The sequence below is a fragment of the Plantactinospora sp. A48 genome (genome assembly GCF_055793945.1).
On record NZ_JBTIXF010000053.1, the window covers coordinates 1 to 47,231 of the forward strand.

37 protein-coding genes, 1 rRNA gene and 2 pseudogenes are annotated in these 47,231 nt (G+C 72.0%); 12 read left to right on the plus strand and 28 right to left on the minus strand.

The genetic code is table 11. The features are described from left to right. Nucleotides 1-133 precede the first annotated feature (133 nt). Nucleotides 134-2,011, minus strand: a complete 1,878-nt coding sequence (gene lepA, locus ACXN5W_RS23060; protein ID WP_473160438.1) for a translation elongation factor 4 — start codon at nt 2,009-2,011, stop codon at nt 134-136. 75 nt (nt 2,012-2,086) lie between these two features. After that, nucleotides 2,087-2,623: a DUF4240 domain-containing protein gene (locus ACXN5W_RS23065; protein WP_473160439.1), complete on the minus strand. Its 537-nt coding sequence runs from the start codon at nt 2,621-2,623 to the stop codon at nt 2,087-2,089. 149 nt (nt 2,624-2,772) lie between these two features. Between ACXN5W_RS23065 and ACXN5W_RS23070 the strand changes: the two genes are divergently transcribed. Then, a complete protein-coding gene (locus ACXN5W_RS23070) occupies nt 2,773-3,759 on the plus strand; it encodes a phosphotransferase family protein (protein ID WP_473160440.1) in 987 nt (328 codons plus the stop codon). A gap of 133 nt (nt 3,760-3,892) precedes the next feature. After that, nucleotides 3,893-4,159 carry a 30S ribosomal protein S20 gene (gene rpsT / locus ACXN5W_RS23075; protein ID WP_473160441.1) on the plus strand — a complete coding sequence of 89 codons (267 nt, stop codon included), beginning with the start codon at nt 3,893-3,895 and terminating at the stop codon, nt 4,157-4,159. 79 nt (nt 4,160-4,238) lie between these two features. On the opposite strand, the gene ACXN5W_RS23080 is transcribed toward rpsT, so the two are convergent. The 9 genes and pseudogenes from ACXN5W_RS23080 to pepN form a co-directional block, all read right to left on the minus strand. Beyond that, on the minus strand, nt 4,239-4,847 hold the full coding sequence (locus ACXN5W_RS23080) for a hypothetical protein (RefSeq protein WP_473160442.1): 609 nt from the start codon (nt 4,845-4,847) through the stop codon (nt 4,239-4,241). A 113-nt stretch (nt 4,848-4,960) separates the two neighbouring features. Next, nucleotides 4,961-5,914: pseudogene (gene holA, locus ACXN5W_RS23085) on the minus strand (DNA polymerase III subunit delta); the annotation flags it as partial. Nucleotides 5,915-6,019: 105 nt separating this feature from the next. Beyond that, on the minus strand, nt 6,020-8,467 hold the full coding sequence (locus ACXN5W_RS23090; RefSeq protein ID WP_473160443.1) for a ComEC/Rec2 family competence protein: 2,448 nt from the start codon (nt 8,465-8,467) through the stop codon (nt 6,020-6,022). Next, nucleotides 8,464-9,252: a ComEA family DNA-binding protein gene (locus ACXN5W_RS23095; RefSeq protein WP_473160470.1), complete on the minus strand. Its 789-nt coding sequence runs from the start codon at nt 9,250-9,252 to the stop codon at nt 8,464-8,466. The genes ACXN5W_RS23090 and ACXN5W_RS23095 overlap by 4 nt, the downstream gene beginning before the upstream one ends. 436 nt (nt 9,253-9,688) lie before the next feature. Then, nucleotides 9,689-10,531, minus strand: coding sequence for a DegV family protein (locus ACXN5W_RS23100; RefSeq protein ID WP_473160444.1), 843 nt, complete (start codon nt 10,529-10,531; stop codon nt 9,689-9,691). A 58-nt stretch (nt 10,532-10,589) separates the two neighbouring features. After that, nucleotides 10,590-11,219: a histidine phosphatase family protein gene (locus ACXN5W_RS23105; RefSeq protein ID WP_473160445.1), complete on the minus strand. Its 630-nt coding sequence runs from the start codon at nt 11,217-11,219 to the stop codon at nt 10,590-10,592. Next, nucleotides 11,216-11,623 (minus strand): ribosome silencing factor, encoded by a 408-nt coding sequence (rsfS, locus tag ACXN5W_RS23110; RefSeq protein WP_473160446.1) that lies wholly within the window; start codon nt 11,621-11,623, stop codon nt 11,216-11,218. Before rsfS ends, ACXN5W_RS23105 begins: the two co-directional genes overlap by 4 nt. A gap of 95 nt (nt 11,624-11,718) precedes the next feature. Beyond that, the gene (nadD, locus tag ACXN5W_RS23115; RefSeq protein WP_473160447.1) at nt 11,719-12,318 is read right to left on the minus strand and encodes a nicotinate-nucleotide adenylyltransferase; all 600 of its coding nucleotides are present in this window, start codon (nt 12,316-12,318) and stop codon (nt 11,719-11,721) included. A gap of 66 nt (nt 12,319-12,384) precedes the next feature. Next, nucleotides 12,385-14,889, minus strand: coding sequence for an aminopeptidase N (pepN, locus tag ACXN5W_RS23120; protein ID WP_473160448.1), 2,505 nt, complete (start codon nt 14,887-14,889; stop codon nt 12,385-12,387). Nucleotides 14,890-14,956: 67 nt separating this feature from the next. Here pepN and ACXN5W_RS23125 point away from each other — a divergent pair, with 67 nt between their 5' ends. From ACXN5W_RS23125 to ACXN5W_RS23140, 4 genes are all read left to right on the plus strand, one after another. Continuing rightward, the gene (locus tag ACXN5W_RS23125; protein ID WP_473160449.1) at nt 14,957-15,175 is read left to right on the plus strand and encodes a DUF397 domain-containing protein; all 219 of its coding nucleotides are present in this window, start codon (nt 14,957-14,959) and stop codon (nt 15,173-15,175) included. Between the two features lie 201 nt (nt 15,176-15,376). After that, a complete protein-coding gene (gene trpS, locus ACXN5W_RS23130; RefSeq protein WP_473160450.1) occupies nt 15,377-16,381 on the plus strand; it encodes a tryptophan--tRNA ligase in 1,005 nt (334 codons plus the stop codon). A gap of 254 nt (nt 16,382-16,635) precedes the next feature. Further along, on the plus strand, nt 16,636-17,367 hold the full coding sequence (locus ACXN5W_RS23135) for a PadR family transcriptional regulator (RefSeq protein WP_473160451.1): 732 nt from the start codon (nt 16,636-16,638) through the stop codon (nt 17,365-17,367). Continuing rightward, entirely contained in the window at nt 17,364-19,013 is a 1,650-nt protein-coding gene (locus ACXN5W_RS23140) for a DHA2 family efflux MFS transporter permease subunit (RefSeq protein WP_473160452.1), read from the plus strand. Before ACXN5W_RS23135 ends, ACXN5W_RS23140 begins: the two co-directional genes overlap by 4 nt. A gap of 233 nt (nt 19,014-19,246) precedes the next feature. Here the strand turns inward: ACXN5W_RS23140 and ACXN5W_RS23145 are convergent, their stop codons facing one another. The 8 genes and pseudogenes from ACXN5W_RS23145 to ACXN5W_RS23180 form a co-directional block, all read right to left on the minus strand. Continuing rightward, the gene (locus ACXN5W_RS23145; protein ID WP_473160453.1) at nt 19,247-19,696 is read right to left on the minus strand and encodes a GNAT family N-acetyltransferase; all 450 of its coding nucleotides are present in this window, start codon (nt 19,694-19,696) and stop codon (nt 19,247-19,249) included. Nucleotides 19,697-19,997: 301 nt separating this feature from the next. After that, nucleotides 19,998-21,416, minus strand: a pseudogene (obgE, locus tag ACXN5W_RS23150) (GTPase ObgE); the annotation flags it as partial. 345 nt (nt 21,417-21,761) lie between these two features. Beyond that, a complete protein-coding gene (gene rpmA, locus ACXN5W_RS23155; protein WP_473160454.1) occupies nt 21,762-22,022 on the minus strand; it encodes a 50S ribosomal protein L27 in 261 nt (86 codons plus the stop codon). A 12-nt stretch (nt 22,023-22,034) separates the two neighbouring features. After that, a complete protein-coding gene (rplU, locus tag ACXN5W_RS23160) occupies nt 22,035-22,349 on the minus strand; it encodes a 50S ribosomal protein L21 (RefSeq protein WP_473160455.1) in 315 nt (104 codons plus the stop codon). Between the two features lie 158 nt (nt 22,350-22,507). Beyond that, nucleotides 22,508-23,035 (minus strand): hypothetical protein, encoded by a 528-nt coding sequence (locus ACXN5W_RS23165; protein WP_473160456.1) that lies wholly within the window; start codon nt 23,033-23,035, stop codon nt 22,508-22,510. A gap of 35 nt (nt 23,036-23,070) precedes the next feature. After that, nucleotides 23,071-26,112 carry an Rne/Rng family ribonuclease gene (locus tag ACXN5W_RS23170; RefSeq protein WP_473160457.1) on the minus strand — a complete coding sequence of 1,014 codons (3,042 nt, stop codon included), beginning with the start codon at nt 26,110-26,112 and terminating at the stop codon, nt 23,071-23,073. A 143-nt stretch (nt 26,113-26,255) separates the two neighbouring features. Beyond that, nucleotides 26,256-26,969 carry a TIGR03936 family radical SAM-associated protein gene (locus ACXN5W_RS23175; RefSeq protein ID WP_473160471.1) on the minus strand — a complete coding sequence of 238 codons (714 nt, stop codon included), beginning with the start codon at nt 26,967-26,969 and terminating at the stop codon, nt 26,256-26,258. 87 nt (nt 26,970-27,056) lie between these two features. Beyond that, the gene (locus ACXN5W_RS23180) at nt 27,057-29,051 is read right to left on the minus strand and encodes a TIGR03960 family B12-binding radical SAM protein (protein WP_473160458.1); all 1,995 of its coding nucleotides are present in this window, start codon (nt 29,049-29,051) and stop codon (nt 27,057-27,059) included. A 107-nt stretch (nt 29,052-29,158) separates the two neighbouring features. Between ACXN5W_RS23180 and ACXN5W_RS23185 the strand changes: the two genes are divergently transcribed. Both ACXN5W_RS23185 and ACXN5W_RS23190 read left to right on the plus strand, forming a co-directional pair. Continuing rightward, complete coding sequence (locus tag ACXN5W_RS23185) at nt 29,159-30,637, plus strand: hypothetical protein (RefSeq protein ID WP_473160459.1); 1,479 nt, start codon at nt 29,159-29,161, stop codon at nt 30,635-30,637. Between the two features lie 33 nt (nt 30,638-30,670). Beyond that, complete coding sequence (locus ACXN5W_RS23190; RefSeq protein WP_473160460.1) at nt 30,671-32,140, plus strand: cryptochrome/photolyase family protein; 1,470 nt, start codon at nt 30,671-30,673, stop codon at nt 32,138-32,140. A gap of 328 nt (nt 32,141-32,468) precedes the next feature. Here ACXN5W_RS23190 and ACXN5W_RS23195 read toward each other — a convergent pair whose 3' ends face one another. Both ACXN5W_RS23195 and ileS read right to left on the minus strand, forming a co-directional pair. Continuing rightward, nucleotides 32,469-33,152 carry a lysophospholipid acyltransferase family protein gene (locus tag ACXN5W_RS23195; protein WP_473160472.1) on the minus strand — a complete coding sequence of 228 codons (684 nt, stop codon included), beginning with the start codon at nt 33,150-33,152 and terminating at the stop codon, nt 32,469-32,471. Nucleotides 33,153-33,312: 160 nt separating this feature from the next. After that, a complete protein-coding gene (ileS, locus tag ACXN5W_RS23200) occupies nt 33,313-36,525 on the minus strand; it encodes an isoleucine--tRNA ligase (RefSeq protein ID WP_473160461.1) in 3,213 nt (1,070 codons plus the stop codon). A gap of 472 nt (nt 36,526-36,997) precedes the next feature. Between ileS and ACXN5W_RS23205 the strand changes: the two genes are divergently transcribed. Together ACXN5W_RS23205 and sigJ are read left to right on the plus strand one after the other, a co-directional pair. Next, on the plus strand, nt 36,998-37,444 hold the full coding sequence (locus ACXN5W_RS23205; RefSeq protein WP_473160462.1) for a carboxymuconolactone decarboxylase family protein: 447 nt from the start codon (nt 36,998-37,000) through the stop codon (nt 37,442-37,444). 56 nt (nt 37,445-37,500) lie between these two features. Continuing rightward, a complete protein-coding gene (sigJ, locus tag ACXN5W_RS23210) occupies nt 37,501-38,436 on the plus strand; it encodes an RNA polymerase sigma factor SigJ (protein WP_473160473.1) in 936 nt (311 codons plus the stop codon). A 25-nt stretch (nt 38,437-38,461) separates the two neighbouring features. Here sigJ and ndk read toward each other — a convergent pair whose 3' ends face one another. After that, on the minus strand, nt 38,462-38,887 hold the full coding sequence (ndk, locus tag ACXN5W_RS23215; protein ID WP_473160463.1) for a nucleoside-diphosphate kinase: 426 nt from the start codon (nt 38,885-38,887) through the stop codon (nt 38,462-38,464). 209 nt (nt 38,888-39,096) lie between these two features. Here ndk and ACXN5W_RS23220 point away from each other — a divergent pair, with 209 nt between their 5' ends. Then, complete coding sequence (locus ACXN5W_RS23220) at nt 39,097-40,692, plus strand: VOC family protein (RefSeq protein ID WP_473160464.1); 1,596 nt, start codon at nt 39,097-39,099, stop codon at nt 40,690-40,692. Nucleotides 40,693-40,707: 15 nt separating this feature from the next. Here ACXN5W_RS23220 and ACXN5W_RS23225 read toward each other — a convergent pair whose 3' ends face one another. The 5 genes from ACXN5W_RS23225 to ACXN5W_RS23245 all read right to left on the minus strand — a co-directional run bounded on the left by ACXN5W_RS23225 (nt 40,708) and on the right by ACXN5W_RS23245 (nt 46,241). Further along, nucleotides 40,708-40,842 (minus strand): hypothetical protein, encoded by a 135-nt coding sequence (locus ACXN5W_RS23225; RefSeq protein ID WP_473160465.1) that lies wholly within the window; start codon nt 40,840-40,842, stop codon nt 40,708-40,710. An 18-nt stretch (nt 40,843-40,860) separates the two neighbouring features. Further along, nucleotides 40,861-41,592: a dienelactone hydrolase family protein gene (locus ACXN5W_RS23230; RefSeq protein ID WP_473160466.1), complete on the minus strand. Its 732-nt coding sequence runs from the start codon at nt 41,590-41,592 to the stop codon at nt 40,861-40,863. Nucleotides 41,593-41,787: 195 nt separating this feature from the next. Beyond that, nucleotides 41,788-42,180 (minus strand): DUF4233 domain-containing protein, encoded by a 393-nt coding sequence (locus ACXN5W_RS23235; RefSeq protein ID WP_473160467.1) that lies wholly within the window; start codon nt 42,178-42,180, stop codon nt 41,788-41,790. Next, entirely contained in the window at nt 42,177-43,448 is a 1,272-nt protein-coding gene (locus ACXN5W_RS23240) for a bifunctional folylpolyglutamate synthase/dihydrofolate synthase (RefSeq protein WP_473160474.1), read from the minus strand. The genes ACXN5W_RS23235 and ACXN5W_RS23240 overlap by 4 nt, the downstream gene beginning before the upstream one ends. 180 nt (nt 43,449-43,628) lie before the next feature. Next, a complete protein-coding gene (locus tag ACXN5W_RS23245) occupies nt 43,629-46,241 on the minus strand; it encodes a valine--tRNA ligase (protein WP_473160468.1) in 2,613 nt (870 codons plus the stop codon). A 68-nt stretch (nt 46,242-46,309) separates the two neighbouring features. On the opposite strand from ACXN5W_RS23245, the gene ACXN5W_RS23250 reads away from it, so the two are divergent. Then, nucleotides 46,310-47,020 carry a hypothetical protein gene (locus tag ACXN5W_RS23250; protein WP_473160469.1) on the plus strand — a complete coding sequence of 237 codons (711 nt, stop codon included), beginning with the start codon at nt 46,310-46,312 and terminating at the stop codon, nt 47,018-47,020. Nucleotides 47,021-47,120: 100 nt separating this feature from the next. Here the strand turns inward: ACXN5W_RS23250 and rrf are convergent. After that, nucleotides 47,121-47,231, minus strand: a 5S ribosomal RNA gene (rrf, locus tag ACXN5W_RS23255); the annotation flags it as partial.

The following is a 47,231-nucleotide window of genomic DNA, read 5'->3' on the forward strand; positions in this document are numbered from 1 at the left end:
CCGCCGGGCCCGCCCACGACGGGATCAAGCCTGACCGCCCAGAGTGGGCGGGCCCGGCGGAACCCCAACCCCCGGGCGGAACCCCAACCCCCGGGCGGAACCCCAACCCCCGAGCGGGAAGGCGAAACGAGAGCTACTTCTTACCGCCCTTGCCGTCCCCCGTGTCAGAGGTGGACAGCGCGGCGATGAAGGCCTCCTGCGGCACCTCCACCCGGCCGACCATCTTCATCCGCTTCTTGCCTTCCTTCTGCTTCTCCAGCAGTTTGCGCTTGCGGGAGATGTCACCGCCGTAGCACTTGGCCAGCACGTCCTTGCGGATGGCCCGGATGGTCTCCCGGGCGATCACCCGGTTCCCGATCGCCGCCTGGATCGGCACCTCGAACTGCTGCCGCGGGATGAGCGCGCGGAGCTTCGCGGCGATGTTCGTGCCGTACGCGTACGCCTTGTCCTTGTGGACGATGGCACTGAACGCGTCCACCGGCTCGCCGTGCAGCAGGATGTCCACCTTGACCAACTCCGACGCCTGCTCGCCCGAGGGTTCGTAGTCGAGGCTGGCGTAGCCCTTGGTACGGCTCTTGAGCTGGTCGAAGAAGTCGAAGATGATCTCGGCGAGCGGCAGCGTGTACCGCAACTCGACCCGGTCGGCGGACAGGTAGTCCATCCCGAGCAGCGAGCCGCGGCGGCCCTGGCAGAGTTCCATGACCGCGCCCACGTAGTCGTTCGGGGTCAGCACGGTGGCCCGGACCACCGGCTCGTACACCTCGGCGATCTTGCCGTTGGGGTACTCGCTGGGATTGGTGACCGTGACCTCCGTACCGTCATCCTGCACGGCCCGGTAGACCACGTTCGGTGACGTGGAGATCAGGTCGAGGCCGAACTCGCGTTCCAGCCGCTCCCGGATGATCTCCAGGTGCAGCAGTCCGAGGAAGCCACACCGGAAGCCGAACCCGAGCGCTCCCGACGTCTCCGGCTCGTAGCTGAGCGCCGCGTCGTTGAGTTTGAGCTTGTCCAGCGCTTCCCGCAGGGCCGGGTAGTCGGAGCCGTCGATCGGGTAGAGGCCCGAGTAGACCATCGGTTTGGGGTCCTTGTAGCCGCCGAGCGCCTCGCTCGCCGGCCGCGAGTTGATGGTGACGGTGTCACCGACCCGGGACTGCCGGACGTCCTTCACCCCGGTGATCAGGTAGCCGACCTCACCCACGCCCAGCGCGTCGGCCTTCTGCATCTCGGGCGAGATGACGCCGATCTCCAGCAGTTCGTGCACGGCGCCGGTGGACATCATCTTGATCCGGTCCCGCGCCTCGATCCGGCCGTCGATCACCCGGACGTACGTCACCACGCCGCGGTACACGTCGTACACCGAGTCGAAGATCATGGCCCGGGCGGGCGCCGTGGTGTCCCCGACCGGCGGCTGGAACTGCCGGACGATCTCGTCGAGCAGGTACGGCACGCCCTCACCGGTCTTGCCGGAGACCCGGATGCAGTCGCTCGGCTCGCAGCCGATCAGGTGCGCCAACTCCTCGGCGAACTTGTCGGGTTGGGCCGCCGGCAGATCGATCTTGTTGAGTACCGGGATGACGTGCAGGTCGTTCTCGAGGGCCAGGTAGAGGTTGGCGAGCGTCTGGGCCTCGATCCCCTGCGCCGCGTCGACCAGCAGCACCGCACCCTCGCAGGCCGCCAGCGACCGGGACACCTCGTAGGTGAAGTCGACGTGGCCGGGGGTGTCGATCATGTTGAGGACGGCCGCTTCGCCCCGCCGGTCCCCTTCGCGGATGGTCCACGGCATCCGGACCGCCTGGCTCTTGATCGTGATGCCGCGCTCGCGTTCGATGTCCATCCGGTCGAGGTACTGGGCGCGCATCTGCCGCGGGTCGACCACGCCGGTGAGCTGCAACATCCGGTCGGCCAGCGTCGACTTGCCGTGGTCGATGTGGGCGATGATGCAGAAGTTCCGGATGGCACCGGCGGCGGTGGCACCGGGGGCGTACGCGCCGGGATCGAGCGTCGGTGACACAGACGGTCCGTTCTGTTCGGCTGATGGGTGCGGTCTTCTCAGGGCCCCTCCATGCTCCCACGCCGTTGGCACTGATTACTCCAGCGGTGGCTCCAGGAACAGATCCGCCAGCCGGGGAAGCCGAGCGCGCACCTGGTCGGGGTCGTCGAAGTCCCAGAAATCGGCCACGTCCGGGCGAACCACCGGCTGCTCCGGCGGCGGCAGCTCGGTGGCGGTGGCCCGCCGGTGTGCCTCGCGGGCGACATCGAGCATCTCCGGCGACCAGAACTCCTCCCCGCTGACCGCCGCCTGCCGCACGGCCGGCAGGTCGGCCAGCGAGTCCGGCTCGGCCACCGCGCGGGCGAAGACCTGCCGCCCCTGCGCCAGCAGCCAGCCCCGGAAGGAGTCGAAGTCGTCGTGCGAACACCCGCCGTTGATCAGGTACGCCGCGCCCCACAGGTCGGCCTTCTGCGAGGCCGCCAGCACCCGGTCGAGGTGCCGACCCCATCCGACGATCTCCGTCACGTCCCGCTCGGCCAGCCGCGCGGTGGCCCGTACCGCGATGGCGCCGGCCTGCCCGTCGTCGCCCGCGCGGGCCCCGTCGATCAACGCCCAGAAGTCGTCGGTCCTCATGGCGGCAGTCTGCCACCAGCGACCGACACCGGATCGGCGCGCTACCGCCGGCGATTGACGGCGGATCGGCGCGCTACCGCCGGCGCCGGACAGCGGATCGGCGCGCTACTGCCGGCGCCGGACAGCGATCGGCGTGCCAGGCTGGGCGGGTGACCCGAGCAGAGCAGTCGCCCGGCGCGGAGCCGACGGCGCCCGTCGATCCCACGCCCCGGCGCTGGGCGGACCTGCCGGCCGAGCTGCGGGCCGGCGTCGCGGACCGGCTGGGCGCCCCGATCCGCGCCGCGCGCCCGGCCACCGGCGGCTTCACCGGGGGTGTCGCCACCGTCCTGGAGACCGAGGCGGGCGAGCTGGTGTTCGTCAAGGCCAGCCGCGCGGACCGGCCGGCGGCCGGCACGTACCACCGGGAGGCGGCGATCACCGCGGCGCTGCCGGCCGGCGTCCCGGCGCCGCGCCCGCGGTGGACCGCCAGCATCGCCGGGTACGTCCTGCTCTGCCTGGACGGCATCGACGGTGCACCGCCGGTCTCGCCGTGGCGGCCGGCCGACCTCACCGCCACCCTCGACGGGTACGCCCGCGGCGCGGCCGCGTTGGCCACGCCACCGCCCGAGCTGACCGCCGTCGGCCTGCCGTGGCTGGCGCACCTGGCCCGGACCGATCTGGGCTGGTGGCGGGAGGTCGCCGAGGGTCGTGAACCGGTGCCGCCGGTGCCGGCGCCGGCCCGGGCCCGGATACCCGAGCTGGCCGCCCTGGAGAGGCTGCTGCCCGGGTACGCCGAGACGGACGTCACAGTGATCCATGGTGATCTGCGGGCCGACAACGTCCTGCTGGACCGGACCGGCGCGGTCTGGTTCTGCGACTGGACCTGGGCCTGTCACGGGCCGGCCTGGTTCGACCTGGTCGGCCTGCTGATCGGGGCGTACGCCGACGGGCTGCCCACCGACGACCTCCTGGCGACGCATCCGGCCAGCCGATCGGCGCCGCCCCGCGCGGTGGACGCCGCCCTCGCCGCCCTGTCCGGCTACCTGCTCACCGGCGCCGATCCGGGCACCGGTGCCCCGCCGCGGCTGCGCGCCCACCGGCTGTCGACCGGTACGACGGCGCTGACCTGGCTGCTCGACCGGCGGGGCTGGCGCTGAGGTGGTTTTGGCCCCTCCCCGCCCACCTGGTAACCTGGCTCTTCGCGCGTGGAGACGAGACATCGCCGGCGCGGCGATGGCCTCCGGCGCATCGTAAGCAGACCAAATCGAGCAACCAGGACGAGGCTGTCGCGTGGCGAACATCAAGTCCCAGATCAAGCGCAACCGGCAGAACGAGAAGCGCCGGATGCGGAACAAGTCGGTCAAGTCGTCGCTGAAGACCGCCATCCGGAAGTTCCACGAGGCGAGTGAGTCGGGCGACACCGCCAAGGCAACCGAGCTGATGCGGTCGGCTGCCCGGCAGCTGGACAAGGCCGTCAGCAAGGGCGTGATCCACGCCAACCAGGCGGCCAACCGCAAGTCGTCCATCGCCAAGCGCCTGGACAAGCTCTCCGCCTGACGGACAGCGCACCGACCACCCCCGATCGCCAGCCGGCGGCGGGGGTGCTTGTCGTACCGACCTCGCTGCCTGCCGTGGGTCAGCCGTAGCGCCGGCCGCCCCGCCGGGTCCGTTGCCCGGTCCGGCCGATGACCAGACCGTCCCGCCACCGGGTACTTCCGCGCCGCTGGTACGTCTCCGCCGGTCGTTCGTTCCGGCCTGCCGCACGGCCGGCTGTCGGGTCCGGGCCGGCGTCCCGGCCAGGGTCCGGTGCCATCGGCGGCGGACCCAATGCCCGGGTGGCCACCGGGGCGTCCGGCGAGCGGGCGGGCAGCGCGAGGGGAACGGACGCCCGGCCCACCGCCGGGGTCAACTGCCGGCGGAACCGCTCCCGTTCCCGCTCCGGCACCTTCGCGGCGGAGCGCAGCACCGCGGAGGCGACCTCGTCGTTCACCTTCACCATGAGGGCCACGGCGAGGGGCAGCAGCAGGATCATCCACCAGCTGACGAGTTCGGCGAGGGCGAGCAGCAGTGCGAGGATGACCGACCCTTCGAAGAAGGCGAAGCAGAGCAACCCGCCGGGGTTGACGTGCCGCAGCCCCAGCACCCGCGAGTAGAGCGGTCGGGTCCGCTCCTCCGCCCTGGACAGCGCCAGGCCCGTCCCGCCCGGCTGCTGCCACGGCAGGCTCTCGTCCTCGACACCCCTCATCGTCCCGCGCCTCCCCGCCGACCGCCGCCGGTGGTCGCTCCCGTGCGGGTGCCGCCGCCGTCGCCACCCGCGCGGCTGGCGCCACCCGCACCGCTGGGTCCACCTGCGCTGTTCCGGGCGCCGGCGACGGCGAACACCGCCCGTTCCAGGGCGTATCCCCGATCGTCCGCTCCGCCCTTCACGGCCGCGTTGCACTCCGCCGCCGCGTGCATGGCGCTCGCCAGGCCCTCGGCGGTCCAGCCCCGGCCCTGCCGCTGGGCCCGCTCGATCTTCCAGGCCGGCATGCCGAGGCCACTGGCCAGCTGGTACGGGCTGCCCCGACCAGCCGAGGCGACCCGGGCGACCGTGCGGATCCCGTCCGCGATGGCGTCGGCGATGGGCACCGGATCGACGCCGACGTGCAGCGCCCAACGCAGCGCCTCCAACGCGCCCGGTACGTCCCCCACCATCGCCGCGTCGGCCACGGTGAATCCGGTGACCTCGGCCCGCCCCCGGTAGTAGCGCGCCACCGTGCCGGGGTCGATCCTGCCGTCGGTGTCCGCGACGAGTTGCGAGCAGGCCGAAGCCAGCTCCCGCAGGTCGTTGCCGACCGCCGCGAGCAGTGCCTCGGCGGCCTCCTCCGGGCAGCGGCCACCCGCGCGCTGGATCTCCGCCCGGACGAAGGCAACCCGGTCGCGGTGCCCCTTGAGCCGACCGGCCGGTACGACCGTGGCGCCGGCCGCCTTGAGACCGTCGGCGAACGCCTTGCCCTTGGCGCCGCCCAGGTGGGTCACCACCAGGTGGACCTCCGGATCGGGATTGCCCGCGTACGCCAGCAGCGCGCTGACCAGGTCCTTGCGGGCGTCCTGACCGGAGCGCAGCACCAGCACGCGGCGACCGCCGAACAGAGACGGGCTGAGCATCTCGGCGATCTCGCCCGGGGTGAGGGATCCGGCCGCGTACTCCCGGACGTCGGCGCCGGGATCGATGCGGCGGGCCGACGCGACGGCCTCCTCCACGGCGCGGGCGGCGAGCAGTTCCTCGTCGCCGAGGACGAGCAGCACGGGGGGGAGTTCGGTGCCGGTCATCGCGTCATACTCGCACGCGGTACCGGCGTGTCGTGCCTGGTCAGTTCATTGTCAGTGGCCATCCCCGCAGTCAGCGCAAATACCGGCATTTTTCTTTAATCACCCTTATCTCTTCTTCTCTCCGGCCGGCCAGCCCCGGGCCGTCACCGCCGGCCGGGCCGCCCGTACGGACACCGCCAGGTCGCCGTCGAGGTCGGTCCGCAGCACCCGGGCACCCCGCTGACTCAACCGGCTCAGCACACCCGGGTTGGGATGACCGTAGTCGTTGTCCGCGCCGACCGAGACCAGTGCCACCGCCGGACCGACCCGGTCCAGGAATTCCGGTTCCTGGTACGGCGAACCGTGGTGGGCCACCTTGAGCACGTCGGCGCGCAGGTCGGCGGGGGTCGAGCCGCCGAGCAGCAGCCGCTGCTCCTCGGCCTCCGCGTCACCGGGCAGCAGCAGCCGCAACCCACCGGTCTGGACGAGCAGGACCAGCGAGTTGTTGTTCGGATCGGACCGGGTGCCGCGCAGTGGCGGCGCCGGGCCGGCAACCGACAGTCGCACGCCGCCGACCAGCAGTTCGGTACCCGGCAGCGCCGTCCGCGGCGACAGCCCGGCCGCCGCCGCACCACCGACGACCAGCCGGTCACCGGTCACCGGCTCGGCCCACCCGGGCACCAGCACCGCGCCGACGCGGCGACCCCGGAAGACCCCCGCGACGCCCCCGACATGGTCGAGATGGAAGTGGCTGAAGACCAGCAGCGGCACCTCGCGGACGGCCAACCGCCGGAGGCAGCGGTCGACGGCCACCGGCTCGGGTCCGGCATCCACCACGATCGCCCGGCCCGGGGCGACCGACAGGACCAGCGCGTCGCCCTGACCCACCGCGCAGGCGACCACCAGCCAGCCGGGTGGGGGCCAGCCGGTCGCCACGATCCGGACCGGCAGCGCGCCCAGCAGCGCCGCGACCGCGACCACCGCGACCAGCCGGCGGACCACCGCCCGGCGTGCCGCGACGAGCAGTGCCACGGTCGCCACCGCCAGCAGCAGCGCTCCGGGCATGCCACCCGGCCAGGGCAGGGTGCCGGCCGGCAACTGGGCGCCGAGCCGGGCGACCAGCACCAGCCAACGGGCCGGCCAGCTCGCCAACCAGGCGGCGAACTCGGCGGCGGGAAACCACACCGGGGACAGCACCGCCGCCGCCACGCCCAGCACCGTGGCCGGGGCGATGGCCGGCACCACCAGCAGATTCGCCGGAACGGCCACCAGGCTCACCGTGCCGGACAGCCCGGCGATGACCGGCGAGCAGGCCAGCTGGGCCGCCGCCGGCACCGCGACCGCCTCGGCGAGACCCGCCGGCACGCCCCGGCGGAGCAGCCCGGCCCGCCAGGTCGGGGCGAGCAGCAACAGGCCCGCCGTGGCCAGGGTGGACAGCGCGAAGCCGGGGTCACCGGCGAGGTCGGGGTCGAACAGCACCAACGCCGTGACCGCCGCCGCCAGGGCCGGTACCGCCGCCCGGGGCCGTCCGCCGGCCAGCGCGAGCAGTGCGACGGTGCCCATCGCGGCGGCGCGCAGCACGCTGGGTGACGGTCGTACCAGGATCACGAACCCGACAAGCGCGAGCCCGCAGAGTGCGGCCGCCAGCCGGGGACCAGCCCGCGCCCAGCGGGCAGCCCCGAGCACGAGCCCCAGCACGATGGCCACGTTGCTGCCGGAAACGGCGTTCAGGTGCGTCATCCCGGTGGCCCGGAAGTCCTCGGTCACCGAATCCGGCAGCCGGCTCGTATCCCCCACGACCAGTCCCGGCAGCAACCCGCCGGCTTCGTCCGGCAACGGCGCGCAGGCGGCCTGCAGGCCGGCCCGGAGCCGACCGGCGGCCCGCTGCGGCCATGACGGTGGCCCGAGCAGCGTCGGCGGCTGGTTGGTGGAGAGCACGGCGGCGGTCAGGTCACCGCCGCGCGGGGCGAGCAGTCGGCCCACCACCAGCGCCCGTTGGCCCGGCAGCACCTGCCGCCAGCCCGGATCGGCACCCAGCAGGACGATCCGGACCGGGGCAGCCACCCGGCCCGCGTCAGCCCGGTCGGGCCGCAGCCAGCGCAGGCGGGCGGACACCAGGTAGCTGCCCGGCCGGCCCGCCGCCCCGGGCAGCGGTCGCGGATCGTCCCGGATGGTCACCTCGGCGGTCGCCCGTTCCCCGGACCGGACCGGGTCGGCCAGGGCCGGCGCGTCCCGAACCGCGAGCCGGGCGGCGGTCCCGGCCGCCCCGGAGGCCACCCCGAGCAGCACCGCGATCGTGATCAAGCGACGGGACGCAACCGCCGGACCGGACCCGGCGGGACGGCGAGTACCGGCGAGCAACAACCGGCCGGGGCGGCGCGGGCCAACGAGTGACAGGCCGGCGGGACGGCGGAGGCCGACGAGCAACAGGCCGGCGGCCGGGACCCCGCCGGCGACGGCGAGGGCGACCGGTGCCGAGCAGTGCAGCGCGACAAACGTCGCGACCCAGGTGCCCACGGCGGTCCCCGCGAGACGGAGGTCCGGGGGCGACCGGTCCGGCCCGGTGGCGCTCACACCGTCACCAGGTCCTTCAGGTCCTCGTAGCGGGACTCCCCGATGCCGTCGACCTGGCGCAGGTCGCTGACCGAGCGGAACGGGGTCTGCTGCCGGTGCTCGATGATGTGCTGCGCCAGCACCGGCCCCACGCCCGGCAGCGCGTCGAGTTGGGCCAGGGTGGCCGTGTTCAGGTTGACCTTTCCGGCCGGGCCGGCCGGGTCCGCCGCGCCCGGCGCACCGGGCACGGGTTGACCCGCGACGGCGGGTGGCGGTGTCACGCCCACCGCCACGAGTTCGCCGTCGGTCAACCGGCGGGCCGGATTGAGCAGCGCCACGTCCACCCCGGGCAGTGCGCCACCGGCCGCCTCGATCGCGTCCGCCAACCGGGCGCCGGCCGGCAACCGGACGAGCCCCGGGCGTCGTACCCGGCCGGCGACCGCGACCACCACCTCCGTTCCACCGCCGGTGGGCCCGGTGCCCGGAGTGTCCCCGCCGGATGCCGGTCCGGTGTCCGACGCCGCGACCGGCGCCGTCGGTGCGGCGACGGACCGGACCGGTACGGGATCGACCGAGGGTCGCGCCCGCCAGGCCCACAGCCCCGCGCCCAGCGCGACGAGCGCGGCCACCACCGCCAACGCCCGGACGCCCCGGCGACCCGGGTCGAACACCGAGCCACCGAGCCGGCCGGTGAGCGGGGCGGGATTCGCCACCCCGGTGGCGGGAACCGGCTCGTCCTCGTCGGCATCCCGATCACCCGGACCGTCCTCGGGGGGCCAGTCACGCACCGGATCAACACCGGGCACCGGGGCGACGCCGCCGGCTCGGGCCGGATCGCGGTGTCGGTCACCGCCGCCGGCCCGGGGCCACTCGGGCGAGGTGGGCGCGACGGGCCACAGTGGACCGAACGGGTCGGCGGCGCGTGTCGGTCCACCGCGTCCCGGCACACCGGGCGGTGGCGGCCCGGCAGGCGGGTCGGCCGGTTCCGATACCACCGGGTGCGGGAGGATCAGCCCGAGCCGCCGCCGCACCCTCGTTTCGTCGTCGGACACGAAACGGACGCTAGGCGCTCGCCGGTCGGTCCGGGCCGGTCGCGACGAGGGCTGTGGACAACCGGGCGCCCTGTGGAAAACACCCTGATCTTGTGCTCGTGTGCTATGCCGACATTCCCCGGGCGGCGGAACAGATGTCGGTCACCAGCACGATCCGAAACGGCTGGCCGGAGGTGCGACCCGGCTCTCCTCAGCCGCGACGGTGCACGACGACGCAGGCCAGGCCCGGTCCGACGTGCGCCGCGACGACGGCGCCGGCCTCGGTGACGTACCGGTCGCACAGCTGGTCGCCCAACCGCTCGGTCAGGGCGGCGAGCAGGTCCGCCGCCCGCTCGGGTGCGGCCACGTGATGCACGGCCACGTCCACCGGGCCATCGGCCGCGGCCTGCACCGCCAACTCCACCAGCCGGGCCAGCGCCCGGCTGGTGGTCCGCACCCGGTCCCGCAACGCCAGCGCGCCGTCGGCCACGTACAGGATGGGCTTGACCGCGAGCGCGGTGCCGAGCAGCGCGGACGCCGCGTTGATCCGGCCACCCCGGCGCAGGAACTCCAGCGTGTCGACGTAGAAGAGGGTCGTCGTCCGGTCGGCGGCGGTGACGGCGGCCTGCCGGACCGCCGCGACATCGCCGCCCCGGTCGGCGGTGGCGCCCGCGGCCAGGGCGGGAAAGCCGAGACCCATTCCGGCGGACCGGGCATCCACCACGGTGACCCGGTCCCCGAACTCGTCGGCGGCCAGGGTCGCCGCCTCGACGGTGCCGGAGAGCTTGGCGGACAGGTGAACCGACACCACCCCGTCGGCGCCGCCGTCGAGCAGCCGCCGGTACGTGTCCGCCAGTTCACCGGGCGCGGGCCGGGACGTGGTGACCGTCACCCGGCGCTCGCCCAGGGCCCGGGCCACGTCCGCGGGCGACACCTCGGTGCCCTCCCGCCCCTCGTCACCGTTGACGACCACGGTCAGCGGCACCACTGTCAGCCGGTGCGACAGTTCGGCCGGCAGGTACGCGGTGGAATCGGTGACGACCGCGACACGCATCCCGGAACCGTATCGGATCAACGCCGGCCATGCCCATCACCGGGAGGATCGGCGCGGGTCAGCCGGTGGACGGCACCGGCCGTGGCTCGAGCGGGCCGAGGTTGTGCGCCCGCAGCGTCCAGCCGCGGATCGCGTCGTGCCGCAACTCGGTCCAGTGGCAGTTGCGCAGGCTGCCCAGCGACCGCAGCACCCCCGGCCCCCAGCCGAGGATCTGGCCGCAGCCCTGCCGGGCGGCCCCGCCGTGGGTCGCCACCACGATCGTGCCACCCGGCGTGGCGTCGGCCACTTCCTGGAGGGCGGCGCCGACCCGTTTGCCCAGGTCGTCGGTGATCTCGACCCCGCAACCCGGATCCGGGTCACCGGACCGCCAGGCGGCGTACTCGGTGGGGAACCGCTCGGCCACCTCGCCGAGGGTGAGTCCCTGCCAGCGGCCGAAGTGGCGTTCCCGAAGCCTCGGGTCGGTGTGGACGGGCAGCCCGGTCAGGGCCGCGAGCGCGTCCGCGGTGTCCCGGGCCCGGCGCAGGTCGCTGGCCACGATGACGTCCGGGCGCAGCGCGGCCAGCAGCGGCGCCGCCGCCCGGGCCTGCTCCCGGCCCAACTCGTTCAGGACCACGTCGGTCTGTCCCTGGACCCGGTTGCCGGCGTTCCAATCCGTGTTGCCGTGCCGCCAGAGGAGCAGCCGGGTCATTCTCCCCGACCCGCCGGGGTGGCCTCGGCATCGACAAGGTCCCGGTCGACGAACGGGACGGTCGGGCAGTCCTTCCACAGCCGGTCCAGCGCGTAGAACTCGCGCTCCTCGGTGTGCTGGACGTGGATCACCACGTCGACGTAGTCCAACAGGACCCACCGGCCGGCCCGCTCGCCCTCGCGCCGCACCGGCTTCGCCTTGTCGGGCAGGTTGACCAGGGCTTCCTCGATGGCATCGACGATCGCGCCGACCTGCCGCTCGTTCGGGGCAGAGGCGATCATGAAAGCGTCGGTGATGGCCAGCCGGTCACCGACGTCGATGATGACGATGTCCTGTGCCTTCTTGTCGGCGGCGGCCTGCGCGGCCGCCATGGCCAGCTCTTGGGCGCGCTCGGGAACTGCCACCATTCTCCTTCGATCTGACGTACGAGGCTTCAAGCCTCTCACACGGCGACGGTGGATGCCTTCCCGAATTCGTCCGTTTGCTGCCCCGCCGTTCGCTATGGCCGCTGATAGAGGTGCCGCTTGGCGATGTACTGCACCACACCCTCGGGCACCAGGTACCAGATCGGCTTGCCCGCGGCGACCCGGGCGCGGCAGTCGGTCGAGGAGATGGCCATGGCCGGCACCTGGACCAGGCTGATCGCGTCATCCGGCAGGTGCGCGGCGGACAGCTCGAAGCCCGGCCGGGTCACCCCGATGAAGTGCGCCAGCTCGAACATCCGCTCGGCGTCCTTCCAGGAGAGGATCTTCTCCAGGGCGTCCGCGCCGGTGATGAAGAACAACTGTGCCTTGTGGCCGTACTCGACCCGGATGTCCTGCAGCGTGTCGACCGTGTAGGTGGGACCCTTGCGGTCGATGTCCACCCGGCTGACGTGGAAGCCCGGGTTGGAGGCGGTGGCGATGACCGTCATCAGGTAGCGGTCCTCGGCCGGGGTGACCCGCGCGTCCGCCTTCTGCCACGGTTGTCCGGTGGGCACGAAGACGACCTCGTCCAGCCCGAACCTGTCGGCCACCTCGCTCGCGGCCACCAGGTGGCCGTTGTGGATCGGATCGAAGGTCCCGCCCATGATCCCGACCCGCCGGATGTCCTCCTCCACACTGTGATCGTATGCCGGGTTCCCAACGGATTTTCCGCGACCCGTACCCCCGCCGGAACCCGCCGGTCAGCGGGCCGCCAGGGCCCGCCGGAGGTCGTCGTCGGCGTCGACCACCGCGCGCCGGACCCCGGGCGGCAGGTCGTCCCGGGCCAGCAGGGCCGCGGCCAGTTCCCGGGTCCGCGGCGCCACGGCGTACCGGGGGAAGGCCGCCGTCGCGATCATCTCCGCCACCCAGGGGGTACGCATCGACGTCATCGCCGGCAACTCGGCGAAGTACCGCTCGACGTAGGGCTCGACCAGTGCGACCTGCTCGGGCTGCCAGAAGCCGGTGGCGGTGTGTTGCAGGATCCGGTTGGACGCCGTGGTGTCCTCGGCGATCAGCCGCCACGCGCGGTCCTTGGCCGCCACGTCGGGCAGCGCCGCCCGGCAGTACGCCGCCCGCTGCTCACCGCTCGCGGTCCGGTCGCCGGTCAGCTCCGCGTCGATCCGCGCCTCGTCGGCGGCGCCCAGCACCGCCAGCCGGTCCAGCAGCTCCCAGCGCAGGTCGGCGTCCAGTGAGAGACCCTCGGGCAGCCCGTCGCCGGCCAGCCAGCCGGACAGCAGACCGATGTCGGCGGTTGCCCAGACCAGGCCGTGCGCGGCGGCGAGCTGGATGGATCCGCCGGCCTTCGCCGCCGCGAGAGCCCGGGACCAGGCATCGGCCACCTCGTCCAGGGCCCGGCGCCGGGCCGGGACCGGAAGATACCTGTCGAACAGCGGACGGCTCAGCCGGAACACGCCCTCCAGCAGCACCACCTCGGTCTCGACCGGCAGGGCCGCCGAGAACAGCGGCACCAGATCGGTGACCGGCCGCTCGGCGTCGCGGACCACGTCCAGCGTGGCGGACCAGAGCAGCGCCCGGGCCAGCGGGTCCGCGACCGTCGACAACACCTCCGGTACGGCGTCCGCCGAGGCGGCGTCGAGGCGTACCTTCGCGAAGGTCAGGTCACCGTCGTTGGGCAGCAGCAACCGGGCCGCCGGCGCACCGGCCAGCTCCGCCACCACGGTACGACCGGCCGTGGCGGCCGGGTCGAGGTCCAGCTCGACCCGGCGGCGCAGCCGGGTCCCCCCGTCGACGGTGTCGTACAGGCCCAGCCCGATCCGGTGCGGGCGCGGCGCCGGGTCGCCGGACGGCGGGACCCGCACCACCGCGACCTCGGCGTACCGGCCGTCGGCGGTCAGCTCGGTCTCGACCCGCAGGGTGTCCACACCGGCCCGACGCAGCCAGGCCTCAGCCCAGTCCGCGAGGTCGCGACCGCTTGCGGTGCCGAGGGCGGCGAGCAGGTCGGCCAGGGTCGCGTTGCCGAACCGGTGCGTCGCGAAGTGCTCCCGCAGGCCGGCCAGGAACACGTCGTCGCCCAACCAGGCGACGAGTTGGCGCAGCGCCGAGGCGCCCTTGGCGTACGAGATGCCGTCGAAGTTCACCAGCGCCTGCGCGCCGTCGAGCACCTCGGACGGCGCCACCGGATGGGTGGAGGGGCGCTGGTCGGCGGAATACCCCCAGTTCTTGCGGACCATCGCGAACTTGGCCCAGGCCCGGTCGAACCGGGTGGCGTCGGCGGTGACCCGGGTGCCCAGGTACTCGGCGAACGACTCGTTCAGCCACAGGTCGTCCCACCAGCGCATGGTGACGAGGTCACCGAACCACATGTGCGCCATCTCGTGCGCGATGGTGGTGGCCCGCAACTCCCGGTCGCTGTCGGTGACGGCCGACCGGAAGACGTACTCGTCGCGCAGGACGACCAGGCCCGGGTTCTCCATCGCGCCCTCGTTGAAGCCGGGCGCGAAGATCTGGTCGTACTTGCCGAACGGGTAGCGCACCCCGAACAGCCGGTGGAACTCGTCGAAACACCGTTTGGTGATCGCGAAGATCTCCTCGGCGTCCGCGTCCAGGTGCCGGGCCAGCGAACGCCGGCAGTACAGACCCAGCGGGATGCCGTCGTGCTCGTCGCGGATGACGTGGTACGGGCCGCCGATCAGCGAGACGAAGTAGGTGGCCAGCGGTTCGGTGCGGGCGAACTCCCAGCGGCCCGGCTCCGGCCGCGCCACCAGGGCACCGTTGCCGGCCACCACCCAGTCCTGCGGGGCGGTGACCCGCAGCGTGACCGGCGCCTTCAGATCCGGTTGGTCGAAGGCCGCGAAGATCCCCTGCGCGTTGTCCAGGAAGGACGTCGCGTGCAGGTACGTGCCGTCGTCCGCCGGGTCCGTCGCGCGGTGCAGCCCCTCACCCGTGTTCGTGTACGCCATCGTCGCGGCCACGGTGAGGGTGTTGTCCGCGGCCAGCCCGGTCAGCGGGAACCGGTTCCCGGTCAACGCGGCCGGATCCAGGTCGGCGCCGTTGAGGCGTACCTCGTGCAGTTCGACCGGCCTGACCTCGACGAAGGTCTCCGTTCCCGGCGCGGCTCGGAACCGGATCGTGGCGACGGACCGGAAGGTGTCCGCCGGCCCGGTCAGGTCGAGGTCGATGTCGTACGAGTCGACGGACAGCGCCGCGGCGCGCTGGGCCGCTTCAACACGGGTCAGGCTCGGCATCCGCCTATCCTGCACGATGGAGACATCGGTTCCCAGCCGGAGCCGATCGCGTGATGGAGGCAGCCACATGCCGCAGCACCCCAAGGGCGACTTCGACCTGTCCCGCGCCGTCTGGCAGCGGGCCGACGGCGATCCGTCGGAGGAGGCGGTCGAGGTGGCCTTCGTCGACGATCTCATCGGGATGCGCAACTCGGCCGACCCGGACGGTCCGGTGCTGGTCTTCACGCAGGCCGAATGGGACGCCTTCGTCGCCGGCGCCCAGGACGGCGAGTTCGACCTGGAGTGAGCGCCGCGCGTTCCCCGCGAACGGTTCGCGCTGGTACCGTATGGGTGTGCGGATGACCACCACCGGTCTGTGGCGGGCGCCCTAGACGGGCGGCCCGCACTTCCGCGTACCCGTGTCGAAACGGCCGCCCGAGCATCGGGCGGCCGTTTCGCACATCCACCACCCGGTGCCGGTCGGCCCTCGTACCCCGAGGAGCCCACGATGACCGTGACCACCGCCCCGACCACCCGACTGCGTCGGATCACCGGCCTCACCCCGAGCGGCCACCTGCACATCGGCAACCTGATCGGCGCGATGGCACCGATCGTCGCCGGTCAGCACGATCACGAGACGGTGGTCTTCCTGGCCGACCTGCACGCGATGACCACCCGGCACGATCCGGCGGCCGTCCGGGCGAACACGCTGGAACAGGCGACGCTGCTGCTCGCCGCCGGGGTCGACCCGGATGTCACGCTGTGCTATCCGCAGTCCCAGGTGCCGGCGCACACCGAACTGCACTACCTGCTGGAGTGCACCACCGGGGTCGGCGAGGCCCAGCGCATGATCCAGTACAAGGAGAAGTCCGCCCGGCAGCGGCACGTCCGACTCAGCCTGCTCACCTACCCGGTGCTGATGGCCGCCGACATCCTGCTGCACCAGGTCCGCGAGGTGCCGGTCGGCGAGGACCAGACCCAGCACGTGGAGTTGGCCCGGGACGTCGCGCTGCGGTTCAACAGCCGGTACGGCGAGACGTTCACGGTTCCCGTGGCGGTGCGTCCGCCGGCCGCGGCCCGGGTGATGGACCTGACCGATCCGACGTCGAAGATGAGCAAGACGGCCGAGTCGGGCGCGGGCACACTGTTCCTGCTCGACCCGCCGGACACGCTCCGCCGCAAGATCATGCGGGCGGTCACCGACTCCGGGAGCACGGTGGACTACGACCGGGTCGAACGGCCGGGGGTGGCCAACCTGCTGGAGATCCTGTCGGCCTGCGTGGGCCGGCCACCCGCCACCCTGGCCGGGGAGTTCGACTCGTACGGCCGACTCAAGGCCGCGGTGGCGGACGCGGTGCTGGCCGTGGTGGAGCCGATCCAGGCGCGGTACGCCGAACTGGCGAGCGACCCGGAGCACGTCCGAGGTCTGCTGCGAACCGGCGCCGAACGAGCCCGCTCCGCAACCGCCAACACCATCCAAACAGCCCGCTCCGCCATCGGCCTACTCGACTAACCCCCTCCCCCGCCCCTTTCCCTCCCCCCTCCCCTCCGCCCCCCGCCTCCCGCCCCTTCCCCGTTGATCATGAAGTTAGCGGCGTTTTTGATCTCCAAAACGTCCGTCAACCTCATGATCAACGGGGAAGGGCGGGGCGAACGGGGTGGGGAGGGGGGTTTTGGTGGGAGGGGGCGGGGGCGGTTGTGGGGCGGGGGCGGGGGTATCGCTTGGACTGGCGGAGTTCGGGGTTTATAGTCCACGTGGAGTATTTGATGAGAACTAATCCACCCCGACCCCTGACCCCGCTCGCGCTCGCGGTCCTCGAACTGCTGCACGAGCGGGCCATGCACCCGTACGAGATGCACCAGATCATCCGGGACCGCCACACCGACCAGGTGATCAAGGTGCGCGCCGGGTCGCTCTACCACACGGTGGAGCGGCTGCACCGGAACGAGCTGGTCGAACCGGTCGAGACCGGCCGGGCGGGACGTCGACCGGAGCGCACGGTATACGCCCTCACCGACATCGGCCGGGACGAGTTCCACGCGAACCTGCGGGATCTCGTCCGCCACCCGGTGCCGGAGTTCCCGGCCTTCGGCGCGGCGGTGCAGATGCTCCACAAGCTCGACCCCGACGAGGCGGTCGAACTGCTGGCCAAGCGGGCGGTGGCACTGGAGTCCCACATCGCCTCCCGGCAGCAGACGCTGGAATCGCTGGCCACCCGGCACGAACCCCGGATCCACCTGATCGAGATCGAGTACGCCCAGACGCTCACCCGGGCCGAACTCGACTGGATCCGCCGGCTCATCGGCGAGATCCGTACCGGCTCCCTCCCCTGGGCGCCCGACGGCATCGGCATCCAGGGAGCATCCCAGCTCACCGGCGCCCAACGGACACCCGACGACACCAACGCCCGCCGGACGACCGACGACACCGGCGCCCGCCGGACGACCGACCACACCGGCGCCCCACGGACGCCCGACCACGAGGAGATCACCTCATGACCGCCCCGGCCGAACAGGCGGACCGGAAGCAGCACAGCCCCTGGCTGGTGCTGTCCGTGCTCTGCCTCGGCTTTTTCATGATCCTGTTGGACACCACGATCGTGAACATCGCGATCCCCGAGATGAGCACCAAGCTGTCCGCCTCGCTCGACCAGATCCTCTGGGTGATCAACTCGTACGTCCTGGTCTACGCGGTGCTGTTGATCACCGCGGGCCGGCTGGGCGACCTGTACGGCCCGAAGCGGCTGTTCATCCTGGGCCTGATCATCTTCACCCTGGCCTCCGCGGCCTGCGGGTTCGCCCGCAACCCGGAGCAGTTGATCATCGCCCGGGTGATCCAGGGCGCAGGTGGCGCACTGCTCACCCCGCAGACCCTGTCGGTGATCACCATGATCTTCCCTGCGGAGAAGCGCGGCGCCGCCTTCGGGCTCTGGGGCGCCGTGGCCGGAATCGCCACGGTCGCCGGCCCGACCCTCGGCGGTTACCTGGTCACCGACTGGGGCTGGGAGTACATCTTCTTCGTCAACGTGCCGATCGGCATCGTCGCCGTGATCCTCGCCTCGATCGTGATGCCGGACATCAAGCTCAACCGGCGACACCGGCTGGACTGGACCGGCACGGTGCTGGCCACGGTCGGACTCTTCCTGGTCACCTACGGGCTCATCGAGGGCGAGCCGCACGACTGGGGCAAGGTATGGGGCCCGGTCACGATCGTCGAGGTCATCGCCACCGGTGCCATCGTGCTGATCGCCTTCATGGTGCAGCAGTACGCCAGCCGTGATCGGGAGCCCCTCGTCCCGTTCGCGATCTTCGCCGACCGTAACTACTCGCTGATGAACTTCGTCAGCGCCGCCATCGCCTTCGGCATGCTCGGGCTGTTCCTGCCGCTGGTCATCTACCTTCAGTCGGTGCTGGGCCTCACCGCGTTGCAGGCCGGTCTCACGACCGCCCCGATGTCGCTGATCTCGATGTTCGTCGCCCCGCTCGCGGGCCGGCTCGCCGACCGGAGCGGCGGCAAGTGGGTGCTGTTCGCCGGGCTCAGTCTCTGGTCGGTCGGCATGGGCCTGGTGGTGTGGCTGGCCCACGTGGACTCCGGTCGTTGGCACATCCTGCCCGGCATCATCGTGGCGGGCTTCGGCCTGGGCATGACGTTCGCGCCGTTGCAGACGATCGCGATGCGCAACGTGGCCCCGCAGATGGCCGGGGCCGCCTCCGGCTTCATCAACACCGCCCGGCAGCTCGGCGCGGTGATCGGTTCGGCCGCGGTCGGCGCATTGCTCCAGGTGCAGCTCGCCGACCAGCTACGCAGCACCGCGCGGGCCAACGCCGGTGCGCTGCCCCCGCAGTTGCGGGACCAGTTCGTCACCGGCTTCAGCAACGCCAGCGGGGGCAGCCTGGAGGTCGGCGCCGGGCAGTCCGGCGTCGCCCTGCCGCCGGGCCTGCCGGAACAGGCGCGGCAGTCGATCGCCGAGGTGGCCGCTCGGACCTTCCACGAGGCGTTCACCAACGCGATGCGGCACAGTCTGGTCCTCCCGCTGGCCGTGCTCGCCGTGGCCGCCCTGTGCTGCGCGTTCGTCTCCAACCGATCGGCCCGATCGGCAGCCGCGACGACACCGCCCCGGGACCGCGTCGACACCCCCGCCTGACCTGAAAGGAAGGGCCCCTTGTTATCGCTTTTCGTATAGCAAGGGGCCCTTCTTAACGGACCGGGACCGCCAGCCCGGAAGCGGCCGGGCCGGTCTGGACGGAAGCCGAGCGGTACCCCTCGCCGCCCGGAGGGCCGGACCTCGCCGGAGGTTTCCCGGGCTGCGACCGGGGGGCTTCAGGTCACGGTCGGAAGGCTTCAGAGTGTGGACGGCTTCGGACCGCGCGGGAGGTTTCAGGCCGCGACCGGGAGGCGCTTGGCGAAGCACACGCGGTACGGATTGTCCACGTGTTCGCCGTAGCCGGGGATGCGGACGTATCCGGCCGAGTTGTAGAGCCGGACCGCGGCCGGCGGGTGGTTACCGGCCGACAACCGCAGCTCCGGGTGGCCGTGCCACAGCGCCAGCTCCTCCAGGGCGGTCAGGAGCTGGCGGGCGAGGCCCTGACCCCGGAAGGCCGGCCGGACGTACATCAGCTTGATCTCCGCGGTCCGCGCGTCGAGCGGCTGGACCGCACCGCAGGCCACGGCGAGCCCGTGCTGGACGCCGACCAGAAACCACATCTCTGGCCCCACCTCGGCGGACTGCGCGTCGAATCCACCATCCGCGTGCCGCGACTCACGCCGCTGCGCCGTCACCAGGGCGGCCAGTTCGGGATCGGTGGCGGAACGGGATTCGATCAGCACCTTTTTACGGTAATGGTCCGTCATTTCTGGCAGGTAACCCGACCATGGCCGCTCCATGGTCGGCACCCGGCGTGACCTTGAACATCCGCGGGTGATCCGCTCGACCGAGGCCGGGCCGGCAGACCACCGGTCGAGGACCACCAGTCACCCGTCACCCGTCGACGGACCGCGACTCCGCGGCAGCGGACCGGTCGGCCTCGGCGGACGAACCGTCACCAACCGAACCATCGACCACCGGACCGTCGGCGGTCGCGCCCTCGATTCCGGCCGGCGAACCCTCGACGACCGCGCCCTCGGCCGATTCCGCGGCCTCGACCTCGTCCTCCGGCCGGCGCCGGCGGGCCTTGCGGGCCGCCAGCCGCTCGGCGGCGGTGGCCCGGGTCGACTTCTCCGCCAACCGCTCGTCGGTGCCACGCACCATCGGTACGAACTCACTCACCTGGGTCGGGTGCCAGTCGAACTCCCGCTCCCCGATCCGAACCAGGTCGCCCGGTTCGGCACCGGCCTTGGCCAGCTGGTCCTCCACGCCCAACCGCGCCAGCCGGTCGGCCAGGTAGCCCACGGCCTCGTCGTTGTCGAAGTTGGTCTGCCGCACCCACCGCTCGGGCCGGGACCCACGTACCAGGTATCCCTCGGCGGTCTGCTCGACCGTGAAGCCGGCGTCGTCGACGGCGGCCGGGCGCAGCACGATCCGGGTCGGTTCGGGGGGCGGCGCCGCGGCACGGGACTGCTCGACAAGCTCCGCCATCGCGTACGTCAGCTCACGCAGCCCTTCCCGGGTGGCCGTGGACACCTCGAAGACCGGATAGCCGCGAGCCTCCAGGTCCGACCGGACGATCTCGGCGAGATCCCGGCCGTCCGGCACGTCGACCTTGTTGACGGCGACCAGGCGGGGCCGGTCGGTCAGCCCGCCGTACGCGGCCAGCTCGGCCTCGATGGCGTCGATGTCGCCCAGCGGGTCACGACCCGGCTCCATGGTGGCGGCGTCCACCACGTGTACCAGCACGGCGCACCGCTCGATGTGCCGGAGAAACTCCAGTCCCAGGCCACGACCGGTGGCCGCGCCCGGGATGAGCCCCGGTACGTCCGCGACCGTGAAGGTGTGGTCGTCCACCCGCACCACGCCGAGGTTGGGCACCAGGGTGGTGAAGGGATAGTCGGCGATCTTCGGCTTGGCCGCGGAGATCACCGAGATCAGCGAGGACTTGCCGGCCGACGGGAAACCCACCAGCCCCACGTCGGCGACGCTCTTGAGTTCCAGCACCACTTCCAGCCGGTCGCCCGGCTCACCCAGTTCGGCGAAGCCGGGTGCCTTGCGCTTGGCGTTGGCCAGCGACGCGTTGCCCCGGCCACCCCGGCCACCCCGGGCCGCCTCGAAGGTGGTGCCGGCGCCGACCAGGTCGGCCAGTACCTCGCCGTCGAGGGTGCTGACCACCGTGCCGTCGGGGACCTTGATCACCAGGTCCCGGCCGTTGGCGCCGTCCCGGTTCGACCCGGCGCCGCCCTTGCCGCTCTCGGCCTTGATGTGCGGCCGGAAGTGGAAGTCCAGCAGCGTGGTCACCTGGGGGTCGACCACCAGGGCGATGCCGCCGCCATGGCCGCCGTTGCCTCCGTCCGGGCCGCCGAACGGCTTGAACTTCTCCCGGTGGATCGACACGCAGCCATGCCCGCCGTCACCGGCCTGCAGGTGCAGCACGACCCGGTCAACGAACGTCGCCACGGCCCAATCCTCTCAGCGGAGACCCGTCCCCCGCCCACAAATCGCGACCGGAGGCCCGGGTCGGCGTGCGGGGCATCCCCGACCGCCCGGAAACGGCGAGGTCACCCCCGCCCGGACAACAGGCGAGACCGCGCCCGCCTGGACAAAACAGCGAGGCCCTGCCCCGCCCGAACCGGCGGCCCGAGCCGCACCGCCGGAGCCGGCGGCCCATGCCACACCGCCCGGGCCGCACCGCCCCGAACGGCGGACCCGAGCCATACCCGATGAACGGCGGGCCCGAGCCACACCGCATGAACAGCGAAACGGGCCGGGACACCCAGGTCCTCGGCCCGCTTCGTCGACGTTCTACTGCTGTGCCGCCGGCACGATGCTGACGACCTTGCGACCGCGCTTGGTGCCGAACTGGACGGCACCCGGGGCGAGCGCGAAGAGCGTGTCGTCGCCGCCCCGGCCGACGAGGTCACCCGGGTGGAACTTGGTGCCGCGCTGGCGGATGATGATCTCGCCGGCGCTGACCACCTGGCCACCGAACCGCTTCACGCCGAGCCGTTGCGCCGCGGAGTCACGGCCGTTGCGCGAGCTGGACGCACCCTTTTTGTGAGCCATCTGAGAACGACCTTACTTTCCGCTGGAGATGCCGGTTACCTTGATCTTGGTCAGCGGCTGACGGTGACCCTGACGCTTGTGGTAGCCGGTCTTGTTCTTGAACTTGTGGATCCGGATCTTCGGGCCCTTGGTGTGCGCGGCGATCTCGCCGGACACCGCGACATCGGCGAGCTTGGCCGCGTCGGTCACCAGGTCGTCACCGTCGACGAGGAGCACCGCGGTCAGCGTCACCGCGTCACCGGGCTGGCCGGCGAGCTTCTCGACCTCGATCACGTCGCCCTCGGCGACCTTGTACTGCTTGCCGCCGGTCTTGACGATCGCGTACATCGGACGCGGACTCCCTGTCGTTGAGGATGCTGACGGATAGTTGCTCACGGCGACTCGCCACGGGGTGCGGCTGCGGGCACGCGAGAACTCAGCGCACAAAAGTGCGCCGCAGGCAAGGGTACGCCATGCCGGTCGCCGAGCCCAAACCGGGTCACCGGTCAGCCGCCGCAGAGCATGTCGACCCGACGCTGGAGCTGGTCGAGTTTCGTCTGGTCCAGGCGCTGTACGTCCGGTTTGAGGGTCGCCACCTCGGCACTCACGTCGGCCAACGCGGCCTTCAGCCGTGGATCGGTGGCCCGGTCGGCCTGTTGCTTGAGCGCGGCGGCCCAGCCGGTGAGCGCCGCCTGCGCCCTCCGCTTCGCCGCGTCGGCCGTCTTCGCGTCGCCGTCGCTGGCCGCCTGCAACTGCTTGGACAGCTCGTTGACGAAGGTCACGGCCGCCTCCGAGCCCGCCGAGACGGCTGACGAGCACACCTGCGGCGCGTTGCCGCCGGCGGTCGTCGTCTCGGACGGACCCGTCGGGATCGCCGTACCGGTGGGGGCGCCGATGCTGGCCGGTGGGGCGGTTACCGCCCCACCGGAGCTGACCAGGGCGCTGGGCCCGGCGGTCGGTTCCCGGTCACCGGCACAGCCGGCGGTGACCAGCAGGGCCGCACCGACGGCCGTGGCCACCAGCAGGCGTCGCATCGCACGCTCCCGAGGGTGAGGAGATCCGGGCCCGGTCAGGGTCGGGTACGTCGTCGGGTGCCGCCGCGGCGGGACCGGCGCCGCCCGAGACCGCCGCCCTCACCCGACTCCTCGGTGTCCGAATCGTCCCGCGCATCGGGGTCGTCGGCGCTGGTCAGCCGCATCGGCTCGGCCTCCCGGGCATCCTCGATGGCCGGCGCCTCGGGTACGTCGTTCTCGTACCGGGACAGGTCGTAGCCCATCGTGTCGTCCTCGTCGACGACCTCGATCTCGCTGACCACCGTCGCCGGTTCGGCGGTGCCACCCCGGCGGCCCCGACGACGTCCGGTGGTGCCGCCGTCGGTCTCGGTGGACCCGGCCGAGGCGACGGCCTTGACCTTGTCCCCCGCACCTGAGCGGCCCTTCTCGGGAACCAGGTCGGTGTGGATGATCACGCCCCGTCCCTTGCAGCAGTCGCAGGTCTCGCTGAACGCCTCCAGCAGGCCCGCGCCGATCCGCTTGCGGGTCATCTGCACCAGGCCCAGCGAGGTGATCTCGGTGACCTGGTGCTTGGTGCGGTCCCGGCCCAGGCACTCGGTGAGCCGGCGCAACACCAGCTCCCGGTTCGACTCGAGGACCATGTCGATGAAGTCGATCACGATGATGCCGCCGAGGTCGCGCAGCCGTAGCTGCCGGACGATCTCCTCGGCCGCCTCCAGGTTGTTCCGGGTGACCGTTTCCTCCAGGTTGCCGCCCGCACCGGTGTACTTGCCGGTGTTCACGTCGACCACCGTCATCGCCTCGGTGCGGTCGATCACCAGATGGCCGCCGGAGGGCAGGAAGACCTTGCGGTCGAGGCCCTTGAGGATCTGCTCGTCGATCCGGTGCTCGGCGAAGACGTCCCCGGTCCCGGTGTGCCGGCGTAGCCGGGCGACCAGATCCGGCGAAACCTGGCCGAGGTACGACTCGACCAGCCCGTAGGCGTTCTCCCCCTCCACGACCAGATCCCGGAAGTCCTCGTTGAACAGGTCCCGGACGACCCGGATCACCAGGTCGGGCTCCTCGGAGAGCAGCACCGGCGCACCGCCCTGGACGGCCTTGGCCTGGATGTCCTCCCACTGCGCCTGCAACCGCTTGATGTCCCGGGCCAGCTCGTCCTCGCTGGCCCCTTCCGCGGCGGTCCGCACGATCACCCCGGCGCCGTCGGGCACGAGCTTCTTGAGGATGTCCCGTAGCCGCTTGCGCTCGGTGTCCGGCAGCTTGCGGCTGATCCCGGACGCGTTGCCGTTCGGGACGTAGACCAGGTGCCGCCCGGAGAGGGCGATGTGGCTGGTCAACCGGGCGCCCTTGTGCCCGATCGGGTCCTTGGTGACCTGCACCAGGACCGAGTCGCCGGACTTGAGGGCCTGCTCGATCGAGCGGGCCCGTCCCTCCAGGCCGGTGGTGTCCCAGTTCACCTCGCCCGCGTACAGCACGGCGTTGCGGCCGCGTCCGACGTCGATGAACGCCGCCTCCATGCTGGGCAGCACGTTCTGGACCTTGCCGAGGTACACGTTGCCGGCCATGGTCCCGGAGGAGTTGCGGCTGACGTAGTGCTCGACCAGCACCCCGTCCTCCAGCACGGCGATCTGCATCCGGTCGCCGCGCTCGCGTACCACCATGACCCGGTCGACCGCCTCGCGGCGGGCCAGGAACTCGGACTCGCTCAGGATCGGCGGCCGGGTCCGGCGCTGCTCGCGACCGTCCCGGCGGCGCTGCCGCTTGGCCTCCAGCCGCGTCGAGCCGGAGACCCCCTGGACCTCGTCGACCGCCTTGCGTGGCTCGCGGATCTTGACCACGGTCGGGACGCCGTCCTCGACGGCACCGTCGGCGTCGCTGGCGCCCTTGCGGCGCCGCCGCCGACGCCGGCGGGTCAGTGCCTCGCCGCCCTCGGCCTCGACCTCGGTCTCGGCCTCATCCTCCGCCTCGTCACCGCCGTCGGTCGCGGCTGGCTCCTCGGCCTCGTCGTCGGCCTCGTCGGTCGGGCCCTTGCCCCGACCCCGGCCCCGGCGACCCCGCCGCCGGCGCCGGCGGGCACTCGCCTCGTCGTCGTCCTCGTCGTCCTCGTCACCCTCTGGCTCGCCGGGCTCCACCGCGACGACCTCGATCGCCTCCGGCTCCGGCTCCGGCTCGACCGGTTCCACGACCTCCGTGCCGCGCCGGCCGCGCCGCCGACGCCGGCCGGGCTCGGCGGTCTCCGTGGGCTCCTCGGCCGCCGGCTCGTCCACCACGGCGGGTGGTTCGCTGGCCACGGGCGCCGGCTGCGGCACCTCGGGCTCGGGGGCCATGAACAGGACGGCCGGCGCGGACAGCGCCGAACGGCGCCGCCGAGTGGTCCGCTCCGGAGCCGGCTCGGCGGCCGGCTCCGCAGCCAGGTTGCCGAGGTCGGGCCCGCCGACCGCGTCCGCCGGAACCGGCGGGGCCGCCGGGCCGACCGGCTCGACCGCGGGGACGGCCCCGGACACCGGCTGGTCCGCGGCCGCGGCTTCCGGCCGCTCGGTGGCGGTCTCCGACGGGGGTACGGCCTTGCGCCGGCGCGACCGGGTCGCCTTCACCGGGGCCAGTTCGACGGCTGCCGGCTCGGTGGCCACCGGTTCGACGGTGACGGACTCGGCACCGGTGTCCGGTTCCGGGGCGACCGGACCGGCACCGGCCCCGGTGCTCGGGGCCTCGGTCGGCTCGCCGGACCCGGCGGGCTGCTCGGCGGCGGCCGGGGTCGACCTGGTCGCGGTGGTCGCCTTCCGGCGGCGCCGTGCCGTGGTGGGGGCCGGACCGGTGTCGCCGGCCGTCGGGGCGAGCACCTCGGCCGCTGGCGCCTCGCCGCTGACGGTCCCGGCGACGCTCGGCGCCTCGACCGGCGCCTCCACCTGGGCCGGTTCGGTCACCTGGGCGGCGGTCCGCCGTCGGGTGGCCCGGACCCGCTTGACCGGCGCGGGCGGAGCCGCTTCGGGATCACCGGACCCCAGGCTCGGGGCCGTGGCACCGGTGTTGTTCGTGTCGGCGGTATCGGCCGGCTCGACGCCGGTCCGTTCCCCGCCCGCTGGCTCGTTCTCGAGCATGGACGATCTCCAGTTCTGGCTTCCCCGGGCGCGGGTGAGCGCTGCCACGCAGGGTCGCCGCAAAGTTGTTTCCGGCGGCACCGTCAAGACGCACGGACCGTCGAAGTCTGGCTACCTGGGCACTGGCCGTGGTGGGCCGGTGTTCAGCGATGACTACCTGAGTCGCGATCCGCGTCCAACGGATCCACGATCTCGGCCTGCGCGGTCAACGTGCCCTGAGCCAGCCGGGTAGCGCGAGGCGGCGCCGGCGGCTCCAGGTCGGCCACCACGCGGAGGCCGGACAGGACGTCATCGGGTCGAACGGTAGGAGTGACCTGCCGAACCACCAGGTCGAGTATCGCACATGGTACGGCTGTGACCTCGGAAGGAGTGTCGTTCTCCTCGATCACATCGATGCTTATCACCGCGCCGCGCGCGTCAAAGGTCCGACGTCCCTGCTTGGTGAGCCGTTCGACCGGAATCTCCCCGGCCGCTTGGAATTTCTCCACCGCGCCACGCAGAGTGGTCGACGCCACTCCCGGAAGTTCCAGCCGCCACCGGGACGCCTGGATCCGGTCCGCCAGGCTGCCGCCGGTCGCCTCCACCGCGTCGAGGATGTCCAACCCGGGTGACAGCGCGGCGTCCAGCGCCACCCGCAACTCCGCCGGGGCGACCGGCATCCGCAGCCCGATCTCCAGATACTCCGCCTCACTGGCGACGCCGGTGGGCGCCGCGCTGGCGTAGGAGATCTTGGGATGCGGGGTGAAACCCTGGGAGAACGCGATGGGCACGCCGGCGCGGCGCAGCGCCCGCTCGAAGGCCCGGGCGAAGTCGCGGTGCGAGGTGAACCGGAGCGGCCCGCGCTTGGCGTACCGGATCCGGATCCGCTGTACGACCGGCGCCTGACCGCCCTCGGGTTGAGGCTTTCTGGCGATGGTGCGCTCCTCGTCGGTGGGTGTGCCTCGTCAGTGGGTGTGGCCGGCGGCGGGCACGCGCAGGCCGGTTCCGCTCACCGGGGTGAGCGGCAGCAGCTTCCGGCCGGTGGGACCGATCTGGATCTCGGTGTCCATCGCTGGGCAGACGCCGCAGTCGAAGCACGGCGTCCACCGGCAGTCGTCCTGCTCGTACTCGCTCAGCGAATCCTGCCAGTCCTGCCAGAGCCAGTCCTTGTCCAGCCCGGAGTCCAGGTGGTCCCAGGGCAGTACCTCAAGCTCGTCCCGCTCCCGGGAGGTGTACCAGTCGAGGTCCACCCCGTACGCCGGCAGCACCTCCGCCGCCGCGTCCACCCAACGCTGGTAGGAGAAGTGCTCGCTCCAGCCGTCGAACCGGCCGCCGTCCTCCCAGACCCGACGGATCACCGCGCCCACCCGACGGTCGCCCCGGGACAGCAGTCCCTCGATCAGCGACGGTTCCCCGTCGTGGTAGCGGAAGCCGATGGCCCGGCCCAGCGACCGGTCGGCGTTTATCGCCTGCTTGAGCAGTTTGAGCCGGTGGTCGATGACCTCCGGGCGAGCCATCGACGCCCACTGGAACGGAGTATGCGGCTTCGGGACGAAGCCCCCGATGGAGACGGTGCAGCGGATGTCCCGGGAACCGGTGGCCGCCCGACCCGCGCGGATCACCTCGTGCGCCATGTCGGCGATCTCGAGGACGTCCTCGTCGGTCTCGGTGGGCAGGCCGCACATGAAGTAGAGCTTCACCTGCCGCCAGCCGTTGGTGTACGCGGTGACGACCGTACGGATCAGGTCTTCCTTCGACACCATCTTGTTGATGACCTTGCGGATCCGCTCCGAGCCGCCCTCGGGTGCGAAGGTCAACCCGGTGCGCCGGCCGTTGCGGGACAACTCCTGGGCCAGGTCGATGTTGAACGCGTCCACCCGGGTCGACGGCAGCGACAGCGAGACGTTGGTGCCCGCGTACTGTTCGGCCAGGCCGGAGCACATGTCGCCGATCTCGCTGTGGTCGGCTGAGGAGAGCGACAGCAGGCCCACCTCGGAGAAGCCGGAGTATTCCAGCCCTTCCTTCACCATCTGGCCGACCGTGGTGATCGAGCGCTCCCGGACCGGGCGGGTGATCATGCCGGCCTGGCAGAACCGGCAGCCCCGGGTGCACCCGCGGAAGATCTCCACGGCGTACCGCTCGTGGACCGTCTCGGCCAGCGGCACCAGTGGCTTCTTCGGGTACGGCCAGGCGTCCAGGTCCATCGTCGTGCGCTTGTGTACCCGGAACGGCACATCCGGCCGGTTCGGCACGACCCGCTGGATCCGCCCGTCGGGCAGGTAGTCCACGTCGTAGAAGCGCGGCACGTAGACGCTCTCGGTACGGGCCAGCCGCAGCAGCAACTCGTCCCGGCCGCCCGGCGAACCCTCCGCCTTCCAGGCCCGGACGATGTCGGTGATCTCCAGCACCGCCTCCTCGCCGTCGCCCAGCACGGCGGCGTCGATGAAGTCGGCGATCGGCTCGGGATTGAACGCGGCGTGCCCACCGGCGATCAGCACGGGGTGCTCGTCGCCCCGGTCGGCGGCCAGCAGCGGAATGCCGGCCAGGTCGATCGCGGTGAGCAGGTTCGTGTAGCCCAGCTCGGTGGAGAACGAGACGCCGAACAGGTCGAAGTCGCGTACCGCCCGGTGCGCGTCGACGGTGAACTGCGGCACCCCGTGCGCGCGCATCAGCCGCTCCAGGTCCGGCCAGACCGCGTACGTCCGCTCGGCCAGCACGTCGGGCAGCTCGTTGAGCACCTCGTAGAGGATCTGCACGCCCTGGTTCGGCAGGCCGACCTCGTAGGCGTCCGGGTACATCAGCGCCCAGCGGACGGTCGTGGCGGCCCAGTCCTTGACCACCGCGCCCAGCTCCCCGCCCACGTACTGGATCGGCTTGCTGACCTGCGGAAGCAGCGGCTCAAGCTGGGGCCAGACGGAGTTGGCCGCGGAGGGTGCCGCGGCGGTGGGTGCGACGCTCATGATGCCCTAGGGTACGCGCCGGCCCCGGACCGTCGCCCACCGCGCGGGCACCCCGACGGTGGCCGGCCGGTACTAACCTCGTACCGGCCGAGAGGAGGGTGCCAGCGATGCCCGAGCCGCAGCGGGGCGCGAGCGAGCCGGTGGACCGGGCCGACGACCCGACCGACGCCGCACCGGTCGACCCGCCAGCCGTCGCGGCCGAGCAACCGGCCGGGGCACCGGACGCCACCGCCGAACCGCCGCCCGCCGAACCCCCGACCACCGCCGAACCCCCGCCCACCGCCGAACCTCCAGCCGCTGCCGAACCCCCGACCACCGGTGAACCTCCAGCCGCCGACGGGGCCGCCGAGCCGGCGACCGATGTCGTGCCCCCGCGCTGGACGGGCTCGGCGCCGGTGCCGTCGCCCAGTGCCAGGCGGCGTCGCTGGCTGGCCAGCGAGGAGATCCAGCCCGGCTCGTCGCCCGAACCGCTCAACCCCACCCTGGAACTGCCCGGCGAGGAACGGGCCGAGCTGGAGAACCAGGAGCCGGTGGATCCGTGGGCGGACGCCGCCCCGATCAGCGGATATCCGGAGCCCTGGCCAGCGGCGTTCCCTCCGGCGCCGACCCGCCCGTACCCGCTGCCGCCGGCCCAGCCACCCAGCTTGCCGGCGCCGCCCCCGCCCGCGCCACCGGCCAGGTCCGCCGGACCGCCCGCGCTGCCGGCGCCGCGCCCGCCCGCGCCACCGGCCGGATCCGCCGGACCGGCGGCGCTGCCGGCCGGATCCGCCGGACCGGCGGCGCACCCGTCGCACCGGCGGGTCGTGGCCGGTGGTACCCCGGTGCCCCCGGCCGTTCCGGCCCATCGACCGGCGGTGCCGGCCACGCCGTACCCGCCGATCGGGCCGCGTGGCCCTCGGTCGCCGAGCGGACCCGCCGGGCCGGCCGGCTCGGCGCCACCGGCACCCACCCGGGAACGACGCCGGTCGCGGCGCCACGACCGGCAGCCCGAGCCGACACCGGGCGGAAACCCACCCACCGGGTACGTCCCGGTACGCCGTCGTCGCCGCTGGCCCTGGCTGTTCGGCCTGCTCCTGGTCGCCTGCTGCTGTGTCTGTCCGGGTTACTTCGGGCGGCCCGTCTGGCAGCAGTATCCGGCGACCGCCACGGTGCCGACCGAGGTGGCCGATCTGACCCTGCGGGACGACGAGGCGAGCCAGCGGGCCAGCCGGCAGTTCGAGCAGGACATGCGGACCGCACACACGTTCGCCGAGCAGACCTTCTCCGGGCTGTACTCGGGGTCGGACGGCAAACAGGTGATCATCTTCGGGGTGACCGGCTTCCGGGTCAGCCCGAAGCAGGACGTGACCGACGAGGTCAGCCGGCTGACCGAGCCCTACGGGTTGCGCGAGGTGACCTCGGTCCCCGCCGAGGAGTCCGGGGAGCAACTGCGGTGCGGCGTCGGGCAGGCCGAAGAGGTTGACATCGTGCTGTGCAGCTGGGCCGACCACGGCAGCCTGGGCACCGGGCTGTTCACCGGCCGGGACATACCAGACAGCGCCAAGTTGCTGGAATTGTTGCGATCGACGATCGTGCGCCGGGGGTAGGCGGAAACGTCCCACTTGGGGAATAATCCCAAAATGTCACGGCGGTGGTTGTTCGCGGACCAGCTCGGGCCACACTTCCTCGACGATCGCGACCAGCCGGTGCTGCTCATCGAGTCCAAGGCGGTCTTCCGGCGCCGGGCCTTCCACCGGCAGAAGGCCCACCTCGTGCTCTCCGCGCTACGTCACCGGGCCGTCGAACTCGGCGACCAGGCCCGGTACGTGCGGGCCGAAACCTACCGGGACGGGCTGCGCGGGGTGGCCGAGGCGGTGGACGTCTGCCACCCGACGTCCCGGCGGGCCCGCGTCTTCGTGCAGGGTCTCGACCGGGTGACCATGCTGCCGCCCCGGGGCTTCGGCACCGCGTTGGACGACTTCGCCGGCTGGGCCGACACCCGACGCGGCACGCTCCGGCTGGACGACTTCTACCGCTTCGCCCGGCTGCACCACCGGGTCCTGGTGACCGGGGACCGGCCCGAGGGCGGCCGGTGGAGCCTCGACGCCGGCAACCGGGAGCCGCCACCCGGGCGGACCGACCGGCTGGACGTACCCGCGCCGCCGCCGATCCAGGAGGACGAGATCGACACGGAGGTCCGTCGTGACCTCGACAGGTGGGCGGCGGAGGGGATCCGGTTCGTCGGTCGGGACGGGCCACGGCTGTTTCCGGCCACCCGGGCCGAGGCGACGGCCCGGCTGGACCACTTCGTCGAACACCGGTTGGCGAGCTTCGGACCGTACGAGGACGCGATGCTGGCCGGTGACCCGTTCATGACGCACTCGGCGCTGTCCTCGTCGTTCAACCTCGGGCTGTTGGACCCGCTGGAGGCGGTCCGGGCGGCCGAGCGGGCGTACCGGGACCGGTCGGTTTCACTGACCAGCGCCGAGGGCTTCATTCGGCAACTGCTGGGGTGGCGCGACTTCATCTGGAACCTCTACTGGTACTTCGACGCCGGCTACCGGAGCAGCAACCGGCTGGTCACCAAGCGTTCCGTCCCGGCCTGGTGGGACAACCTGGACGCCGACGCGGTCGACGCGCGGTGCCTGTCCGACGTGCTGGCCGGGGTCCGGGACCGCGGCTGGGTACACCACATCCCCCGGCTCATGGTGCTGGGAAATTACGCCCTGCAACGCGGCTGGCGGCCGAGCGAGCTGGCGGACTGGTTCCAGCGCTGCTTCGTGGACGGGTACGAGTGGGTGATGACGGTCAACGTGATCGGCATGAGCCAGTACGCCGATCTGGGTCGCACGACCACCAAGCCGTACGCCTCGGGTGGCGCGTACATCAACCGGATGAGCGACTACTGCGGCGGCTGCCGGTACGACCCCCGACGCCGGGTCGGCGCGAAGGCGTGCCCCTACACGGCCGGGTACTGGGTCTTCCTGGACCGGATGCGCAGCCTGCTGCCCCCGAACGGGATGGCCCGATCCCTCAACCAGCTCGACCGGCTCCGGGACGTCGACGAGATCAAGGCGCAGGAGAAAAAACGCGGCGACAGCCCCCCGTGACCACCAGCGCGCCAACGGCCGCGCCAGACCCCCACCCACCACGACCTCAAACCCGACCGGATCAGCCCACTGACACAGGCTGCGCCGAGCCCATCCGCACCGAGATCAAACCCGACCGGACCAACCGCGCAGGTCGGTCGCGCCGAGCCCATCCACGCCAAGATCAAACCCGACCGGACCAGACGCGCGGGTGGGTCGCGCCGGGCCCGCCCACGACGGGATCAAGCCTGACCGCCCAGAGTGGGCGGGCCCGGCGCGACCCACACCCCGATCAGCCCGGCGCGACCCACACCCCGATCAGCCCAGCGCGACCCACACCCCGATCAGATCAGGCCCCGGTCTCCGGCTCCGCCCGGCGTGGCGCGTAACGCGGCACGTACTCCTGGCCGGTCAACCGCTGGATCTCGGCCATCACCTCGTCGGTCATGGCCCGCAGCGAGGTCCGGTCGTCGGAGCGGCCGGCGAAGTGCAGCGGTTTGCCGAACCGGACCACCACGCCCTTGACGCCGAGTTTCGGCAACCGCTTGCCGATCGGCTGGACCTTCTCGGTGCCGGTCACCCCGACCGGGATGATCGGCACCCCGGCGGCCAGCGCCAGCCGGGCCGCGCCGGTCCGTCCCCGGTAGAGCCGGCCGTCCGGGGAGCGGGTGCCCTCCGGGTAGACCACCACCAGATCGCCCGACTTGAGCACCGGAATCGCCGAGTCGAACGCGGACAGCGCGGCGCGGCCACCGGCCCGCTCGACCGGAATGGCGCCGAGGCCGGTCAGCACGAACTTCGACACCCAGCCTTTGAACCCGGTGCCGGTGAAGTAGTCGGACTTGGCCCAGAAGGCGAGGTGCCGGGGCACCACGGAGCCGAGGAACAGCTCGTCGGCCACCGACAGGTGGTTACCCGCGAAGATCGCCCCACCGGTGGTGGGCACGTTCTCCAGGCCCTCGACGGTGGGCCGCCAGGCCAGACGCATGCTGTTGCCCACGGTCAGCTTGCCGATGGAGTAGAGCAGCGGCACGGATCCTCCGACTCGGTCACGGGACATCAGGCGGGAACACGGTAGCGGACGCCCCCGGTGGTCCGTCCACCGATGAGCCGGTTATGGCGTCCACCTTCCGGGATACCCGAAGGATGGACGCGCCACTCCCGGCCACCGCGCCCCGGCCGGCGGACCCGGGTCAGACCCGGCGGACCGCCACCACGACCCGTTCGCCGTCCCCGGCCTCGCCGACGAAGCCGTCGAGGCCGTCGTCGACGAGGACCACCGCGTCGGCCAGAACCTCCCGGGCCACGAAGTCACGGTGCCGCTCGACGGCCGCGCGGATCTCCGGCCCGGCGGTCAGCCGCGCCTCGATCCGGTCGGACACGTCCAGGTCCGCGTCCCGGCGGGCCTGCTGCACCACCCGTACGACGTCCCGGGCCAAGCCCTCGGCGGCCAGCTCGGGGGTCACCGCGGTGTCCAGCACCACCACCCCGGCGTTGGCGGGCAGCGGCGCGGAGTGCTCGGCGTCGGCGGCCACCAGCCGCAGCTCGTACTCCCCCTCGGCCAGGGTCACCCCGGCGGCCACCGGTGCGCCGTCGACGAGCTGCCAGTCGCCGGCCTTGACCGCCTTGATCACGGCCTGCACCTGCTTGCCGACGCGGGGGCCGAGCGCCCGGGGCACCACGGTCAGCACCTGCTGGCAGTGGTCGGCCAGCTCGGTGGTGAACTCGACGGCCTTCACGTTGACCTCGTCGGCGACCAGGTCGGCGAACGGGCGCAGCCGATCCGCCGTCGCGGTGGCCACCACGAGCCGGGACAGCGGCAGCCGGACCCGCAGCCGGTGCGCCTTGCGCAGCGACAGCGCGGCCGAGGAGACCTCCCGGACGGCGTCCATGGCGGCGACCAGTTCCGGGTCGGCCGGGAACCCGTCGGCCACCGGCCAGTCGGTCAGGTGCACGGACCGTTCGCCGGTGAGTCCCCGCCAGATCTCCTCGGTGGTGAGCGGCGCCAGCGGGGCCACCACCCGGCACACCGTCTCCAGCACCGTGTAGAGGGTGTCGAAGGCGGCCCGGTCCCCGGACCAGAACCGGTCCCGGGAGCGGCGGACGTACCAGTTGGTCAGCGCGTCCAGGAAGGCCCGGACCGTGGCGCAGGCGCCGGAGATGTCGTACGCGTCGAGCTGCGCCTGCGTGGTCGCGACCAGCTCGCGGGTCTTGGCCAGCACGTACCGGTCGAGCAGGTGATCCGAATCCACCCGACGGTTGGCGGTGTACCCCTCGGCGTTGGCGTAGAGCGAGAAGAAGTACCAGACGTTCCACAGCGGCAGCAGCACCTGCCGTACCGCGTCCCGGACACCCTCCTCCTTGACCGGCATGTCCCCGCCACGCAGCACCGGCGACGACATCAGCATCCAGCGCATGGCGTCCGAGCCGTACGACTCGAAGACGCCGTAGACGTCCGGGTAGTTGCGCAGGCTCTTGGACATCTTCCGACCGTCGGAGCCGAGCAGGATGCCGTGGCTGAGGCAGTTGCGGAAGGCCGGCCGGTCGAACAGCGCGGTGGCCAGCACGTGCATGGTGTAGAACCAGCCCCGGGTCTGGCCGATGTACTCCACGATGAAGTCGCCCGGATAGTGGTCCTCGAACCAGTCCCGGTTCTCGAACGGGTAGTGGACCTGGGCGAACGGCATCGAGCCGGACTCGAACCAGCAGTCCAGCACCTCCGGCACCCGGCGCATCGTGGACCGGCCCGTCGGGTCGTCCGGGTTCGGCCGGGTCAGCTCGTCGACCGCCGGCCGGTGCAGGTCGCTGAGCCGTACCCCGAAGTCCCGTTCCAGTTCGGCCAGCGAGCCGTACACGTCGATCCTGGGGTATTCGGGGTTGTCGGACCGCCACACCGGGATCGGCGAGCCCCAGAACCGGTTCCGGCTGATCGACCAGTCCCGGGCGCCGGCCAGCCACTTGCCGAACGAACCGTCCTTGATGTGCCCCGGGGTCCAGTTGATCTGCTGGTTCAGCTCGACCATCCGGTCCCGGAACTTCGTCACGGCCACGAACCACGACGACACCGCCTTGTAGACCAGCGGGGTGTCGCAGCGCCAGCAGTGCGGGTACGAGTGGGTGTAGGTGTCCTGCCGCAGCACCACCCCCCGCTCCTTGAGCTGCCGGATCACCGGCTTGTTGACGTCGAAGACCTGCTCGCCCTGGAACGGCGGCACCAGCGAGGTGAACCGGGTGTGGTCGTCGACCGTCACGATCGTCGGGATGCCGGCGGCGGTGCAGACGTTCTGGTCGTCCTCGCCGAACGCCGGGGCCAGGTGGACGATCCCGGTGCCGTCCTCGGTGGTCACGAAGTCCGCGCCGAGCACCTGGTACGCGTTCTCCCCGGCCCGCTCGACCAGGAAGTCGTACAGCGGGTTGTAGCGGCGTCCGACCAGGTCCCGGCCGTACACCGTGCCGACCCGCTCGTAGTCGGCCAGTTCCTTCGCGTACGCCTCGACCCGCGCGGCGCCCACCACGTACCGCTGCCCGGCCGGCTCACCCTCGGCCCGGCGCTCCAGCACCGCGTACTCGATGTCGGGCCCGACCGCGAGGGCGAGGTTGGACGGCAGGGTCCACGGGGTGGTGGTCCAGACGCCCAGCTTGACCGGCCCGCGGACCAGTTCGGGCGCGGCCTCGTCGGCGGGCAGCTCGAACCAGACGGTCAGCGTCGGGTCGTGCCGGTCCCGGTACACGTCGTCCATCCGGGTCTCGGTGTTCGACAGCGGGGTCTCGCACCGCCAGCAGTACGCCAGCACCCGGAAGCCCTCGTAGACCAGACCCTTGTCGTGCAGGGTCTTGAAGGCCCACATGACGCTTTCCATGTAGTTCAGGTCGAGCGTCTTGTAGTCGTTGGCGAAGTCCACCCAGCGGGCCTGCCGGGTGACGTACCGCTCCCAGTCCTGGGTGAACTCCAGCACCGACCGCCGGCAGGCGTCGTTGAACGTCGCCACGCCGAGGTCGACGATCTCGGCCTTGCTGGTGATCCCGAGTTGCTTCTCGGCGACCACCTCGGCGGGCAGGCCGTGGCAGTCCCAGCCGAACCGGCGCTCCACCCGCCGGCCGCGCATGGTCTGGTAGCGCGGCACGAGGTCCTTGACGTACCCGGTGAACAGGTGGCCGTAGTGCGGCAGGCCGTTGGCGAACGGCGGGCCGTCGTAGAAGACGTACTCGTTGTCGGCGGCGCCGGTGTCGCGACCGATGGCGCCGCCGTCGGTTTCCGGTCGCCGGCCGGACGCCGGCCGGGCCTCGACGCTGGCCTCGAAGGTCTTGTCGGCGGCCCAGTAGTCCAGCACGCCGCGCTCGACCGCCGGCAGGTCGGGGCTCGCCGGTACGCCGGCGGCGCTGTGGTCGTGCAGGGGATATGCCATTCCCGCTCTCCTCGTGCGAAGCTGCCCGTGCCTGCTCCGCGAGGACGAGCCCCGGTGCGCCCTGCCGGCGCGCCACGGACCCGCGGTACCACCCCGCTTGGCGATCGTGTTCGACCGCCCGCTCGTTGACCGGCTGTCACGGGCCGGACCCGTCCGGTTCTACTCGGGCGCGGACGCCCTTTCTTCCGGAGGCTCACCGGTGATGGCCGGGTCATCGCCTGTCCGCGTCCCAGCGTACCCGCCCCGCCCGCCCCGCCGGAAAGGAAGGGCCCCCTGTTATCGCTTTCGGTATAGCAGGGGCCCCCGCTTAACGCCCCGCTCAGCGTGCCGGGCGGCGACCCGGCCGGATCGGCGCGCACCCGGCACCCCCGGCCGCGAGCGGTTGGACATGACCACCGTCACAACGTCACGTTGTCACGCGGCGAAACCGGCCCACCGTCGTACCGGTGTCGGATCGAGACAGGAGAAGGACATGACGAGTCCCAGGATGATCCTCGCGACGGTGGCCCCCGAGGGGTTCCGGGCGGTGCAGGGATTGGAAAGGTACGTCCGCGAGAACGTCGACCACACGGTGCTGGAGCTGGTCAAGATTCGGGCGTCGATGATCAACGGCTGCGCCTTCTGTGTGGACATGCACACCCGGGACGCGCTGGCGGCCGGCGAGTCGAGCCGGCGGCTGTTCGCGGTTTCCACCTGGCGGGAGGCACCGTTCTTCAACGAGCGGGAGCGGGCCGCGCTCGACCTGACCGACGCGGTCACCCGGCTCGGCGAGCACGGTGTTCCGGATGATGTCTGGGCGAACGCCAGCAAGCACTGGTCGGAGCGGGAACTGGCCGATCTGGTGATCGCGATCTGCACAATCAACGTGTGGAACCGGATCGCTGTCACCTCCCACTCCCAGCCCCCGGCCGAGGTGTGACGCCTGCCCACGCGGCAGTGGAGTCAGAGGTTTCCGCCGGGCCCGACCACGAAGGGATCAAGCCTGACCGCCCGGAGTGGGCGGGTCCGGCGGAAACCCGCCCGGGTGAGGCGGCGGCTGCCGGGACGCTGACCATGTACCGGCCGCTGCTGCTCGGCCTGGCCTACCGGATGCTCGGCAGCCGCGACGACGCCGAGGACGTCCTCCAGGAGGCGTACCTGCGGTGGTTGGGCGCTGACCGGGCGGCCGTGCGGGAACCACGCCGCTACCTGACCCGGGTGGTCAGCCGGCTGGCGATCGACCGGCTCCGCGCCCGGCAGGCGAGCCGGGAGACGTACGTGGGTCCGTGGCTGCCCGAACCGGTGCCGACGGACCGGGCGGCGCCCGGCCCCGCTGACCGGGCCGAGCAACGCGAGACCCTCGGGATCGCCCTGCTGCATCTGCTGGAGCGGCTGACTCCCACCGAGCGGGCCGTCTACCTGCTGCACACCGCGTTCGACCTGCCGTACCCGGAAATCGCCGAGATCATCGACCGGACCGTGCCGGACTGCCGCCAGCTGCACCACCGGGCGGTGGCCCGGCTCGGGCGGGACCGGGCCCGGTTCAACGCCGGCCCGGCGGAGCAGGAACGCCTGCTGGTGGCGTTCCTGGCGGCGGCGCAGCACGGGGACCTGCACCGGCTGACCGAGTTGCTCGCCACCGACGTCACGGCGTGGAGTGACGGCGGCGGCCGGACGAAGGCGGCCCGCAAACCGGTGGTCGGGGCCGAGCGGGTGATCCGGTTCTGCACCGGCATCCTCGGCCCGCACCGGCCCACACCGCACAGCCGGTGGCACACCGTGAACGGGCAACCGGCGGTGCTCGTCGAGCGACCGGGCGGGCCGACGTACCTGCTCACGATCGGCGCCGCGAATGGCCGGATCACTGGCCTCTACCTGGTGGCGAACCCGGACAAACTCCGCAGACTGGAGACCCCGGGAACCCTCAGCTGAGGCCGGGGACCGGAGCCGGGAACCCTCAGCTGAGGTCGGGGAACCAGAGCGCGATCTCGCGCTTGGCGCTGTCCGGCGAGTCGGAGGCGTGTACCAGGTTTTCGCGATTCGACAGCGACAGGTCGCCCCGGATCGTCCCGGCCGCCGCGCGCCGTCCATCGGTGGCGCCGACGAGCCCGCGGATCACCTCGATCACCTGATCGCCGGAGACGACCAGCGCCACCAGCGGGCCGGAGGTCATGAACTGCCGCAGCGGCGGGTAGAACGCCTTGTCCACGTGCTCGGCGTAGTGCGTGTCGGCGAGCTGCCCGTCCATCTCGCGCAGCACCATCGCCTCGATGACCAGGCCCTTGCGCTCCAGACGGCCGAGGATCTCGCCGATCAGGCCGCGCCGCACCGCGTCGGGCTTGATCAGTACGAGCGAGCGCTCGTCCGAGCTGCTGGTCGCCACGAATTCCTCCCGGTCACCACTAAGGTCATTACGAAGACAGTGCGGTCAGCGTACCGAGGGGTCCGTTGCGGGCGTACGGCGGGCGTGGCGGCGTCGTCACCGGCAGTCCGCCGCGCCGCGCTGGTCTTTTCATTCCTGGCGCGGCGGGCCTAGCCTGGCATCAACCAGGGAGGTCCACAGTGGCGAACGGTCGCCGGGAAGTCGCACCCGTGCGCAAGCTCATCGCCGCGGTTCTCGGTACCGTGGCCACCTTCGTGATCCTGTTCGGCGCGGGGATGACCAGCTGGGCCATCGTCGCTCTCGGTGGCGCCCTGCTGGCGCTCGCGGTCGGACTGGTCGCGGTCACCGCCGTGCGGACCGGCTCACGCGCCTGGGTGACCGGCTTCGCCCAGGTCCACCAGGTCTCCGAGCCGCCGGCCGCGTACGCCTTCGGCCGCTGTGAGCTCCAGATCGTCATCGACGCCCCCGGACTCCCGGCCCGGTCGGTGAAGGTGATCGACCCACGGGTGCCGGTGGCGAAGTGGCCCACGCCCGGCCAGCTGCTTCCGGTCCGGGTCGCCATCGACGACCAGCGACACGTCCGGATCCTCTGGGACGAGATGCCGACCCACGCCGAGGCCGCCGCCCAGCCGGACCTGCCCGACGAGTACGCCGGGTTCGGTGGTCGCGACGACGAACTGCTGATCGATCAGGAACCTCCGCCGTGGCTGCGGCGCGATCCGGACGACCATCCGTTCGGCGATCCGGACACCGCCGACCTCACCGATGATCTCGGCGCGTTGCGCGGGGACCCGGTCGTGGTGCGTCAGGGGCCGGGGGGCGCGCTGGTCCTGGAGGGCACCCTGGTCGAGCCCCCGTCGGCGCCGCTGCCCCGCCGGCCGAGCCAGCACCCCCAGCCGTACGCCGACGCGACGGCCGACCACGCTGAGCACCCGGGCGACCCGGCCGATCACGCTGAGCACCCGGCTGACCCGCGCGGGACCGCGGCTGACGACCCGGCGGACCATGTCACACCGGGGGTCGCACCGTCCGAGGCTGCCAGGCCCGATCCGGCCGGCAGTGCCGGGTCCGACCGGAGCGACCCCGCCGCTCCCGGCCGGGCCGATAACCCCGGCGCCGGTACGCCGAGCGCGGGAGCCACCGGTCCGGCCGTGCCGAAGCCGTCACCGCCGGCCGACGATCTGGAATTCGACCTCGATCTGCCGATCGACGACCCGGGTCCGGCCCGGACCGCCACCGGCTCGCGCCACCCGGAAACCGACGGACCCGGGGTGCCGGACCGGGACGCGGGGCCCGACCGGGACGCGGGACCGGAACCGCTGGTTGACCCGTCGGCGCCCGACCTCATCGCCGTACCCCCCTCGGGTGCGGGCGGCGATCCGGCCGGTGCCGAGCCGGACGGCGGGCCGATCAGCGGCGTCGGGGTGACGCTGCTGGTCACCGACCTCAACCGGTCGGTGTCGTTCTACCGGGACAAACTCGGCTTCCGGGAGCTCGACGGCGGAGAGGGCAACGCCGTGCTCGCCTCCGGCGGCACCCGCCTGGTGATCCGGGCCATCCCGGAGGTGGCACCGGTGAACCGCCGGTTGGTACACCTCAACCTGGACGTCGGCGACGTCGAGGCGACCTACCAGCAGCTCCGGGCGAAGGGTGTGCGCTTCACCTACGCCCCCCGGGTGGTCAACCGGGGACGCCGGACCGAGTTGGTGGCGGCGGCGTTCCGCGATCCCGACGGGCACGGTATCGCGCTGACCCAGTGGCGCGAGCGGCCGGCGGAACGCACCCCCGTGCCGGAACCACGCTGACGCTCCCGCCGGGGCTCATCCGACGGTGAAGTAGCGCAGGGCGGTGAACTGGGCCTCGATGCGGTTGAGCCAGGATCTGTTCGTCGGTGTGTAGGCGATTTCGACGTTGTTCGCGGACCGCAGGACCATCCGGGCCCGCCGCCATGTCACCACTGAGCCGGTGCCTCTTCAGCCGAGGTGCCGGGCGAAGAACCTCAGCGTGCTCTCCAGCTCGAATGCCGGCATCTCGCCGTGCTTGCCGGGGTTGGCGTGCAACGTTTTTTCGGCCGAGGCCAAGGCGTCGAACAGCGCCAGGCTCTGAACCCGCGGCACCCGCTCATCGTCCCACTGCATCAAGAACTCTACTGGGACGGTGATCCGCGCGGCGGCCTCGGCCGACGCCAGCACCCCGCCCAGGCCCAGTACCGCCGCGCGGACCCGCGGTTCGGCAGCGACGAACGGAACACCGAGTCCGCATCCCAGCGAGACCCCCCAGTAGCCCACCGGGCCGACGCCAACGTGCTCGAGTTGCTGAACCGCGTCCAGGACCGCCCGCCATTCCGGCACGGTCTGGCGGGCTACGAGCGCCTGGAAGCCGGCGATCAGCGGGGCCAACTCTTCACCGGCTTCCACGCGAGCCTGGTTCTCAGTCGCGATCCGGTCGTACTCCTCAACCCTCGGCCGGTCGCCATGGGCGGGAACGTCGACCGCCACGACCGCGAAACCGCATTTGGTCACGAAGCGGCGTGCACGAGCCAGGACGTCAGGGGTCTTCTTGTGCTGACCGCCACCGTGTCCCATCAAGACGAGCGGACGAGTGGTGACGGCACCTTCCGGCGTCCACAACACGCCAGGAATCTCGTCGAGGGTGAAGAGCTGTTCGCGGACGCCGTCGAACGACGTCTCAGAGATGAAGCGCATAGCGGTTCATGCCTTTCGGGATGCCTCTGCGGGCGATCCCTAGGCCATGCGAGGGAGGGAGGCCCGACCTGTCAAAGCGTTGATCGGTCTCACCTCCTCAGTCCATGGCGGTGCACGGCGGCAGGAACGTATCACGAAGGACTCCACCCTGGCCCGGGTGGGATACCGGCAGGGCGAACGTTGCCTGACGCGGCACTAGCTGAGGATCACCCGACGTACGTGCAGGACGTAGCCCCAGACGAGCGCGAAGACCAGGCCGAGCACGAGCAGCGACCAGTGCAGCAGACCGGCCAGCATGAGCAGTCCCTGTATGGCCGTCCCCGCGTGCCAGGCCCACGGCCGGCGTAGCAGCCCGGCGATCAGGATCGCGAGCACGGCCAGCGCGACCACCGAGCCCAGCGCGGCCCCGCTGAGCCGGCCGCCCAGCACCCGGATCGGTTGGATCGCCAGCAGCAGGATCAGCGCCTCCAGCAGCAACGTGGCGGCACCCAGCCCGCGCGCGGCGGCGGCCGGATTACGCAGCCCCGACCGCCGTTCCCCGCTCGGCCGGGGGTTCTCCGGCTCCCCGCCCGGTCCCGGGTCGCTCACCGCTTCAGCAGCCGGCGTGCGTCGGCCACGGTGACCACCGAGCCGGTGATGAGGACACCGACCCCGCTCAGCTCGCCCTCCACCTCCGTCTCGGCGTGTACCACGGCGGACTCGATGGCGTCCGGCATCTCGGCGGCGATCTCCACCCGGTCCGGGCCGAAGATCTCCGCGGCGATCTCGGCCAGCTCCTCGGGACCCATCGCCCGCGGCGAGGTGTTCCGGGTGACCACCACGAAGTCGACCACCGGCTCCAGCAGCTCCAGCATGCTGGCGGCATCCTTGTCGGCCAGGACCGCGACCACCGCCACCAGCCGGCTGAACGCGAACTCCTCGGCCAGCGCCGTCACGGTGGCCGCCATCCCCTGCGGGTTGTGCGCGCCGTCCAGCAGGATCGTCGGCGCCGTCCGGACCCGCTCCAGCCGGCCCGGCGAGCTGGCCGCCGCGAACCCCTCCCGGACGGTCTCCACGTCCAGCTGCCGGCTGGCGCCCGCGCCGAGGAACGCCTCGACGGCGGCGAGGGCCACGGCCGCGTTCTGCGCCTGGTGCGCGCCGTGCAGCGGTACGAAGACCTCCTCGTACACCCCGCCGAGGCCCTGCAGGCTGAGCACCTGGCCGCCCACCGCGACCGACCGACGCAGCACCCCGAACTCGCTGCCCTCGCGCGCGACGGTGGCGCCCACCTCGACGCAGCGTTCCAGGATGGGCCGGGCGGCCTCCTCCTCCTGGGCGGCCGTCACCACGGTGGCGCCGGAGTGGATGATCCCGGCCTTGGCCAGCGCGATGTCCTCGATCCGGTCACCGAGCCACTCGGTGTGGTCCAGCCCGATCGGGGTGATCACGGCGACGCCCGCGCCGATGACGTTCGTGGCGTCCTCGGCACCGCCGAGGCCGACCTCGACGACCGCCACCTCCACCGGGGCGTCCGCGAACGTCGCGAACGCCAGCGCGGTGGTCAGGTCGAAGTACGTCAACGGTTCGTCGGCCCGCTGGTCGACCAGTTCGGCGAGCGGGGCGACCTCCCGGTACGTGGCGACGAACCGTTCCTCGCTCACCGGCTCGCCGTCCAGGGCGATCCGCTCCCGCACGGTCTCCAGGTGCGGGCTGGTGTACCGACCGGTGTGCAGGCCGAAGGCCCGCAGCAACGAGTCGATCATCCGGGCCGTGGACGTCTTGCCGTTCGTACCCGTCAGGTGGATCGACGGGTACGCCCGCTGCGGGCTGCCCAGCAGGTCGAGCAGTTCCTGGATGCGGCCCAGGTCGAACACCATCCGGGTGAAGCCCCGGGCGCCCAGTTCCGCCTCGACCTTCGCGTACTCGGAATCACTCACGCTCACAGCGCCCCTTCCGTTCGCGACTGCGGGGCTGGCAAAACCGGCCATCTCCTCACGCTCACAGCGCCCCTTCCGTTCGCGACTGCGGGGCTGGCAAAACCGGCCATCTCCTCACGCTCACAGCACCTCCAGGGCGGCGGTGACCCGTGCCAGGTCGGCCTCGGCGGCGGCCAGCCGATCCTTGATCTTGTTGACCACCGCCTCCGGCGCCTTGGCCACGAACGCCGGGTTGTCGAGCTTCGCCCGTGCCTGCGCGAGTTCCTTCTCGGCGGCGGTCCGGTCCTTGGTCAGCCGGGCCCGCTCGGCGGCCACGTCGATCGAACCCCGGGTGTCGAGCCCGACGGTGACGGCCGAGGTCACCGCGAGGGTGGCCGTGGCCTGGAACCCGTCGCCGGCCTCGTCGAGCCGGGCCAGCGAACGGATCAGCGGCTCGTGCCCGGCGATGCCGGCCGTGGCCAGCCCGTCGATCCGGGCGGAGACCCGCTGGGTGGGCCGCAGTCCCTGGTCGGACCGGAACCGGCGGATCTCGGTCACCACCCGCTGCAACGCCACGGTCTCGTCCTCGGCCTTCTGGTCGATCCGGGTCGGGTCGCCGGTCGGCCACTGCGCGTTCAGTACGGTCTGCCCACCGGTCAACGCGGTCCACAGCTCGTCGGTGACGAACGGGGTGATCGGGTGCAGCAGCCGCAGCAGCTGGTCCAGCACGTGTCCGAGCACCCAGCGGGTGACGGTGGCCGCCTCCCCGCCGGCGGCCAGCACCGGCTTGGCCAGCTCGACGTACCAGTCGCAGACGTCATCCCAGGCGAAGTGGTAGAGCACGTCGCAGACCTTGGCGAGCTCGTACGCCTCGAACTGCTCGTCGACCTCGGCGATCACCCGCTGCAACCGGGACAGGATCCACCGGTCCACCGATCCGAGGTCGGCCGGCTCGGGCAGCGGACCCGCCGCGTCGGCGCCGTTGATCAGCGCGAACCGGGTGGCGTTCCACAGTTTGTTGCAGAAGTTGCGCGACCCCTGCACCCAGTCCTCGCTGACCGGCACGTCCGCGCCCGGGTTGGCGCCCCGGGCCAGGGTGAACCGGGTGGCGTCGGCGCCGAACCGGTCGATCCAGTCCAGCGGGTCCACCACGTTGCCGAACGACTTGGACATCTTCTTGCCGTGCTCGTCCCGGACCATGCCGTGCAGTGCGACGACGTCGAACGGCTGCCGGCCGTCCATCGCGTACAGCCCGAACATCATCATCCGGGCCACCCAGAAGAACAGGATGTCGTACCCGGTGACCAGCACGCTGGTCGGGTAGAACTTCGCGAGATCCGGCGTCTGCTCGGGCCAGCCGAGCGTGGAGAACGGCCACAGCGCGCTGGAGAACCAGGTGTCCAGCACGTCCTCGTCCTGCCGCCAGCCCGCCCCGCTCGGCGGTTCCTCGTCGGGGCCGACGCACACGATCTGGCCCTCCGGGCCGTACCAGACCGGGATGCGGTGCCCCCACCAGAGCTGCCGGGAGATGCACCAGTCGTGCATGTTGTCGACCCAGCCGAAGTAGCGCTTGGCCAGCTCGGGCGGCTCGATCCGGACCCGGCCGTCCCGGACGGCGTCGCCGGCGGCCCGGGCCAGCGGGTCGGTGTTGACGAACCACTGGAGCGACAGGCGCGGCTCGACGGTCGTACCGCAGCGGGAGCAGTGCCCCACCGAGTGCAGGTAGGGCCGCTTCTCGGCGACGACCCGGCCCTGCTCGCGCAGCGCGGCCACGATGGCCGGCCGGGCCTCGAACCGGTCCAGTCCCTCGAACGGTCCGTGCGCGGTGATCACTCCGCGCTCGTCCATGATCGTCAGGGCCGGCAGGTTGTGTCGCTGGCCGATCTCGAAGTCGTTGGGGTCGTGCGCGGGGGTGACCTTGACCATGCCGGTGCCGAAACTCGGGTCGACGTGCGCGTCCGCCACGATCGGGATCCGGCGACCGGTCAGCGGCAGCTCCACCTCGGTGCCCACCAGGTGGCGGTAACGCTCGTCGTCCGGGTGCACGGCCACGGCCGTGTCGCCCAGCATCGTCTCGGCCCGGGTGGTCGCCACCACGACCTCGTCGCTGTACCGGATCGAGACCAGCTCGCCCTCGTCCTCGGTGTGCTCCACCTCGATGTCCGACAGCGCGGTGAGGCACCGTGGGCACCAGTTGATGATGCGCTCCGCGCGGTAGATCAGGCCGTCGTCGAACAACCGCTTGAAAATCGTCTGTACGGCCCGGGACAGCCCCTCGTCCATGGTGAACCGCTCCCGGTCCCAGTCGACCGAGTCACCGAGCCGGCGCATCTGGCCGAGGATCGCCCCACCGGACTCGGCCTTCCACCGCCAGACCCGCTCGACGAAGCCGTCCCGGCCCAGGTCGTGCCGGGACAATCCTTCGGTGGAGAGCTGCCGCTCCACCACGTTCTGGGTGGCGATGCCGGCGTGGTCCATCCCGGGCAGCCACAGCGCCTCGTATCCCTGCATCCGCCTGCGGCGTACCAGGGAGTCCTGGACCGTGTGGTCGAGCGCGTGCCCCATGTGCAGCACGCCGGTGACGTTGGGCGGCGGGATGACGATGCTGAACGCCGGTTTGGCGCTGTCGGCCGACGCCCGGAAGGCCCCCGTCGATACCCACCGCTCGTACCGCCGCTGTTCTACCTCGCCCGGCTGGTACTGAGCGGGCAGGGTCGGTGCGGTGGGCTGCGGAGAGTTCGGAGTCTCGGTCACCCCAAAAGTCTACGGAGCGCTCCACCGGACTTGACGCGCACCACCACCGGCTCGCGTACGGTGGCGGCATGGCCGCCTTTCCGTTTCCGGACCGGGATCCACCAGCGCACGAGCACCCTTCGGTGGATGTCTCCACGCTTGCCGTCGCGGGCGTCGAAGACGCGGGTTGGGACGAGGCCGTGGATCTGGAACCGACGGCCGAAACCGGGCACCGACCGTGGTCCAGACGCCGGAAGGCGGTGTTCGGTGGGCTGCTGACCGCGGCCGTCGCCGCCGTGGCGGTCGTCGGACCCACGGCCTGGCAGATGGCCACTCAACGCAACACCGTGCTGAGCACCCCGACCACCGTGGCCGGCCTGGCCCGGGACGACAGCAGCCGCGCCGCCGACACGGTGGACTACCTGCGTACGGGGTTGACGGCCGACATCCAACTCGACCGCAGCATCGGAGCCGCCTACCGGGACCCCGCCGATTCGCACCGCAGCGTGCTGCTGGTTGGCGGTACGGCGTTGCTGTGGAAGCCCGAGAAGGAGTTGGACAGCGCCTTCCGGCTGTTGACCGACTCGGCCGGCACCGTGACGGGCCTGCACCGGGTCAACGCCGGCGGGTTGGGCGGCACCATGAAGTGCGGGTCGACCTCCGTCGACGGCAGCGCGTTCGCGGTGTGCGGTTGGGCCGATCACGGCAGCCTGGCGCTGGCGATGTTTCCCGGGCGGGGCGTCGAGGAGTCGGCGGTGCTGCTCAAGCAGATTCGTTCGACGATTCAGTCCCGCGACTAGATTTCGGTCCCGCGACTGAGTTGGACCTGGGCCTCTCGTGGTGGGCGTACAAACGGAAAAGGGCCACCCCCTGTTGGGGGTGGCCCTTTAACCATGTTGAGTCCGGCGGCGTCCTACTCTCCCACATCCTCCCGGATGCAGTACCATCGGCGCTGGTGGGCTTAGCTTCCGGGTTCGGAATGTGACCGGGCGTTTCCCCACCGCTATAACC

Excerpts from the sequence above, each read along its gene's own strand:
- ACXN5W_RS23065 (WP_473160439.1), bottom strand. The coding sequence starts at position 2,623 with ATGAGGACCGACGACTTCTGGGCGTTGATCGACGGGGCCCGCGCGGGC.
- ACXN5W_RS23080 (WP_473160442.1), bottom strand. The coding sequence starts at position 4,847 with ATGAGGGGTGTCGAGGACGAGAGCCTGCCGTGGCAGCAGCCGGGCGGG.
- ACXN5W_RS23100 (WP_473160444.1), bottom strand. The coding sequence starts at position 10,531 with ATGCGTGTCGCGGTCGTCACCGATTCCACCGCGTACCTGCCGGCCGAA.
- ACXN5W_RS23105 (WP_473160445.1), bottom strand. The coding sequence starts at position 11,219 with ATGACCCGGCTGCTCCTCTGGCGGCACGGCAACACGGATTGGAACGCC.
- pepN (WP_473160448.1), bottom strand. The coding sequence starts at position 14,889 with ATGCCGAGCCTGACCCGTGTTGAAGCGGCCCAGCGCGCCGCGGCGCTG.
- ACXN5W_RS23125 (WP_473160449.1), top strand. The coding sequence starts at position 14,957 with ATGCCGCAGCACCCCAAGGGCGACTTCGACCTGTCCCGCGCCGTCTGG.
- trpS (WP_473160450.1), top strand. The coding sequence starts at position 15,377 with ATGACCGTGACCACCGCCCCGACCACCCGACTGCGTCGGATCACCGGC.
- ACXN5W_RS23135 (WP_473160451.1), top strand. The coding sequence starts at position 16,636 with ATGAGAACTAATCCACCCCGACCCCTGACCCCGCTCGCGCTCGCGGTC.
- ACXN5W_RS23140 (WP_473160452.1), top strand. The coding sequence starts at position 17,364 with ATGACCGCCCCGGCCGAACAGGCGGACCGGAAGCAGCACAGCCCCTGG.
- rpmA (WP_473160454.1), bottom strand. The coding sequence starts at position 22,022 with ATGGCTCACAAAAAGGGTGCGTCCAGCTCGCGCAACGGCCGTGACTCC.
- rplU (WP_473160455.1), bottom strand. The coding sequence starts at position 22,349 with ATGTACGCGATCGTCAAGACCGGCGGCAAGCAGTACAAGGTCGCCGAG.
- ACXN5W_RS23165 (WP_473160456.1), bottom strand. The coding sequence starts at position 23,035 with ATGCGACGCCTGCTGGTGGCCACGGCCGTCGGTGCGGCCCTGCTGGTC.
- ACXN5W_RS23170 (WP_473160457.1), bottom strand. The coding sequence starts at position 26,112 with ATGCTCGAGAACGAGCCAGCGGGCGGGGAACGGACCGGCGTCGAGCCG.
- ACXN5W_RS23180 (WP_473160458.1), bottom strand. The coding sequence starts at position 29,051 with ATGAGCGTCGCACCCACCGCCGCGGCACCCTCCGCGGCCAACTCCGTC.
- ACXN5W_RS23185 (WP_473160459.1), top strand. The coding sequence starts at position 29,159 with ATGCCCGAGCCGCAGCGGGGCGCGAGCGAGCCGGTGGACCGGGCCGAC.
- ACXN5W_RS23190 (WP_473160460.1), top strand. The coding sequence starts at position 30,671 with ATGTCACGGCGGTGGTTGTTCGCGGACCAGCTCGGGCCACACTTCCTC.
- ileS (WP_473160461.1), bottom strand. The coding sequence starts at position 36,525 with ATGGCATATCCCCTGCACGACCACAGCGCCGCCGGCGTACCGGCGAGC.
- ACXN5W_RS23205 (WP_473160462.1), top strand. The coding sequence starts at position 36,998 with ATGACGAGTCCCAGGATGATCCTCGCGACGGTGGCCCCCGAGGGGTTC.
- ACXN5W_RS23230 (WP_473160466.1), bottom strand. The coding sequence starts at position 41,592 with ATGCGCTTCATCTCTGAGACGTCGTTCGACGGCGTCCGCGAACAGCTC.
- ACXN5W_RS23240 (WP_473160474.1), bottom strand. The coding sequence starts at position 43,448 with ATGGTGTTCGACCTGGGCCGCATCCAGGAACTGCTCGACCTGCTGGGC.
- ACXN5W_RS23250 (WP_473160469.1), top strand. The coding sequence starts at position 46,310 with ATGGCCGCCTTTCCGTTTCCGGACCGGGATCCACCAGCGCACGAGCAC.